General features: G+C 62.1%; 54 protein-coding genes and 1 pseudogene (2 of these 55 running past the window's edge). 36 read left to right on the top strand and 19 right to left on the bottom strand.

Features of this window, described 5'->3' with window-relative positions:
* From NKJ67_RS26870 to NKJ67_RS26835, 8 genes are all read left to right on the top strand, one after another.
* Window positions 1-458 carry the end of a cupin domain-containing protein gene (locus NKJ67_RS26870; RefSeq protein ID WP_027039500.1) on the top strand. Its footprint begins 694 nt before the window's first position, so 458 of the gene's 1152 nt are visible here — the last part of the coding sequence; its start codon lies beyond the left edge, outside the window; the stop codon is at window positions 456-458.
* Window positions 459-513: 55 nt separating this feature from the next.
* The gene (locus tag NKJ67_RS26865; RefSeq protein ID WP_127320951.1) at window positions 514-1671 is read left to right on the top strand and encodes an LVIVD repeat-containing protein; all 1158 of its coding nucleotides are present in this window, start codon (window positions 514-516) and stop codon (window positions 1669-1671) included.
* A gap of 7 nt (window positions 1672-1678) precedes the next feature.
* On the top strand, window positions 1679-2089 hold the full coding sequence (locus tag NKJ67_RS26860; RefSeq protein WP_013529860.1) for a RidA family protein: 411 nt from the start codon (window positions 1679-1681) through the stop codon (window positions 2087-2089).
* 24 nt (window positions 2090-2113) lie between these two features.
* Window positions 2114-2734 (top strand): glutathione S-transferase family protein, encoded by a 621-nt coding sequence (locus NKJ67_RS26855; RefSeq protein ID WP_013529861.1) that lies wholly within the window; start codon window positions 2114-2116, stop codon window positions 2732-2734.
* Window positions 2734-3663 (top strand): 5-formyl-3-hydroxy-2-methylpyridine 4-carboxylate 5-dehydrogenase, encoded by a 930-nt coding sequence (gene fhmpcd1, locus NKJ67_RS26850; protein ID WP_352584162.1) that lies wholly within the window; start codon window positions 2734-2736, stop codon window positions 3661-3663. The genes NKJ67_RS26855 and fhmpcd1 overlap by 1 nt, the downstream gene beginning before the upstream one ends.
* Before the next feature lie 130 nt (window positions 3664-3793).
* Complete coding sequence (locus tag NKJ67_RS26845) at window positions 3794-4624, top strand: ABC transporter ATP-binding protein (protein ID WP_352584139.1); 831 nt, start codon at window positions 3794-3796, stop codon at window positions 4622-4624.
* The gene (locus tag NKJ67_RS26840; protein ID WP_127381746.1) at window positions 4621-5436 is read left to right on the top strand and encodes an ABC transporter permease; all 816 of its coding nucleotides are present in this window, start codon (window positions 4621-4623) and stop codon (window positions 5434-5436) included. Before NKJ67_RS26845 ends, NKJ67_RS26840 begins: the two co-directional genes overlap by 4 nt.
* A gap of 39 nt (window positions 5437-5475) precedes the next feature.
* The gene (locus NKJ67_RS26835) at window positions 5476-6486 is read left to right on the top strand and encodes an ABC transporter substrate-binding protein (RefSeq protein ID WP_128364752.1); all 1011 of its coding nucleotides are present in this window, start codon (window positions 5476-5478) and stop codon (window positions 6484-6486) included.
* Window positions 6487-6524: 38 nt separating this feature from the next.
* Here NKJ67_RS26835 and NKJ67_RS26830 read toward each other — a convergent pair whose 3' ends face one another.
* The gene (locus NKJ67_RS26830) at window positions 6525-6950 is read right to left on the bottom strand and encodes a hypothetical protein (protein ID WP_127408288.1); all 426 of its coding nucleotides are present in this window, start codon (window positions 6948-6950) and stop codon (window positions 6525-6527) included.
* 100 nt (window positions 6951-7050) lie between these two features.
* Here NKJ67_RS26830 and NKJ67_RS26825 point away from each other — a divergent pair, with 100 nt between their 5' ends.
* From NKJ67_RS26825 to NKJ67_RS26790, 8 genes are all read left to right on the top strand, one after another.
* Window positions 7051-8079: a putative B6 ABC transporter substrate-binding protein gene (locus tag NKJ67_RS26825; protein WP_352584136.1), complete on the top strand. Its 1029-nt coding sequence runs from the start codon at window positions 7051-7053 to the stop codon at window positions 8077-8079.
* A gap of 78 nt (window positions 8080-8157) precedes the next feature.
* A complete protein-coding gene (locus NKJ67_RS26820; protein WP_352584134.1) occupies window positions 8158-9726 on the top strand; it encodes a putative B6 ABC transporter ATP-binding protein in 1569 nt (522 codons plus the stop codon).
* The gene (locus NKJ67_RS26815; protein ID WP_352584132.1) at window positions 9723-10820 is read left to right on the top strand and encodes a putative B6 ABC transporter permease subunit 2; all 1098 of its coding nucleotides are present in this window, start codon (window positions 9723-9725) and stop codon (window positions 10818-10820) included. Before NKJ67_RS26820 ends, NKJ67_RS26815 begins: the two co-directional genes overlap by 4 nt.
* Window positions 10821-10822: 2 nt before the next feature.
* Window positions 10823-11758, top strand: coding sequence for a putative B6 ABC transporter permease subunit 1 (locus NKJ67_RS26810; RefSeq protein WP_352584131.1), 936 nt, complete (start codon window positions 10823-10825; stop codon window positions 11756-11758).
* A gap of 47 nt (window positions 11759-11805) precedes the next feature.
* The gene (pldA, locus tag NKJ67_RS26805; RefSeq protein ID WP_352584129.1) at window positions 11806-12612 is read left to right on the top strand and encodes a 4-pyridoxolactonase; all 807 of its coding nucleotides are present in this window, start codon (window positions 11806-11808) and stop codon (window positions 12610-12612) included.
* A gap of 148 nt (window positions 12613-12760) precedes the next feature.
* On the top strand, window positions 12761-13939 hold the full coding sequence (gene ppaT / locus NKJ67_RS26800) for a pyridoxamine--pyruvate transaminase (RefSeq protein WP_352584127.1): 1179 nt from the start codon (window positions 12761-12763) through the stop codon (window positions 13937-13939).
* Window positions 13940-13972: 33 nt separating this feature from the next.
* On the top strand, window positions 13973-14719 hold the full coding sequence (gene pldH / locus NKJ67_RS26795; RefSeq protein WP_352584125.1) for a pyridoxal 4-dehydrogenase, SDR-type: 747 nt from the start codon (window positions 13973-13975) through the stop codon (window positions 14717-14719).
* 92 nt (window positions 14720-14811) lie between these two features.
* Complete coding sequence (locus NKJ67_RS26790; RefSeq protein WP_352584123.1) at window positions 14812-15648, top strand: sulfite exporter TauE/SafE family protein; 837 nt, start codon at window positions 14812-14814, stop codon at window positions 15646-15648.
* A gap of 20 nt (window positions 15649-15668) precedes the next feature.
* Here the strand turns inward: NKJ67_RS26790 and NKJ67_RS26785 are convergent, their stop codons facing one another.
* Complete coding sequence (locus tag NKJ67_RS26785) at window positions 15669-17018, bottom strand: HlyD family type I secretion periplasmic adaptor subunit (protein WP_352584121.1); 1350 nt, start codon at window positions 17016-17018, stop codon at window positions 15669-15671.
* The gene (locus tag NKJ67_RS26780; protein ID WP_352584160.1) at window positions 17015-18784 is read right to left on the bottom strand and encodes a type I secretion system permease/ATPase; all 1770 of its coding nucleotides are present in this window, start codon (window positions 18782-18784) and stop codon (window positions 17015-17017) included. Before NKJ67_RS26780 ends, NKJ67_RS26785 begins: the two co-directional genes overlap by 4 nt.
* A 469-nt stretch (window positions 18785-19253) precedes the next feature.
* On the opposite strand from NKJ67_RS26780, the pseudogene NKJ67_RS26775 reads away from it, so the two are divergent.
* Both NKJ67_RS26775 and NKJ67_RS26770 read left to right on the top strand, forming a co-directional pair.
* Window positions 19254-19434 (top strand): annotated as a pseudogene (locus tag NKJ67_RS26775) (IS21-like element helper ATPase IstB); the annotation flags it as partial.
* A gap of 507 nt (window positions 19435-19941) precedes the next feature.
* The gene (locus tag NKJ67_RS26770; protein WP_352584119.1) at window positions 19942-22038 is read left to right on the top strand and encodes a hypothetical protein; all 2097 of its coding nucleotides are present in this window, start codon (window positions 19942-19944) and stop codon (window positions 22036-22038) included.
* Window positions 22039-22372: 334 nt separating this feature from the next.
* On the opposite strand, the gene NKJ67_RS26765 is transcribed toward NKJ67_RS26770, so the two are convergent.
* The 7 genes from NKJ67_RS26765 to NKJ67_RS26735 all read right to left on the bottom strand — a co-directional run bounded on the left by NKJ67_RS26765 (window position 22373) and on the right by NKJ67_RS26735 (window position 29421).
* Window positions 22373-23014 (bottom strand): response regulator transcription factor, encoded by a 642-nt coding sequence (locus NKJ67_RS26765; RefSeq protein ID WP_352584117.1) that lies wholly within the window; start codon window positions 23012-23014, stop codon window positions 22373-22375.
* Window positions 23015-23355: 341 nt separating this feature from the next.
* On the bottom strand, window positions 23356-23718 hold the full coding sequence (locus NKJ67_RS26760; RefSeq protein ID WP_164873799.1) for a EutQ-related cupin domain-containing protein: 363 nt from the start codon (window positions 23716-23718) through the stop codon (window positions 23356-23358).
* A gap of 2 nt (window positions 23719-23720) precedes the next feature.
* A complete protein-coding gene (locus tag NKJ67_RS26755) occupies window positions 23721-25154 on the bottom strand; it encodes an NAD(P)/FAD-dependent oxidoreductase (protein WP_352584115.1) in 1434 nt (477 codons plus the stop codon).
* A complete protein-coding gene (locus NKJ67_RS26750; protein ID WP_352584113.1) occupies window positions 25154-26332 on the bottom strand; it encodes a M20 aminoacylase family protein in 1179 nt (392 codons plus the stop codon). Before NKJ67_RS26750 ends, NKJ67_RS26755 begins: the two co-directional genes overlap by 1 nt.
* Complete coding sequence (locus NKJ67_RS26745; protein ID WP_352584111.1) at window positions 26329-27138, bottom strand: ABC transporter permease; 810 nt, start codon at window positions 27136-27138, stop codon at window positions 26329-26331. The genes NKJ67_RS26750 and NKJ67_RS26745 overlap by 4 nt, the downstream gene beginning before the upstream one ends.
* Window positions 27135-28334, bottom strand: a complete 1200-nt coding sequence (locus NKJ67_RS26740; protein WP_292458877.1) for an ABC transporter permease — start codon at window positions 28332-28334, stop codon at window positions 27135-27137. The genes NKJ67_RS26745 and NKJ67_RS26740 overlap by 4 nt, the downstream gene beginning before the upstream one ends.
* 31 nt (window positions 28335-28365) lie before the next feature.
* Window positions 28366-29421, bottom strand: a complete 1056-nt coding sequence (locus tag NKJ67_RS26735; protein WP_352584109.1) for an ABC transporter substrate-binding protein — start codon at window positions 29419-29421, stop codon at window positions 28366-28368.
* A 121-nt stretch (window positions 29422-29542) separates the two neighbouring features.
* Here NKJ67_RS26735 and NKJ67_RS26730 point away from each other — a divergent pair, with 121 nt between their 5' ends.
* From NKJ67_RS26730 to NKJ67_RS26700, 7 genes are all read left to right on the top strand, one after another.
* The gene (locus NKJ67_RS26730; RefSeq protein ID WP_256747442.1) at window positions 29543-30877 is read left to right on the top strand and encodes an aspartate aminotransferase family protein; all 1335 of its coding nucleotides are present in this window, start codon (window positions 29543-29545) and stop codon (window positions 30875-30877) included.
* Complete coding sequence (locus tag NKJ67_RS26725) at window positions 30877-31614, top strand: GntR family transcriptional regulator (protein ID WP_127321023.1); 738 nt, start codon at window positions 30877-30879, stop codon at window positions 31612-31614. The genes NKJ67_RS26730 and NKJ67_RS26725 overlap by 1 nt, the downstream gene beginning before the upstream one ends.
* Window positions 31614-32720, top strand: coding sequence for an ABC transporter ATP-binding protein (locus tag NKJ67_RS26720; RefSeq protein ID WP_127326736.1), 1107 nt, complete (start codon window positions 31614-31616; stop codon window positions 32718-32720). The genes NKJ67_RS26725 and NKJ67_RS26720 overlap by 1 nt, the downstream gene beginning before the upstream one ends.
* Window positions 32721-32751: 31 nt before the next feature.
* Window positions 32752-33687, top strand: coding sequence for a 3,5-dioxohexanoate:acetyl-CoA acetone transferase (gene kce / locus NKJ67_RS26715; protein WP_127317813.1), 936 nt, complete (start codon window positions 32752-32754; stop codon window positions 33685-33687).
* Window positions 33684-34112 carry an acyl-CoA thioesterase gene (locus tag NKJ67_RS26710; protein WP_127381726.1) on the top strand — a complete coding sequence of 143 codons (429 nt, stop codon included), beginning with the start codon at window positions 33684-33686 and terminating at the stop codon, window positions 34110-34112. The genes kce and NKJ67_RS26710 overlap by 4 nt, the downstream gene beginning before the upstream one ends.
* Window positions 34113-34774: 662 nt before the next feature.
* Window positions 34775-35443 (top strand): N5-glutamine methyltransferase family protein, encoded by a 669-nt coding sequence (locus tag NKJ67_RS26705; RefSeq protein ID WP_245472749.1) that lies wholly within the window; start codon window positions 34775-34777, stop codon window positions 35441-35443.
* The gene (locus NKJ67_RS26700) at window positions 35440-36555 is read left to right on the top strand and encodes a hypothetical protein (protein WP_352584106.1); all 1116 of its coding nucleotides are present in this window, start codon (window positions 35440-35442) and stop codon (window positions 36553-36555) included. Before NKJ67_RS26705 ends, NKJ67_RS26700 begins: the two co-directional genes overlap by 4 nt.
* A 47-nt stretch (window positions 36556-36602) precedes the next feature.
* Here NKJ67_RS26700 and nadE read toward each other — a convergent pair whose 3' ends face one another.
* The 7 genes from nadE to NKJ67_RS26665 form a co-directional block, all read right to left on the bottom strand.
* Window positions 36603-37610 carry an NAD(+) synthase gene (gene nadE / locus NKJ67_RS26695; RefSeq protein ID WP_352584104.1) on the bottom strand — a complete coding sequence of 336 codons (1008 nt, stop codon included), beginning with the start codon at window positions 37608-37610 and terminating at the stop codon, window positions 36603-36605.
* Complete coding sequence (locus NKJ67_RS26690) at window positions 37607-39151, bottom strand: class I adenylate-forming enzyme family protein (protein ID WP_256747446.1); 1545 nt, start codon at window positions 39149-39151, stop codon at window positions 37607-37609. The genes nadE and NKJ67_RS26690 overlap by 4 nt, the downstream gene beginning before the upstream one ends.
* Window positions 39152-39177: 26 nt before the next feature.
* Complete coding sequence (locus NKJ67_RS26685) at window positions 39178-39444, bottom strand: acyl carrier protein (RefSeq protein WP_127381822.1); 267 nt, start codon at window positions 39442-39444, stop codon at window positions 39178-39180.
* 23 nt (window positions 39445-39467) lie between these two features.
* A complete protein-coding gene (gene asnB / locus NKJ67_RS26680; protein ID WP_352584101.1) occupies window positions 39468-41405 on the bottom strand; it encodes an asparagine synthase (glutamine-hydrolyzing) in 1938 nt (645 codons plus the stop codon).
* Between the two features lie 77 nt (window positions 41406-41482).
* Entirely contained in the window at window positions 41483-41875 is a 393-nt protein-coding gene (locus tag NKJ67_RS26675) for an autotransporter-associated beta strand repeat-containing protein (RefSeq protein WP_256747448.1), read from the bottom strand.
* Window positions 41872-42030, bottom strand: coding sequence for a hypothetical protein (locus tag NKJ67_RS26670; RefSeq protein WP_292337029.1), 159 nt, complete (start codon window positions 42028-42030; stop codon window positions 41872-41874). Before NKJ67_RS26670 ends, NKJ67_RS26675 begins: the two co-directional genes overlap by 4 nt.
* A 268-nt stretch (window positions 42031-42298) precedes the next feature.
* Window positions 42299-42886, bottom strand: coding sequence for a hypothetical protein (locus NKJ67_RS26665; RefSeq protein WP_352584099.1), 588 nt, complete (start codon window positions 42884-42886; stop codon window positions 42299-42301).
* A 143-nt stretch (window positions 42887-43029) separates the two neighbouring features.
* On the opposite strand from NKJ67_RS26665, the gene NKJ67_RS26660 reads away from it, so the two are divergent.
* The 5 genes from NKJ67_RS26660 to NKJ67_RS26640 all read left to right on the top strand — a co-directional run bounded on the left by NKJ67_RS26660 (window position 43030) and on the right by NKJ67_RS26640 (window position 47782).
* Entirely contained in the window at window positions 43030-43362 is a 333-nt protein-coding gene (locus NKJ67_RS26660) for a hypothetical protein (RefSeq protein WP_352584097.1), read from the top strand.
* A 529-nt stretch (window positions 43363-43891) separates the two neighbouring features.
* Complete coding sequence (locus NKJ67_RS26655) at window positions 43892-45610, top strand: hypothetical protein (RefSeq protein WP_352584095.1); 1719 nt, start codon at window positions 43892-43894, stop codon at window positions 45608-45610.
* 82 nt (window positions 45611-45692) lie between these two features.
* On the top strand, window positions 45693-46529 hold the full coding sequence (locus NKJ67_RS26650; RefSeq protein ID WP_352584093.1) for a GIY-YIG nuclease family protein: 837 nt from the start codon (window positions 45693-45695) through the stop codon (window positions 46527-46529).
* Window positions 46530-46545: 16 nt separating this feature from the next.
* A complete protein-coding gene (locus NKJ67_RS26645) occupies window positions 46546-47331 on the top strand; it encodes a hypothetical protein (RefSeq protein WP_352584091.1) in 786 nt (261 codons plus the stop codon).
* A gap of 190 nt (window positions 47332-47521) precedes the next feature.
* Window positions 47522-47782, top strand: coding sequence for a hypothetical protein (locus NKJ67_RS26640; protein ID WP_352584089.1), 261 nt, complete (start codon window positions 47522-47524; stop codon window positions 47780-47782).
* 151 nt (window positions 47783-47933) lie between these two features.
* Here NKJ67_RS26640 and NKJ67_RS26635 read toward each other — a convergent pair whose 3' ends face one another.
* Together NKJ67_RS26635 and NKJ67_RS26630 are read right to left on the bottom strand one after the other, a co-directional pair.
* The gene (locus tag NKJ67_RS26635; RefSeq protein ID WP_352584087.1) at window positions 47934-48182 is read right to left on the bottom strand and encodes a conjugal transfer protein TraD; all 249 of its coding nucleotides are present in this window, start codon (window positions 48180-48182) and stop codon (window positions 47934-47936) included.
* Between the two features lies 1 nt (window position 48183).
* Window positions 48184-48510, bottom strand: a complete 327-nt coding sequence (locus NKJ67_RS26630) for a conjugal transfer protein TraD (RefSeq protein ID WP_352584085.1) — start codon at window positions 48508-48510, stop codon at window positions 48184-48186.
* A 172-nt stretch (window positions 48511-48682) separates the two neighbouring features.
* Between NKJ67_RS26630 and traA the strand changes: the two genes are divergently transcribed.
* From traA to NKJ67_RS26600, 6 genes are all read left to right on the top strand, one after another.
* Window positions 48683-51730, top strand: coding sequence for a Ti-type conjugative transfer relaxase TraA (gene traA / locus NKJ67_RS26625; protein ID WP_352584083.1), 3048 nt, complete (start codon window positions 48683-48685; stop codon window positions 51728-51730).
* A gap of 128 nt (window positions 51731-51858) precedes the next feature.
* Complete coding sequence (locus NKJ67_RS26620) at window positions 51859-52065, top strand: helix-turn-helix transcriptional regulator (RefSeq protein WP_352584081.1); 207 nt, start codon at window positions 51859-51861, stop codon at window positions 52063-52065.
* 409 nt (window positions 52066-52474) lie between these two features.
* The gene (locus NKJ67_RS26615; protein WP_352584079.1) at window positions 52475-53758 is read left to right on the top strand and encodes an SIR2 family protein; all 1284 of its coding nucleotides are present in this window, start codon (window positions 52475-52477) and stop codon (window positions 53756-53758) included.
* Window positions 53758-54288: a hypothetical protein gene (locus NKJ67_RS26610; protein ID WP_352584077.1), complete on the top strand. Its 531-nt coding sequence runs from the start codon at window positions 53758-53760 to the stop codon at window positions 54286-54288. The genes NKJ67_RS26615 and NKJ67_RS26610 overlap by 1 nt, the downstream gene beginning before the upstream one ends.
* Window positions 54285-56333, top strand: coding sequence for an ATP-binding protein (locus NKJ67_RS26605; RefSeq protein WP_352584075.1), 2049 nt, complete (start codon window positions 54285-54287; stop codon window positions 56331-56333). The genes NKJ67_RS26610 and NKJ67_RS26605 overlap by 4 nt, the downstream gene beginning before the upstream one ends.
* A protein-coding gene (locus NKJ67_RS26600; RefSeq protein ID WP_352584073.1) for an nSTAND3 domain-containing NTPase crosses the window boundary here: on the top strand, window positions 56330-56690 show its start. 1745 nt of this gene lie beyond the right edge of the window; 361 of the gene's 2106 nt are visible here — the first part of the coding sequence; the start codon lies at window positions 56330-56332; its stop codon lies beyond the right edge, outside the window. Before NKJ67_RS26605 ends, NKJ67_RS26600 begins: the two co-directional genes overlap by 4 nt.

The raw sequence follows: 56690 nt of genomic DNA, 5'->3' as shown, positions 1-56690 counted from the left end.
AGCGCGGCGGCGGCCTGTCGTCGCCGATGTATGTCTATCGCTGGGAGAAGATGGAAGCGGTTCTCGACGCCCACAAGGATTGGGATGGCGACCCCCATGAAGGCATCGTCATCGACTATGTCGATCCGACCACCGGCGGACCCGTCTTCCACACCATCAATTTCTACGTGCAGATGCTGCGTCCCGGCGAGAAGACCTTGCCGCAGCGCGAGACCGCCAGCCTGCTCTTGGCGCCGTTCCGCGGCAACGGCCATTCGATCATCGACGGCAAACGTTATGACTGGAACCAGTTCGACACCATTGCCATACCTGGCGGTTCCTGGGTCGAGCATGTCAACGGCTCGTCGAGCGAGCCGGTGATCTTCTTCGGCGCCACTGATGCGCCGACGCAGAAGGCGCTGCTCCTCTACAAGCGCTGGGGCCGCAACCAGGCCGGCGATCTGCTCCGCCTCGTCTAGTTTCCGGCCCTTCGGCAAGCACTGTCCCGCCGCGATCGGCGGCGGGGACATCGAAATGACGTTTCAGCAGCAAGGGCGTATGCATTTGGTTTCGGCGTTCAACACCAAGCAGATCGGCCATGTCGACTGTCCAGGCGGCGGCCAGGTCTGGGTCGATGGCAACATCCTTTATATCGGTCACATGCGGCCGCCGAGCGGCACGACGCTGGTCGACATTTCCGACCCGCGCAATCCTCGCAAGATAGCCACGATCGATGTTCCGCCCGGCTGGCATTCGCACAAGGTGCGCGCCAAGGACGGGCTGATGATCATCAACCACGAGCGCTTTGGTGATGCCGGCCCGGCCGATTTCGGCGGCGGACTGGCGCTTTACGACACAACCAAGCCGGCGCAGCCCAAGCTCATCTCGAAATGGATAACCGGCGGCAAGGGCGTCCACCGCTACGACTTCGACGGCCGTTACGTCTACATCTCGCCGACCGCCGACGGTTATGTCGGCAACATCGTGATGATCCTCGACCTGATCGATCCCACGAAGCCGGTCGAGGTCGGACGCTGGTGGATACCCGGCCAGTGGACGGGTGGCGGCGAAGAATACCCGTGGCATGACTATGTCACGCCGCGTTGCCACCATCCTCTGCGCATGGGCGACCGGCTCTATGTCAGCTACTGGCATCACGGGCTGTTCATCCTCGACATTTCGGACATCACCAAGCCGAAGCTGGTCTCGCACGTCAATTCGAGCCCGAGCTTTCCGCATCCCACCCACACCTGCCTGCCGATCCCACAGCCGCTCAAGGGCCGCAACATCATGGTGGTGGCCGACGAGGATGTCGCCAAACTGCGACCTTCACCGCCGGCCTTCACCTGGATCTACGACATCACCGACGAGACCAACCCGTTGCCGATCTCGACCTTCCAGGTGCCTGGCCTCGACCCGGATGGCGCGCCGCAACCGCCGATGACGGGCTGCCACCAGCCCTCCGAGCGGTTCAATGGAACCGTCATTCCGTTTGCATGGTTCGCGCAGGGTCTGCGCCTCGTCGACATCGCCGATCCGTTCGCGCCAAAGGAAGTCGGCCATTTCATGCCCGACGCGCCGGAGGGGGCGGAGCGTTCCTCGTCCAACGACGTGACCATCGACGACCGTGGCATCGTCTACCTGATCGATCGCATCCGTGGCGTCGACATCATCGAAACCAGTGTTCTCTAAGGGGGGTATGTTGAGCGACAGCACGCGAAAATCCGCCAGCCACTACGCCATCGGCAACAAGAACCCGAACCTGCCGTTTCATCCGGCGGTGCGTGCCGGCGATTTCATCTTCGTCTCGGGCCAGGTGCCGAAGGACGAGAACAACAACATGATCAGCGGCACGATCGAGGAAGAGACGCTGGCGACGCTGAAGACCATCGCGCGCGTCATCGCGCATGAAGGCGCGACGCTGTCGGATGTCGTGCGGATCACCACCTATCTCGAGGATACGCGCGATTTCGGCCGCTACAACAAGGCGTTCCTCGAAGGGATCGGCGACGCCGTTCTGGCACGCACGACCGTCGAGGCAAAGGCGGTCATCAACACCAAGATCGAAATGGACGCCATCGTCTACAAGCCGCTGCCGGCGAGCAAGTAGGCCTTGGACTAGCGAGGAGACGACATGTACAAGCTGTTAGGCCGCCAGACATCAGGCAACGTCCAGAAGGTGCTCTTCATGCTCGAAGAGCTGGGAGCCTCCTACAAGCGCGAGGATTATGGCCGCCAGTTCGAGAACACGCAGACGGCGGAATACAAGGCGCTCAACCCGACCTCCAAGGTGCCGACGCTGGTCGACGGCGACACCGTGATCTGGGAGTCCAACACCATCCTGCGCTATCTCGCGGCATTCGGCGGCGAACAGTTGAATGGCGCCACGCCGGCGGAAAAGACCGAGGTCGAGCGCTGGATGGATTTCCTGCTGGCTGCGGTCAATCCCGGCTACCTGGCGGCCTTCAAGGGCGCCAAGCTCACGCCCGAGGAACAGACCGCCGAATACAAGGAACAAGTGAAGGACCTTGTCGCGCAGCTCAAGATCGTCGACGGCCACCTGGCCGGCAAGGACTTCCTGGCGCTCGGCAAGCTGACCCTTGCCGACATCGCCTGCGCGCCGATCCTGAAGCGCTGCGTCGACTTCAAGATCGACCGGCCGTCAATGCCCAATCTGGAGCGCTGGGTGGCCGCAATCGCCGCCCGGCCGGCTTTCAAGGCGGCAACCACCGCTGCTCCCGCAAAGGCGGCATGATGATCAAGCGCGCCGCTCTCATCGGACTGGGAACGATGGGTCCAGGCATCGCCGCGCGGCTTTCGCGCGGCGGGCTCGATGTGACGGCGTATGATGTTTCGCCAGGGGCAATCGAGCGCGCCCGCGGCATGCTCGATCTCGCCGGCGGCGTGCTCGACCGTCTCGACATCGAGGCGCCCGGGACTGGCGCCGGCAGCGTGCGTTTCGTCGAGACGATCGCCGAGGCCGTCGATGGCGCCGAACTGGTGATCGAGAACGTGCCCGAGAATATCGACATCAAGGCGCAGACCTATCGCGGCATCGATCCGCTGATCGGCCCGTCCGTCATCGTCGCCTCCGACACGTCGGGCATCCCGATCACCAAGCTGCAGGCGCATATCTCGCATCCCGAGCGGATGGTCGGCATGCACTGGTCGAACCCGCCGCACATCATCCCGATGATCGAGGTGATCGGCGGCGAAAAGACCGCGCCTGAAACCGTGGCTGTTATCCGCGATCTCATCCGGTCGATCGGCCTGCTGCCGGTGGTGGTGAAGAAGGACGTTCCAGGCTTCGTCGAGAACCGCGTGCTCTATGCGCTGCTGCGCGAGGCGGTCGATCTTGTCGAGCGCGGCGTCATCGAGCCGGAAGACCTCGACACCTGCGTATCCTGGGGCATCGGCTACAAGATCGCCGTCATCGGCCCGATGGCGCTGCTCGATATGGCGGGGCTCGACATCTACAAATCCGTCTCGTCCTTCCTGAATGCCGATCTCTCCAACCGCGACGATGTCGCGCCGATGGTGCTGGAGAAAACGGCTGCGTCGAAGTTCGGCATCAAGTCGGGCGAGGGCATGTTTGCCTACACGCCCGAGCAGACAAAGGCGCTGCAAGGTGAACGGGCGCGCAAGCTCGTCGCGGTGCGGCGCATCCTGGAAGGCCGGGAGTAGCCAATGTCACATGGTGCGCAGAGGGCAGGCCGGTTCGAGGAGTTCCACCGGTCGGCTGTTTGTGTGAAGGGCGCCTTCGCCATCAAGATGGTGCGGGTGCGACAGAAAACAGCGCGCGGGGCGGCAAGCCATGCGCATTGAAACCATCCGGGCCGCCGGCGACAAGCCGGCCCATATCCGCCATGACGATCTGATCTCCGCCAAGGGCGTTTCGGTGGTCATGGCCCGGCAGCTGATACTCAGCAACATCGATCTTTCGGTGCCAAAGGGATCGTTCGTTTCCCTTATCGGCCCTTCCGGCTGTGGCAAGAGCACCTTGCTCAAGGTGCTGGCCGGACTGGTGCAGCCGACCCAGGGCAGCGTTTCGATCGCCGGGCTCGCGCCGACCGAGGCGGCGCGCAAGCGGATGATCGGCCTCGTCTTCCAGGACGCCAACCTGCTCCCCTGGAAAAACGCCGTCGACAATGCCTCGATGCTGCTCAGCATCGCCGACAAGTCGCTGTCGCGCTCGGATCTGCGGGCGCGCGGGCAGGAGATGCTGGAGCTGGTGGGGCTGGGCGACAGCGCCCACAAGCGGCCAAACGAGCTGTCGGGCGGCATGCGGCAGCGGGTCGCCATTGCACGGGCCCTGGCGCTCGATCCCGCAGTCCTGCTGATGGACGAACCGTTCGGCGCGCTCGATGCCATCACCCGCGATTCGATGGGCCAGTCGCTGCTGGAGATCTGGCAGCGGACCGGCAAGACGATCGTGCTCGTCACCCATTCCATCGACGAGGCCATCCATCTGTCGCGCCATGTTCACGTGCTGGGGATCAAGCCCGGGCGGATCACCGAGAGCCTCGACATTGCGCTGCCTTATCCGCGCGACCTGTCGGTCACCGAAGATCCGGAGTTCGTCAGGCTGGTGGTCCAGTTGCGAACGATGCTGCGCTCCAGTCATCAACCGGGAGGCGCGTCTTGAGCGACCAACCTATCACCGACCTTTCCGAGCCGCGCCTCGCCTCCAGCTGGAGTGCGGCGACCGGCAGCTGGCTTCCTGCGGTCATCCTGCTGCTGGTGACGATCGTGCTGTGGGAAGCGGCCGTGCGGGTCTTTGCCATATCCGCTTTCATTATTCCCGCTCCGTCCGAGATCGCGAAGTCGCTGGTCGCGCAATGGGGCACGCTGATGCAGGCGACGCTGGTGACGGCGGGCGAGATCCTGTTCGGCTTCCTGGTCTCGGTCGTGGTCGGCATCGCCATTGCGCTGCTCATCGTGCGCTTCGATTGGTTGGGACGCGCCCTGTATCCGCTGGTGGTGCTGTTCCAGAACGTGCCGAAAGTCGCGCTCGCGCCGATCTTCATCCTCTGGTTCGGCTATGGACTGGCGCCCAAGATCGGCCTGATCCTGGTCATCGCCTTCTTCCCGGTGACGCTCTCCATGCTGGCGGGCATGCAATCGGTAGACCGCTCGCTGCTGTCGCTGATGAATTCCGTCGGAGCCAGCCAGACGCAGATCCTGTTCAGGATCCGCGTTCCGCACTCGCTGCCGAACCTTATGGCCGGAACCAAGATCGCCGCCACGTTGAGCGTGATCGGCGCCATCGTCGGCGAATTTGCCGGCGCCTCGGACGGTCTCGGCTACGTCATCCAGTTCGCTTCGACCCAGCTCGACACGGCGCTGGTCTTCGCAGCGCTGCTGCTCGTTTCCGTGCTTGGCATCGCCTTCTACTACGCCGCCGAAATCCTCGAACGCATCGTGGTGCCGTGGGCGCCGAAATTCAGCCAGTCCTAGGCCCGCTCGATCAACCAAATTCATACAAGGGAACAAAACATGCTGAGACGCTCACTTATCAAGGCCGCTAGCTTCGCGGCGTTTGTCACGGCACTCGGCTTCTCCAGCGCGGCTCTGGCGGCCGACAAGGTCAACGTCCAGCTCGACTGGGTGGTGCGCGGCAATCACGCCATGTTTTTCGTCGGCAAGGAAAAGGGCTTCTTCGCCAAGAACGACATCGATGTGGCCGAGATCCGCAAGGGGTCCGGCTCGCCGGACGCGATGCGGCTGGTGGGTAATGAGAACGCGGATTTCGGGTTCGGCGATCTTCCCACGCTTGCCGTCGCACGCTCGCAGAATGTCCCGGTCGTGGCGCTGGCGGCTGTCAACCAGCACTCGCCGCTGGGGATCATTTCGCTGGCCAAGACGCTGAAGCTCACCAAGCCGTCCGACCTCAAGGGACTGACCATCGGCATTCATCCGGCCGGCTCCACCTACATCTTCTTCAAGGGTTTCCTGGCCGCCAACGGCCTGACCGAAAAGGACATGACGCTGAACAGCGTCTCGCCTCCCTATGAAAGCTATTTGCTGCTTGGCCGGGTTCAGACGGTCGTCGGCTATATCGATGCGGAGGTTCCCGAACTGGAAGCGAAGGCCGGAGGCCCCGGCTCGCTCAGCATCATGATGGGGGCGGACCATGGGTGGAAAGCCTATGGCTCGGGCCTGTTCACCTCGCAGGCGATGATCAAGGACAAGCCGGACGTCGTACGCCGCTTCGTCAAGGCATACAGGGAGGCCTTCGACTATGTCGTGGCTCATCCGGAAGAGGCCGCCGAGATCACGGCCAAGGCCGCGCCCGGCTATGCGGAGAAAAAGGATGTACTGCTGGCGCAGATCAACGCCGACATCGCATCGACGTTCAGCAGCCCCGACACAAAGGAACACGGTCTTGGCTGGATGACGAAGACGCAGTGGGAGGAGACCCTGAAGACGCTGACGGACCAGGGCGTGCTCAAGACGGCTCTGTCGGCGGACGACGTCTTCACCGACGCATTCCTGGCAAAAGAATAAGGGGCGCGCGGTGTTCGAACGGAAAGCCCGATGACCGCCTACCGGCAGACCAGGCTGTCCCGCGCGATGCCGCAGGACACATCACGCTCGCCTTTCGCCGCATCGGTGCGGTCGAGCGTGACCTGCACGCGGGTGGCATATGCGCGGCTCGCCAGACCGCACCACAGCCGCTCGACGGGCAGGTTCTCGCGTTTGTCGTTGAGGATCGTGAACGTGCCGGTCTTCGCATCGAACCAGAGCTCGACGCGGGTCTTCTTGCCCGGCTCGACCGTTGCGATCCCGGCTGAATACCAGTGGGCGAAGTCGGCGTTGCAGGAGAGGCTTTCGCTGCCCGCATTCGAAATCGTCAACGGAACCATGTCGAGCCCGTCAGTGCCGGTGCGGACGGTGACATGGTGCAACTCAACCGCGTTGGCGAAGGACGACAACGCCAGCATCACCGGAAGGGCATAACGGATCTTCACTTTGCCTGAGCTCCATAATGTAATTTTTCCTAGGCAGTCTATCTCGCTTTTGCGCAATAACAATAAGAATATTGATTGGTAAAACAACAGAGAGGGTAACATGTTAAAGTTTCTTAAGAGCAGTGTAAGTGCAGTTATATTGACCGGTGTCTTGATGAGCGGCGCGCTTGCCGGCGAGGTCAAGTCGATCGCCATCCTGACGCCCGAAGAAGGCACGGACTATGGCTGGAACCAGCAAGGCATCGACGCCGCCAAGGCGGCGGGCAAGGCCGCCGGCGTCGAAGTGGTCGTGGCCCAGGGGCTCGGCTATGGCGACGTTCGTCCGACCTTGCGGGAACTTGCCTCCGACGGCGCCAGCCTGTTGATCGCGCATGCCAGCGGCTACAACACCTCGGCGCCCGAAATCGCCAAGGAACTGAAAGTTCCGGTGGCGATCGTCGACACGCCAGCCGGCCTGGAGAAGGGCCTCGTCGCCGACTATACGCTGAGCGGCCACGAGGGTGCCTATCTGGCCGGCCGTCTCGCCGCCAAGGTGTCGCGTTCCAAGTCGGTCGGCATCGTCGTCTCGGGCGAACCGCCATCGTGGAATTCGCAGTCGGCGGCGTTCGCACAAGGCGTGAAGGCGGAAAACCCTGACGTCAAGATCACCTATGCGGTGATCGGCCCTGCCGCCTACAGCGACGCGGCCGGCGGCAAGCGCGTCACCGAAAGCGTGATCGCATCGGGTGCCGACATCATCTTCGGCCAAGGCAACGGTTCGAGCTTCGGCATGCTGCAGGCGGTCGAGACGACCAAGGCAGCCGATGGCGGCAAAGTCTATTTCATCGACGTCATCGGCGACAAGTCACCGATCGACAAGGGCTTCCTGCTGTCGTCGGTGGTGTGGAACATCGAGCCGGTCTATGCGGCGATGATTGCCGACCTGAAGGCCGACACGTTCGGCACCAAACACTATACGATCGGCCTCAAGGACGACTCGGTCAAGCTGCTGAAGACCGCTGCGATCCCGGACAATGCCTGGACGGAAATCCAGGCGCTGCGCGAGGACGTCATTTCCGGCAAGATCAAGGTTGAGCCGGTCTATGACGCGGCCGCCGTCAGGGCATTGATGACCAGCGTCGCCCAGTAAGGCGATCACGGCCGGCTGCCGGAGGGGTGATCCGTTCACCCCTCCGGACGATTCCCGTTTTTTTGGTGCTGGGCTTTCATGAGCGGTTTTTCTTCATCGTCCGTTGCAGGGCGCGACATCGTCGCGCTTGAAGGCGTGACCAAACGGTTCCCCGGCATCGTTGCCAATGACAGCGTCGACCTGTCGATCCGCCCGGGCGAAGTGCATGTGCTATTGGGCGAGAACGGCGCTGGAAAATCGACACTGATCGGCATGTTGTCCGGCCTGCAGCAGCCGGACGAAGGACGCATACTGGTCGACGGCAAACCGACGCCGATCACCTCGCCGCGCCATGCGCTGGCACTCGGCATCGGCACTGTATTCCAGCACATGATGCTGGTGCCGACGCTGACGGTGGCGGAAAATCTCCTGCTTGGCGGGCCGTGGTGGCAGCGCCCCAGGACCGAGGAACTGGCGGCGCGCGTCGCCGAGATCACCGGCACGCTCGGCATCACCGTCAAGCTTCAAGCCAAGGTATCGGAGTTGTCGCTCGGCGAGCAGCAGCAGGTCGAGATTCTGCGCGCGATGCTGCGCAACAGCCGGCTGCTCATCCTTGACGAGTCCACCTCCATGCTGACGCCGAAAGGCATCGACGAACTCGGCGCACTGATGCGCCGCCTTGTCGAGCAGGGCCTGGCGATCGTCTTCATCACCCATAAGCTCAAGGAGGCGGCTGCCTTCGGCGATCGCATCTCGGTGCTGAAGCTCGGCCGCAAGGTCGGCGAGATCCCGCCCGAGCGGTTTCGCGCGCTGGGCGAACAGGAGATCGTCTCGGAGATCGTGGAATTGATGTTCGGCAAGCAGAAGGATGATCCGGAAGCCGTCGAGCGTCCGGTCCGCACTGCCCGAGCAGAAGCGGCCCCGCTGCTTCAGGTCGCAGATCTGGCGGTCGCGCCGACGGACAATGCGCCGGGCCTGTCGTCGATCTCCTTCGACATCCGCCCGGGCGAGATCCTGGGCATTGCCGGCATCGACGGCAACGGCCAGAAGCAACTGGCGGAAGCGCTGGCCGGCCAGCGTACAGCTGCCGGCGGCTCGATACGGCTGGACGGCGCCGCCATCGAGACGCTGAGCGTCGGCGAGCGCCGCCGGCGCGGCCTTCGCTACCTGACCGACGACCGGCTGGGCGAGGGCACTGTCGGAACCTTCCCGGTCTCGATCAACTTCTTCCTCAAGCAGGTCGGCGCGGCCCCGTTCTGGCGCAACGGCGTCGAGCAGCGCGCGGAGATCGACAAGCGCGCCGCCCAGCTCGTGCGCGAATACGACGTGCGTACGCCGAGCCTGAAGACGCCTGTCGCGCGGCTGTCCGGCGGCAACATCCAGAAGGTGCTTCTGGCACGGGAACTGGCTGAGGGCGCCAAGGTGGTGATCTTCAACAAGCCGACCTACGGGCTCGATCTCGCCAACACTTTGGCGTCGCGCCAGCGCATCCGCGACACGGCGGCGCGTGGCCTTGCGGTGCTGCTGATCTCCACCGACCTCGAGGAATTGCTTGGCATGTGCGACCGCATCGCCGTCATCGCCGACGGAGCTTTGGTCGGCACCGTCGAGAATGCCGACGATGCCCGCACCAAGGTCGGTCGCCTGATGATCGGACTTGCCGCATGAGCATCGACACCGCACCCACGGTCAGTGCCACCGCACTCGATGCCACGAGCGGGGCAAGGACGCGCCGCGACATCGCGCATCGGCTGCTGATGACGCTCGGCCCGATCCTCGTCGCTCTCGTCATAGCCGGCTGTATCCTGCTTGCGGTCGGCGTCGACCCGCTCGCCTATTACGGCTTCGTGCTGGAGAAAGGACTGTTCTCGCCGCTCGGCATCCAGCAGACGCTGACGCGCATGGCGCCGCTGCTGTTTCTTGCCGCCGGCCTGATCGTGGCCTTTCGCGCCGGCATGTGGAATCTCGGCGGCGACGGCCAGTTCCTGCTCGGCGCGGTGACGGCGGCGGCCAGCGCTCCTATGTTCGTGCAGGTCATGCCAGCCTGGCTGGCGCTGGTCTGCTCGTTCCTCATCGCCATGGTGGTGGCGATGATCTGGTCGCTGGTGCCGGCCCTGCTGCGTGCCTATCAGGGCGTCAACGAGATCATCACCACGCTGATGATGACGTTCCTCGGCACCTCGCTCGCCAATGTGCTGGTCAAGCTGGCGTTTCGCGATCCCAACACGACCGTGCCGCAGACGCGCACGCTGCCGGTGGAGGACCGGCTGCCGCGCCTGTTCGAAACGACCATCACCAGCGGCTTGCTGCTTGGGCTGGCGGCGATCGTCATCGTGCATCTGGTGATGACGCGCACGGCGTTCGGGCTGAAGCTGAGGATCGTCGGCGCCAATCCACGCGCGGCGGTTCACTCGGGGCTCAGCGTCCCCGGCCTGACCGTCGCCGTCTTCGCCATTTCGGCCGGGCTGGCCGGGCTGGCCGGCGCCGTCGACATCATCGGCGTCCAGGGCAATGTCCGCGCCGACTGGAATCCCGCCTATGGGCTTGCGGTGATACCCGCCGTGTTTCTCGCCCGCATGAACGGCTTTGCAGCCATCGGCTTCGTGTTCCTGCTTTCGGTGCTTTCGATCGGCGGTGAGAGCGCGGCGCGCCGGCTCGGCGTGCCCAATCATTTCACTCTGGTGCTGGTTTCCATCGTGCTGATCGTGCTCGCGCTCGCCGAATATTTCGATCACCGATACAACCAGTCGCGGAGGGCTTAGGCATGACCGGGCTGTTCAGCGAAGTCTTTCTCAGCGCGCTCCTGTTCGGCGCCGTCACCGCGGCGATCCCGCTGCTGCTTGCCGGGCTCGGCGAGCAGATCTCCGAGAAGGCGGGCGTGCTCAATATCGGCATCGAAGGCATGATGCTGGCCGGCGCCTATCTCGGCTTTGTCGGCGCTTTCTATTCCGGGTCGCTGTGGCTGGGCTTTCTCACCGGTGCCGCCGGGGGTGCTGCGGTGGCGCTTGTCATGGCGCTGCTTTGCGTGCGCATCGGGCTGAACCAGATCGTCATCGGCATCGCGCTGACCTTGGGGCTCGAGGGCCTGACGGCACTGCTCCACCATTTCCAGTTCTCACGCAGCTACCCGCGCCTGCCCGCGGCGGAGGCGACCGTCATTCCGCTGCTTTCGGACATCCCGGTCATCGGGCCTGCATTCTTCAAGCATCATCTGATCGTCTATCTGGCGGTCGCGCTGGTTTTCGGCATGAGCTACCTCTATCGGCGCACGCAACTCGGCCTCAATTTGCAGGCGGCAGGCGACAAGCCGGCCGCGCTCGATGTCGCCGGCATCGATGTCGTGCGGACCCGCACCATCGCCGTGTTGACGACTGGAGCGCTGGCTGGGCTCGGCGGCGCCTATCTCGCCAATGTCGGGGCTGGGCTGTTCATTCCGTTCATCACCAATGGCGCGGGCTTTCTCGGCATCGTGCTGGCCATGCTGGCGCGCGGTCGCCCGATCTGGGTGCTGTTCGGTGCGTTGCTGTTCGGTGTCTGCCTGTCGCTGACGACGGCCATGCAGGTGGCCGGCATCAACATACCGACCGACATCATCCAGATGCTGCCGTTCCTGGCGGTGATGATCATGCTGGTGCTGTTCGGCCGGCGCGCGAGCCTGCCGGCGGCGCTCGGCATTCCATACGAGCGCGGCGCGCGCTGAGGACAATTCATGCGCGGATGGGACCCGCGCCAATAAAGGAGGCAAGAATGTCGGATACCAAGGTCTACCTGCTCGACGGCGGCTCGCTCGTTCTCGACGGCTATCATGTGTTCTGGAATCGCGGCCCTGGCGGCGAAGTGCGCTTCCCGGTCTATTCGATCCTGATCGAACATGCCGAGGGCCGGTTCCTCATCGACACCGGCTACGACTACGATCATGTGATGAAGGTGCTGCCATTCGAAAAGCCGATCCAGGAAAAGCACCAGACCATCCCCGGCGCCCTGGCGCTGCTCGGCCTTGAGCCGAAGGACATCGACGTCGTGGTCAACTCGCATTTCCACTTCGATCATTGCGGCGGCAACAAGTATTTTCCGCATGCCAAGAAGATCTGCCACCGGACCGAGGTGCCGCAGGCGTGCGATCCCCAGCCTTTCGAACATCTCGGCTATTCCGATCTGAGTTTTTCGGCGGAGGCTGCCGAAGCGCGTGGCGCGACCGGGCAACTGCTTGCGGGAACGACACGGGCGAACTCGAGCTTCGAAGGCATCGACGGCGACGTCGAGCTTGCCCGGGGCGTCCGGCTGATCTCGACGCCCGGCCATTCGATCGGCCACTACAGCCTGCTGGTGGAGTTCCCCAAGCGCAAGCCGATCATGTTCACGATCGATGCGGCCTATACGCAGAAGAGCCTTGAAACGCTGTGCCAGGCGGCCTTCCACATCGACCCGGTGGCGGGCGTCAATTCGATGCGCAAGGTGAAGAAACTCGCCGAGGACCATGGCGCCGAGTTGATGTACTCGCACGATATGGACAACTTCAAGACCTACAGGACCGGTACGCAATTCTACGGCTAGATCAGGATGACGTTTGGTTGAACCATCATCCTAATCTATCTCTTTGTTGGAGCATGATCTCTGGACAAACGAAAACCGTTTGTCCGAGAAAACCGGTTCCCACTTTTCGGGATCATGCTCTAATCGCCGCCAATCGGGAGACAAGACGATGCGCTATCTCGAACACGCCGATCCGGTCATCACCCTGACCGCAGGGCCGGTGAACGCCTATGCCGAAGTGCTGCGCGGCCTCGGGCGTACGGTGCTCTACGACTACGACCCGGCGTTCCAGCTCTTCTACGAGGGTGTGGTCGACAAGGCGCAAAAGGCGATGCGGCTGTCGAACAAGCCGGTCATCCTGCATGGCGAGCCGGTGCTTGGCCTGGAGGCCGCCGCGGCCTCGCTGATCACGCCGGACGATGTCGTGCTCAACCTTGCCTCAGGCGTTTACGGCAAGGGGTTCGGCTATTGGGCGAAGCGCTATTCGCCACATCTGCTCGAGATCGAGGTGCCCTATAACGAGGCGATCGATCCGCAGGAGGTCGAGGCAATGCTGAAGGCGCATCCGGAGATCACCGTCGTTTCCGTCTGCCACCACGACACGCCGTCCGGCACCATCAATCCGATCGACGCCATCGGTGCGCTGGTCTCGGCGCATGGCGGCTATCTCATCGTCGATGCGGTCTCGTCCTTTGGCGGCATGAAGACGCATCCCGAGGATTGCAAGGCCGATATCTATGTCACCGGCCCGAACAAATGCCTGGGCGCGCCTCCCGGCCTGACGATGATGGGTGTCAGCGAGCGGGCCTGGGCCAAGATGAAGGCCAATCCCCTGGCCCCGCGCGCGTCGATGCTGAGCATCGTCGACTGGGAGCATGCGTGGTGGCGGGACAAGCCGTTTCCATTCACGCCGTCGGTCTCGGAGATCAACGGGCTCGATGTCGCGCTCGACCTCTACCTCAATGAGGGACCGGAGGCGGTGTGGGCGCGCCATGCACTCACCGCCAAGGCCATGCGCGCCGGCGTTGCCGCGATGGGCCTGTCGATCTGGGCCGCCAGCGACAGCATCGCGTCGCCGACCACGACCGCTGTCCGCACGCCCGAAGGTGTCGACGAGAAGGCGCTTCGCCAGGCCGCGCGCGCCCGCTACGGCGTGGTGTTTTCGTCTGGCCGTGGCGAGACCTTGGGAAAGCTGACGCGCATCGGCCATATGGGACCGACAGCCCAGCCGATCTATGCGATCGCGGCGCTGACGGCACTGGGCGGCGCCATGAACGCGGCCGGCCAGAAACTGGCGATCGGCAAGGGCATCGACGCGGCGCTGGCCGTGATCGACGCCGACGCCTGAACAGACATCACCACGGATTGAGGGAGCATTTTCATGACTGAACGGCTTGCGGGAAAGACGGCCCTGGTTACAGGCGCCGCGCAGGGTATCGGCAAGGCGATCGCAGCGCGGCTTGCCGCCGACGGGGCAACCGTCATCGTCAGCGACATCAATGCCGAAGGCGCCGGGGCGGCGGCCGCGGCGATAGGTGGAAAGGCGAGGGCGATCGCCGCCGACATTTCCGATCCGGCATCCGTCAAGGCACTCTTCGCCGAAATCCAGGCCCTGACCGGGGGCATCGACATCCTGGTCAACAATGCCAGCATCGTGCCGTTCATCGCCTGGGACGATGTCGATCTCGACCATTGGCGCAAGATCATCGATGTCAATTTGACCGGCACCTTCATCGTCAGCCGCGCCGGTACGGACCAGATGCGTGCGGCGGGGAAGGCCGGACGGGTAATCAGCATCGCATCCAACACCTTCTTTGCCGGCACGCCGAACATGGCGGCCTATGTCGCGGCCAAGGGTGGCGTCATCGGCTTCACCAGGGCGCTCGCCACCGAGCTTGGCAAATACAACATCACCGCCAATGCGGTGACGCCCGGCCTGATCGAGAGCGACGGCGTCAAGGCGAGCCCGCACAACGAGGCGTTCGGCTTCGTCGAGATGCTTCAGGCGATGAAAGGCAAGGGGCAGCCGGAACATATCGCCGACGTGGTTTCGTTCCTGGCCTCCGACGATGCGCGCTGGATCACGGGCCAGACGCTCAATGTCGACGCCGGGATGGTGCGCCACTAGCCAAAGCGCATCCCAAAACCTGTTGTGCATTCCGGGCGACTTGCATGGGGTCGCAGCAGCGGACGAGCGCGGCCAATCAAGGAAAAATCATAGTGGACTTCGGATTCGACACGTCGGTTTTCGACGGGCTGACGATTGCAATGCTGGTCGCCGGCCTGGCCATGACCGGAATGGCCTCCGGCGTGCTCGCCGGTCTGCTGGGAGTCGGAGGCGGCATCGTCATCGTCCCGGTGCTGTTCTGGGTGCTTAGCCTGTTCCATTTTTCGCCTGCTGTGATCAGCCATCTGGCTGTCGCGACGTCGCTTGCGGTCATCATCCCCACCTCGATCTCGTCGATGCGGTCGCACAACAGGCGCGGCAATGTCGACCGGGCACTGCTCACACTATGGGGACCGGCCATTTTCGTCAGTGCCCTCATCGGCGGCATCATGTCGAAATTCATCCCGGGCGCCGGCTTGCGGCTGGTCTTCGGCGTCGTCGGCCTGCTGGTGGCCGTCAACATGGCGTTGCCGAAGCACCTCGTGATCTCCGATCACCTGCCGCAAAGCTGCTGGATCAACCGCGCGATCGCTGCTGTGATCGGCTTTGTCTCTTCGCTCATGGGAATTGGCGGCGGCACACTGTCGGTGCCGACGCTTTCCAGCTTCTCCTTTCCGGTGCACCGGGCCGTCGGCACATCGTCGGCGCTTGGCCTGCTTATCGCGCTTCCAGCGGTGGCCGGCTTCATCTGGTCGGGTCTCGCAATTGCAGGCAGGCCCCCGCTCAGCCTGGGTTATGTCAGCCTGCCGGCGGTTGCCATCATAGCGCCCATGAGCTTTCTGTTCGCTCCTCTGGGCGCAAGGCTCGCCCACGCGCTCAACCCGCGCTACCTGAAGCTTGCCTTTGCGTTCTTCCTGGCAATCACGGCCGGCCGAATGCTGCTTTCCTGAATTCGTTGGGCGGCCTACGGCTATTTTTCCCGCATGGCCCGGCGGAGGTTCTGCGTGATCGGCTCGGCGAGATAAGAGAGCACGGTGCGGGTCCCCGTCCGGATCATCGTCTCGCTCGACATGCCGGGCAGCAGCTTGCGGCCCTCCAGCTTGCCCAGTTCGCTTTTGTCGATCACAACCGTCGCGGCGAAAAACGGTGCGCCGCTGCGCTCCTCAACCATGCGGTCAGCCGACACGATCTCCACGACGCCCTCGAGCGGCGGCAGGTTGTAGCGGGCGAAGGCCGGGAAGCTGACGCGCGCGAGCTGTCCGGGTGCGATCGTCTCGACATCCTCCGGCTTGACCATAGCCTCGACCACGAGTTGTTGTCCGAGCGGTACGATCGTCATCAATGTCTCACCGGGTTTCACGACACCGCCCGCCGTATGGACCTTCAGCTCCATGACGATGCCGTCAACCGGCGCGACGACGTTGGTACGGCTAAGCACGTCCCTGGCGGAACGCTCCTGCTGTCCGAGGTCAAACAACTCCGCCTCGACTTTGCTCAACTCGTCGACGGCCTCGTTCAGGCGCACTGTGTTGAGGTTCAGGATCTGCATGTCGATCTCGGCCATGGCGCTTCCGGCACGGGCGATTGCCGCGACATTGGTGGCGCGCTCGCCCTCGATCTCCCGCTGCTGGCGTCTGAGCGACAAGTTCCGTTCGCGGGTGGTCAGCCCTTTCTTGAGCAGACCCTCAAGGTCTTTGCTTTCACCCTCGATTGCCTCGATCTGCTTGTCTTCCGTGACGATAAGCTGCTCCAGCCCCGTTATCTCTTCCTCGACCTGGTGACGGCGCTGCACGAGAATTTCCTGCTCGTCCTTCAGATTGTGGTGCTTCGCTGTAAACACGTCACGCTGTGCTGCCACCGCGTCCTTCACGGCGATCGCGGGGTTTGCGAGCAACGCCGGATTGAACTCGATCTCGGTCTTGCCGTCACGCTCGGCCCTGAGACGCGCGGCCAGCGCCTCACGCGTTGCTATCCGGTTCTGGATCAGGTCGAGCTGCGCCTTTGCCTGCGTGTCGTCGAGCCCGACGAGGATCTTGCCCGCCTTGACGATATCCCCGTTGGCGGCGTTCAACTCCGCGATGATGCCGCCCTCGAGGTGCTGGATGAGCTTGCGGTCGCCGGCGACCTTGATCACGCCCGACGCTACCGCAGCGCTGTCCAGCGGCGCCAGGGCCGCCCATCCCCCGGCCACGCCGAAGAACAGGAACATGATCGCGAAGCCGGTGCACGTCACGCCGGTGAGACGGAGGGGTTGCGGCTCCAGGAGAGAGGGCGGCGCGAGGGGCAGCGGCACGACCTTCAATTCGGGGGGGCGGCTCATGCTTCCTTGACCTCTTTGATTTCCTTCACCACTTCAAGGGCTGGCAACTGGGCCGCCTTGGGCAGATGGGCCACCTTGCCGACACGGCTGGCGAGTTCGTTGAAGACATGGTCGCGCGGCCCGAAGAGATCTTGCTGACCTCTGTTGAGCACCAGTATCTTGTCTATCTTGTCCAAAAGGTTGGGGCGGTGCGCGATCAGGATAACGGTTGTGTTCGTGGCCTTGGCCACGCCGAGAGCAGCAATCAATGCCTCCTCGCCCTCTCTGTCGAGGTTGGAATTGGGTTCGTCGAGGATAAGCAGCGCGGGGTCGCCGTAGAGTGCCCGCGCCAGCCCGATGCGCTGGCGCTGCCCGCCTGACAGGACGGCGCCGGATTCGCCGATCTCGGTGGCGTAACCCTTCGGCAGTCCCTTGATCAGTTCGTGGACTCCTGCCAACTGCGCGGCCTCGACCACCTTGTTGAAGACCGCCGGGTTGAGCGTCGCGAAGCGGCAAATATTTTCGGACACGGTGCCGGCGAAGAGTTCGATGTCCTGCGGTAGGTAGCCGACATGACGGCCACGGTCTTCCGCCGCCCATTGGGCAACATCCGTTCCGTCCAGCAAGGCGCGCCCCGCGGACGGGCGCCAGGCACCGGCGAGTATGCGCGCCAGGCTCGTCTTGCCAGCCCCGCTCGGACCGATCAACGCCATCGCTTCACCCGGCTCGAGGCGGAAGTTGATGCCTTTCAGGATATGTTCGCCACCCTGTCGGGCAAGCACAATGTTCTCGGCCTCGAACCTGCCTTTCGGTCGTGGTAGCGGCAGAACCGGTGTGGATTCCCGGTGCTGTCCGGCGACAGCGGTGAGACGCCGATAGGCGGCACGCGCTCCGAGCGTCGCCTTCCATGTGCCGATGGCTTGCTCGACCGGTGACAATGCGCGGCCCATCAGGATCGAGGCGGAGATCATGATACCGGGCGAGGCCTCGTTGCGAAGTACCAGATAGGCGCCGAGGCCGAGTATCGCCATTTGCAGGGCCAGCCGGTGACAACGCGCGATAGCCGCGATGGCCCCACCCCGGTTGGCGGCAAGAACCTGTCCTTTGTTCGCCTCGTCCTGCTGTGCCTTCCAGCCCTCCAACAGGGGCTTCAGCATGCCCATGGCCTGGACGACCTCGGCGTTGCGGATTGCAGCCTCGGCCTGCACATATGCCCGCGACTGCGCACCCGCAGCCTCGGTCAAGGGCTTTCGCGTGACGTATTCGTTGAGCAGCGCCAAAGCGAACAGGACGATCCCGCCGCCGAGCGCCAGCCATCCAAGCCATGGGTGCATGACAAAAATGGCAGCGAAAAACAGCGGCGCCCAAGGCGCGTCGAGGATCGGGAAGACGCTCGGGCTGGTGAAGAAATTCCGCACCTGGTCCAGATCGCGCAGCGGACGGGCGTTGGCCTGGCCAGGCGCCGACGCGGCGTATTCCACCGATGCGGTCAGCAGAACCGGTCCCAGGCGCGCGTTCATCCATGATCCGACCTTGGCTAGAAGACGCCCGCGTATTACTTCCAGCCCGGCGAGCGTCCCGAGCGCGGCCGCCGCCATCAGCGACAGCATCACCAGCGTCTCCAGGCTATGGCTGCCGAGTACGCGGTGGTAGACCTGGAGCATGTAAAGCGCCCCGGTCAGCATCAGCACGTTGATGCCTCCGCTGAACCAGATCAGCGGCCGAATGGCGCGTTTGATCTCTTTCATCACCACCTGCAGGGCAGGGGGCTGTTGCTTGGTTTTCATCGCTATTTCTCTGGTGTGCGGAGTGACATCCGGCGCAAGGGATTGCAGTGAGGCCTGCCATGAGCTGCTATGGTGGGTGCCATCGAGATTCCCCCTTTTTGAACGCATCAAGAAAAGGGGATCCCCATCCCCAGATGCCCTAACGCGCTGAATTGCGGCCTTTGATCCTCGATTGTGGCGCCGCCGAAGAGGAGGCGTCCATTCCCGGTTCGATAGTATTGAGGTCAATGTCCGCACCTGATCGAACGATATATATCTTTCGATAGATCAGGCTGACGCAGGCGCTGCGGTGGGTATCACGGCCGATGCCATCACGCGGCTTTCCGGCCCCCTTTGCCGCTTCATGTCGATGCCAGTTGAGAGTGGGGTGTCAGAGGAGGCCCGTTCCTGGACGCTCAGCGCCTTTGCCATGCCCAGGCCAGCTCCGCCCGGCTGCCGAGGTGCAGCTTCTCGTAGACGTGATAGGTGCAACGTCGTCGATCTGCTCAACCAGCTCAAGACCGAGCGTCGCGCCGGCAAGCAGGGCCGCATCGCCGACTATCTCACCCGCCTCGGCTTCGTCGTCCTCGATGAACTCGGATCGTCTCACGCATCACTGTGAGATCATCGAGACTGTCAATGAGTCCCGGCGCTTCAAGAACCGCGCCTGATCAACACAACACGGCCAAGCTCATCCGCGCTCGCCAGGCTGCGCAACCCGATAAGCTCCGGCGAGCGCTAAGCGACGTGCCCTACATAAAGGGGGACGCCGATCGGGGCCAGTTTTGCAAGGCGTTTGACACGTATGGTTTGCTCCGGGCGCGGGCATTCACTACGGCGCTTCTCCGCCAGGTCAATATTCCCATTTATATTGACGCCGGCGACCCTATCGAAAACGATATATATCGTTCGATATAGGTCATAATACTACCAGACGGAAAGTTGACTTGCCATGCTTAGGCTGCGCCAAATTGACCCCTGAGCATCTGGGGTTTGTTAGCATTTCAAGTGGCATCTCAAGTGATGGCGGACGGGCAATCGTAGTTTTCCAAGCCTCCGGAACTTACGCACGTCAAGGCGTGCTCTGTTCCGGTTCTCGAAATCCACCATTTTCGGCGCGCCCTGACCTCATTCCAACTGACCCTGGGGACAGCTCGATCACAATTGGGAGGAAGATTATGACCACTATTACCGACACCAATCTCGTTCTCGACGAGCAAATCGGCGTACAAACCGTCACCGATGATAACGATGTCCTCCTCGACCAGACGCTGAGCGACGCGCTCACCGCTCTCGGCGTGCTTGGAATCAGTCCTACCGACCCCACGACAGGGTTCCCGCAGGTGGCTGTCAACACCGCCCTCCTTGACACAACCGGCGCGACCGATCTGGCGCTGTCGATTCCCGATGACGGCCCGGGCGGCACCACGAGCGGCCTCTTTACCGTCGACGGTGTGGAAATCTTCCTCTACAATGAGGGCGGCATCATTTATGGACGCGAGGCCGACGCTAATGGGGACGCGGACCCTGCGGGCGACCTAGCGTTCGCGGTTGCGCTTGACCTGACCGGCGGCGTGTCGTCAGCGCAGATTTACCTCATTCAATACGAACCGCTGCATCACAACGATCCGCTCGCCGTTGACGATGGAGACATCCTGTCTTTTGCCGAAGGCAAGATCACACTGGATGTAACGACCACTGAGCTCGTAACGACGTTTCAGGTGCTGGACTTCGCGTCGATCCCGTCAGGTAGCCCACAGGAGACACTCACGGTTGCGACAGCCGATCTCACTGACAATCACAGCGCCAAGTTTGATGGCATCATCTTCCCGGCAGGTGCAGTCACTGATCCGACGACCATCAACAAGAACCCCGGAACCAATGATGATCTGAATCCCGACGCCGTCGGCTTCGGTGTGAAGGGGGGCCAAGCCTCTCAGATGAATCAAAATGAGGGCTTCTTCGTCCAAGACGCGGCCTGGACTTCTGCCACTCCGGATGCGAACGAGATCGGCGGCATCAGGTTCGACGTCCAGGGCATAGGCGGTGTGAAGAGCGTTAACATCGAGTGGTGGACTATCGATAATGGGGTGGTAGTTGAGCATGGCACTGACAAAGTAACTTTACCTTCCGGCAGCGCCGTCTTTGAGAATTATACCATCGAGTCGGCGGATAGCGTCGATCAAATCTACGTTCGATTTACCTACGACACGAAGCAGAGCACCTCCGGTGTGCGCGTTGAGAACCTTGAAGTCGCGTTCCCATCATCGAGCGAGGTGACGGTCGTCAACCACGAGGATCTCGGGACGCACCTCGTGTTTGAGGATGCCGGGCCGACGTTCGACGGCATCACTGGTGATGCAACGCCGTTCCAGGTCGGATTGGCCGCCAATCAACAGGACACAGGGACGTTCGACCTTACTCCCGGAGCCGACGGCTCACACGTCACCATCACCCAATATACCGATCTCGGTGGCGCTGACATCGAGGAGATTCTCACCAACGACGGAACCACGCTGACGTACCGCGACGTGGCCACCGATACGGATCTTTACCAACTGAACGTGACCGACTCGGGATACACCTTCGACGTGCTCTTCACACCCCAGGGTGAGCAGTCCGACCTCAACTTCAATGCGGTCAAGTCGGGCGGTCCCCAGGAGACCTTGACAGTACCCACGGTGGATAACACCGGCAGCATCGTCTTTGACGGCCTGATCTTCAACGCTACGCCCGCAGCGGGCGCGACCGAGGCAGCCTTTGTGCCGTTCAACACCACTCCACTGGGAGGCCCGACTGTAGCGGCTGACGACCTTAACCCCGATGCAGTTGGTTTCGGCGTGAAAGGCGGTCAGGCTTCGCAGATCAATAACAACGAGGGCTTCACCTTCTCCACTGCGGACGGGTCTGACATCAACAATCTAACCTTCGCGGTCGCAGGAATTGGAAACATCAACGCCATCACCGTAGAATCGTGGCTTTACGACGATGGCGGCAATCTGATCGATCACACCATCGAAAACGTTACTGGCTTGCGCTCGGGCAATCAGACCGTGACCATCGATGACGATGGTGGGCAAGCCTTCGACACGGCCTACGTTCAGTTCCACGTCGGCGGTGCCAACTCGGGTGTTCGCATCCTCGACTTCTCGACGAGCATCGAGGGCCCAGTTGACGATCAGCCGTTCGAATTCACTCTGGCAAACACCGACCTCGACGGGGATGCTGCTACGCAAACACTGAGCATCCTCGCAAGCCAGGACTTCATCGTTTGATGACGTTCTCGCAGCCTTCATTAGCTTCAACGCAGACGATCCGGCCCCCTTCGAGGGGCCGGACGTTCAAGACACCAAGGCTCTGGACTCAAACTAGGCGACATGCAAAGCGGCGGCTTGCGGTGTATGCTGTGGCGGCTTTCCGACAACCAGCCTCTTTGGCTGAAGGAACCGGAGGAGGGGAGAGCCAGCAACCGCCAAGCCAATCTCCAATGCCCCGGTTATCAGGCGGGTCGGACCGAGAGCAGGCTGTCGCAATCGCGGCCGATGCCATCGCGCGGCTTTCCGGCCCGCTGCCGGCCTCACGTCGATGCCCGTTAAAAAAGTGCTGCTTTCAGAGGAGGCCCGTTCCTGGGGGGGGGGCGAGGCTTTTGCCGTGCGTCATCCAGGCCAGTTCCGCCCGGCCGCCGAGGTGCAGCTTCTCGTAGACGTGATGCAGGTGCATCTTCACCGTGCCTTCGGATAAATGCAGCCGCTGCGCGATGGTCTTGTTGCGCAGCCCGCGCGAGACGAGATCGGCGATCTCGGTCTCCCGCCCGGTCAGCCGGGACATTGGCTGCGGCTGCGACCCGGGCATCAGCAGTTGCTGGACGATCTTGTTGTCGATCCACTTCTTGCCCGCCGCCACCGCATTCACGCATTCGATGAGAAAGCGGTGGCTGATGCCGTCCAGAAACAGGCCGTCGACGTCGAGCGTCTGTATCTCCTTGACATCGAGCCTGCCGGTTGGCTGCACGATGAAGATGATGCCGAGAGCGCTGTTGCCGGCCTTCAGCCGTGAGGAGAGACCTGATGTCTGCTGGTCCGCGAGATCCACGCCCACGATGACGATATCAGGCTGATGGCGCTCCACATGAGCGAGAACGTCCGCAGGGCGGCGACACTGGGCGACAACATCGTGTCCAGCCTTCTGCAAAACCCATTCCAGACCGGCGAGATATACCCCTCGCGGGTCCGCCACGACCAACGTCGACATGCGAACACCGTCCGTAAAAAACGCAACGAACTTGGTTAAGTACCCGTAAAATCAGGAAACCAGAGCCTAGGCCTATTGTCAAGTAATAGCTAATATGCATATTGCTATAATGACAATCCGCCGTCTGCCAGGCGGATCAGCGGACATCTCGCATCGCACTTGGGCGGGAAGCTGGCTAGCTGCCCTTCCTGGCCGCTATCACCATGAAATCGCTTCCAAGCGTGACGCTTTGCAGCCGACGATATTGACCTGCAATGCGTACTTCGCGGAGATGCCAAACCAGCAGTTTCGCTACCTCGGAACTGCGCGGTGAAAGGCGAACCTATGATATGCCTGTCACTTCAAGGTTCTACCGTCCCTTGCCGCGCGGCCCAGTCGTATGGGTACAGGCAGTAAAAATAGCCGGTGCGTTCGGTTGCGATGTATTTCAGATGCGTGCCATTGGGTAACCAGACGATGTCGCCAGGGCGGCATTCGTGGCGGCCGTCATCCAGTTCGATCGTCAGCGTGCCTTCATGGATGAACAGCACCTCGTCATAGGTCACGGTCCAGTCGATCGAGGCGTTCTCCAGATACTCAATGCCACCGCCCATGGTCCGGCTGATCTCGGCATTGATGACGCGCGCGATCGACGACGTTCCGGTCGGCGTGACTGATGGCTTCAGAGTCAACTCGCTGTGCTTGAAAATCCTGGCCTTGGACATTGTCATCCTTTCTTTGCGCGAAGATTGGCTTTGGAGGGAGTGACGCCGGACGGAGCCAGCCCGGCGAGCCATCTCGTCACCGGATCCAGCTTGCGCCCGGCATGTTCGAGATCGTCGCGCCGACGCACCGCGCCACGGACGAAATGCGCACCGACGAAGCGAAAGGGTTCGGGCGGGAAACCGCGCGCCACCGGACGCACCAGCGCCGAATGCGTCAGTTCCGATTCGCCGTCAGTCAGCAGACTGGTGAGGATCTCGCCGCCGATATAAGCCATTGTCGTGCCATTGCCGGAAAAGCCGTAGCCGTAGACGACATCGCGGTTGGCGGGCAAAGCGCCGAACAGCGGCACGCCGCTGACCGTCCGGTCGATCGGGCCGTTCCACGATGTTTCGAGTGGGAAATCGGCGAGCGCCGGGTGGCCATCCCGCAGCACGCGACGCATTTCGGCGACCCGTGGCGACAGGCCATGGAAACGCTGGTCGACAATGCCGCCGAAGCCAATGACGCCACCGCTGACGCCGACGGACAGCCGACCATCGCGCGTCGGAGACCAACCGCCAACGAAGACGCGGGAATCGATCATCAGCGGCGCCCGGCGGTAGCCGACCTTGTCGAGAAGGTCTGGAATGGGCTGTGACATGGCGTCGTCGCTGGAGATGTTGAAGATCGCAGGGGCCAGTTCCGGAATCGCCCCGGACCAGGCGTTCATGGCAAGCACGACCTTGCCGCAGGACACAGTTCCTTTCGCCGTTTCCACCGTGAGCTTGCCACGTCGCGAAAACCGCTTCATCGGCGACTTTTCATAAATCCGAACGCCGCGGTTCAGCGCTGCACGACGCAGGCCGCGCACCAGGAACCCTGGATGCACAGTTGCCGACGAAGCGTCGAACGCACCGCCAAGGTGGCTCGTCGTACCGGCCATCGCCGCGATCTCCGGGCGCGAAACTCGCCGCGCCGGGACGTAGCCGTGCGCTGCCAGCTTATTTAACGCGTCGTCCCAGGCGCCAAGCTGTGCTTCGCACGTAGCTCCCCAGATCCAGCCGATGCGATCGAACCAGGCGTCGATTGCCTCGGCCTTGCAGAAAGCCTCGATGCCGCCGATCGCGGCTTCGGATGCCTTGATGATCGAAAGCGCGTCGTTTCCGTCGCGCAGCGCGGCAAGCGCGCTGTATTTGGTCCACGCCGAAAGCACCATTCCGGAATTGCGGCCGCTCGGGCCACCACCACAAATGTCGCGCTCTACAATGACAACGTCGAAGCCTGGATTGTGCTGCTTGAGGCGAATGGCGGTCCACAGTCCGAGATACCCGCCGCCAACGATGCAGATGTCGGCCTGCGTTGTCTCTTCGAGCGGAGGCGCAAGGTCCGGGTCCTCGGGCAATGCCTGCCGCAGCCAATGGCTCCGCCAGCGGATGTCTTTTTCCGGCAACTGCATCACGATGCGCCTGCGGCGGACAGGCGGCGCTCCACCAGCCTGACCCAAAGACTGGCGCCCATCGGCAGGATAGCGTCGTTGAAATCGTAATTGGTGTCGTGCGCGGCGGCCTGGTGCGCGTCGTCCTCCTGGCCAAGCAAGAAATAGCAGCCCGGCCGCTGTTCCAACATGTAGCAGAAATCTTCAGAACCCATCTCGGGAGGCGGATCGACGACGAGACGTTCCGAGCCCATCACCTCGTTCGCAATCGCGATCATCGCGTCGGCTTGCGCCGGAGTGTTGATCGTCGGCGCGAAGGGCGTTTCGTAGCGAATATCGACGCTGGCGCCAAAAGCTTCAGCCTCGTTTTTCGCGATGCGGCGGATTGCCATCTCCAACGTCTTTTGAACCTGATGGTCGAAGGTGCGCACGGTGCCGGTCAGAAACGCCGCATCGGGGATGGTGTTGAAGGCTTCGCCGGCGCGCAGGCTGCCAACGGTGACGATTGCCGGAGAGTGCACATCGGTCAGGCGACCGGGCAGGGCTTCGATTGCCAGCAGGATGCGCGCGGCGACGGGGAGTGGATTGATCGCCAGATGCGGCATCGCCGCGTGGCCGCCCCTTCCATGGACGACGATCTCGAAGCGATCGGCCGCCGCGGCCACCGTTCCGCGGTGGACGGCGATCTCGCCGAGAGGCCGTTCGCAATTGTGCAGCGCGTAGACTTCATCGCAGGGGAAACGCTCGAAAAGGCCATCATTCAGCATGGCGAGTGCCCCACCTCGACCCTCCTCGGCCGGCTGGAAAATGAAATGCACGGTGCCGGCGAAGTCGGGCGAGCGGGCAAGCGCCGAGGCTGCGCCGAGCAGCATCGTCGTGTGACCGTCATGGCCGCAGCCATGCATCCTCCCGGGAATGCGGGACGCATGCGGCAGCGGCCGCGCCTCGGTCATCGGCAGGGCGTCCATGTCGGCTCGGATGCCAAGACTGCGACCAGCGCCGAGCCTGCCCCTGAGCGTGCCGACGACACCTGTCCGTCCGACGCCTTCGGTCGTCTCGATGCCCCACGAGCGCAGTTTGTCCGCCACGAAACGCGCCGTCTCGAACTCTTCGAAGCCGAGTTCTGGATTGGCATGCAGATGCCGCCGCCAGGCCGTCATCTCGGTCTCCAACTGCTGCACCGATGGAACCAGTCTCATGCCGATGCCCTTGCGCGGAGAGTTTGCGAGCGGCCCTGAAGGATGGCGATGACACCAAGCAGGGTCGCAGAGAATGCGATCAGCAGCACAGCGACGGCCGCGATGGCAGGGCTGATGGATTCGCGAACCCCGGAGAAGATCATGCGAGGCAAGGTTCGCTCCGCGCCTGTCGAGAGGAAACTTGCGACGACGACTTCGTCGAAAGAGATGATGAAGGCGATGATGGCCCCTGTAATGACGCCCGGCGCTATCAGCGGCAGCACTACCTTGAAGAATGTGCGCATGGTGCCGGCGCCGAGCGATGCCGCCGCGCGAACCAACGTCCGGTCGAAGGTCGAAAGGCTGGCGACGACAGTCGTCAGCATCACAGGCACGGCCATCGCCGTATGCACCAGAATAATCGATAGCTTGTTGCCGACGAGTCCCAGTGTGGCGAAGAATGAAAAGGCCGCGACGCCGACGATGACGACTGGCGTCACCAAGGGCGCGGCGATGATCGCGTAGAGGATTCGCTTGCCGGCAAAATCGCCCCAGGCGAGTCCGATCGCCGCAGGTATGCCGAGCAGCAACGCCAGAACCGTGGTGGACAGCCCGATGACGACCGAGTTCCACAGTGCGTTCGGCCAACGCTGGTCGACCCACAGTTCGGCATACCAGCGCAGCGACCAGCCCGGCGTCGGAAATGCCAGCGAATTGCTCGAGGTCAGCGACATAGGGATCACGATCAGCAGGGGCAGAATGATGAACGCCAGCAACGTCGCCGCATAGGCATACATCAGCCACTTCCGGAAGCGGTCGGCGCTCATGCGACATGCGCCTTGCGGCGGAAGAGGACGGACGCCGTCCAGAACAGCAACGCAAACAACACGAGGATCATCAGCAGTTGCAGCGAAAGCGCTGCACCCATGCCCCAGTTCAGTGTGCTGTTCGTGTAGAAAGCTATGTAGCTGGAGATCATCTGGTCGGTCGGCCCGCCGACAAGCGTCGGGGTGATGTAGTAGCCAAGTGCGAAGACAAAAACGATCGCCCCGCCGGACAGGATCCCTGGCAGGATCAACGGCAACTGCACGCGGCGCCACGCCGTGAGCCACGGCGCACCCAGCGACAGTGCCGCGCGCATGTAGGTGGTCGGAACCCGCCGCATGACAGCGACGACGGAGAGCACCATCATAGGCAGCAGAACCTGAACCATCGCCAAATAGAGCGAAAAGCGGGTGTAGATGAGGTCGAGGGGTTCGCTGACGATACCCAATCCGAGCAGAGTGGAATTCACGGGGCCGTTCTTCTGCAGCACGATGATCCAGATGACGGTGCGCACCAGCAGCGATGTCCAGAGCGGAAACAGGATCAACGCGAACATCAGCTTCGACCAGGCCGGGGGCGCGCTGACAATTGCCTGCGCCAGCGGCACGGCGAGCACCGCGCAGATGACGGTCACCACGATGCTGATCCAGATCGTACGCAGCAGCGCGTCGACGAAGATGGCGCGGTCGGCGGAAACGGCTTCGATCGAATTGTCCGCGCCTCGCTTCAGGTCCAGGCTCGCAAGCAGATAATAGTCCGTTCGCGCGCTTTGCTGACGCGCTATGACCTGCCAGAGATCGATGTTTTTCCAGCCGGCCTGTTTGGCGAGCACCTCGTCGCGCACAGGGCGCATGTCGAGCTTGCCGTCGGCCGCATCCTTTGCCGTCTTAATGACGAGGAAACGGCTGCCGACGACGCGCTGGTTCACGAGTTGCGCCAGGACGCCTTCCTTCCCGGCGCGCCGCGCGTCGGCCAAATCCTCGACGAGTGCTGCAAAGACGGGTTCGCCAGGCAGGCCGCTATCCGCATTCCAGCCCGCCAGAGCGGCAATTGTGCGCGGCAGGTTGTTCGAGAAATCCGAGTTGTCGACGGCCAGAGCGAGGAAGCGCGCTACCGGCCACAGAAACAGAATGACGACGAACAGAATAAGCGGGGCCGTCAACAGGGCGAGCATGCCGCCCCGTTGGCGCCGCTTCATAGCCGGCTTTGTCCCGACCAACATGCCTGGGTTACTTCGCGAGCCAGGCCTTGAAGCGTTCTTCCAGTGCTTCCTTGTGCTCGGTCCAGAAGTCGTTGTCATAGGAGGCGCCGTACTGAAGGTGCTCCGGCGACGTGGGCAGGTTGGCCTTCCAATCCGCGGGAATGAGGTCTGCGGCTTCCTTGCGGCCGGTGCCATAGGCATAGAGTTTCGAGAAGCCGGCCTGGTTTTCAGGGATGGAGAACCACTTGAGGAGATCCAGCCCGGCCTGCTGGTGCGGCGCGCCCTTCACCACCGCCCAGTAGTCGGTGCCATAGAAGAAGCCAGCGTCCCATGCGATCGCATAGGGCTTCTTCTCGTTGATGGCTTCGTTGGTGATGCGCGCATTGAATCCGTCGCTGAGAGCCACTTCACCACTGTCGAGGTTCTGGATGCCCTGCGTTGTGGTGGACCACCAGACGACGTTCGGCTTGATCTTGTCGAGCATGGCGAAAGCCCGATCGACACCTTCCGGCGTGGCCATCACCTTGTACATGTCCTCGCGTTTCACGCCGTCGGCCATCAGCGCATTTTCCAGCGTGAACTGTGCCTGCTGGTAAAGCCCGCGCTTTCCCGGAAATTTCTCGACGTTCCAGAAATCCGCCCAGCTCTTCGGCGCGGCGTCACCTTTGTAGACCTTCGTGTTGTAGGCAAGGACCGTAGCCCAGGTGTCGGATGCGACGCCGCATTCGTGCAGGGTGCCTGGGAGATAATTCGCCGCGTCGCCGGTGATCTCGGGCGTCAGCGGGACGAACAGGCCTTCGGCGCAGCCGACTTCCATGGCGGGCGCTTCGACCGAGACGACGTCGTAGGTAATGTTGCCCGCCTGCACCTGGGCACGCACCTTGGCGACCTCGCCGCCCCATTCTTCCATGACGATCGGAACGCCCGTCTTTTCGGTGTACTTGTCCCAGACCCCATCCTTGTAGGCCTTGTCCCATGTACCCCCCCAGCCGACCACCGTGACGGGGTCGGCCGCGGACGCGGCCAAAGTCGAGGTCGCGAGGCAGATCGCGGCGGCAGATACGGCTTGCAGATAAGTCCTCATTGCAGTTCCCCTTTCTTATCGTTGCAGATTTGATCAAATTTCAAACGCAAAATCGATTGATTAGCAATAGGAATTTGCGATAGGGTGCAAAAAAATTGAAAAGACGAGGAGATTTGATCGAATGCTGCAAGGCACTAGAGACCTGCGCGCCAATGTCAGTCTCGCTGCTGTTCTGGACGAGGCGCGACAGCGTTTCGCTGACGCCAACCCGAACAGCCGGGCGCGTCAGAACGAGGCCGCGGCATCGTTGCCGGGCGGCAATACGAGGGCTGTTCTATGGTATCGGCCATTCCCCGTATCGTTTGTTTCCGGTGAAGGCTGCAGGGTGACCGATCTGGACGGCCATACCTATGTCGACCTGGTCTCGGAATACAGTGCCGGTTTCTACGGCCACTCCGACAAGGCGATTTCGGCGGCCCTTGTGGACGTCATACAGGGTGGCATCATGCTGGGTGCACCCAACCGCTATGAGGCGCGCCTGGCTGCCGCGGTGGTCGACCGTTTTCCGGCCATCGAGCGCGTGCGCTTCTGCAACTCGGGCACCGAGGCGAACATCATGGCGATTTCGGCGGCTCGCGCCATCACGCAGCGCTCGAAGATCCTCGCCTTCCGCGAGGGCTATCATGGCGGCGTACTCACTTTTGCGCATGGCGGCTCACCGCTCAATTTGCCTTTCCCCTTTGTCTTCGCCGACTACAACGATAGTGCAGGCGCCGTGGCGCTCATCAAGGAACAGGGCGACGAGCTTGCCGCAGTGATCGTCGAGCCGATGATGGGCGGCGGCGGCTGCATCCCGGCGACGCGTGAGTTCCTGGAAGCGCTACGCGCCGCGACGAAGGACACCGGGGCGCTGCTGATTTTCGACGAGGTCATGACTTCGCGCCTCGACTACCGCGCGCTCCACGGGGCGCATGGGATTTTTCCCGATTTCGTGACGCTCGGCAAGTATATCGGCGGCGGTGCGAGTTTTGGCGCATTCGGTGGACGCGCGGATCTCGTCGATCGCTTCGATCCTGCTTTGCCCGGTGCGTTTTCGCATGGCGGGACGTTCAACAACAATATTCTTAGCATGGCTGCTGGTTTCACCGGTCTGACCCAGGTGCTGACGCAAGAGGCGAGCCGCGCCATCAATGCGCGCGGCGATCGCTTGCGTGAAGCGATGAACGTCTCCCTTGAGCGGCATGGCGTCGAGGGCATCGTCATAGGGCGCGGGTCGTTGATGAACCTGCATTTCGTCAGGGGGCCGGTGGACACGCCGGCGCGGCTCGACGATGCCGATCCTTCGGTGATTGCGCTTTGGCATATCGAAATGCTGTTGCGAGGGTACTACGTGACGCCGCGCGGCATGCTGGCGTTGTCACTGCCATTTGGCGACGCCGAACTCGACGGCTTCGCCGCCGCATTCGACGATTTCCTGTCGAGCAACCTCAAAATACTGCCGCGCCGGACAAACTGATGCTCGATCGCAAGGATGCCAGTGCCGGCTCAGCCGCGCAAAAGACAGCTCATGTTCGTGTCCATACGGGCTTGAAGGAAGCACTGATGAACGGTGACTTCCTGCCCGGCCAAAGACTGGTCGTGCGACAGCTTGCCGAACAGTACCGGACCAGCGCCATGCCGGTGCGCGAGGCCTTGCGGCAACTCGTCAGCGACGAGGCGATGTTCGACCACCCAAATCGGGGCGTCATCGTCCCCGAGGCCACGGTGGCGCGTATTTCGGATCTGGTGCGTGTGCGCTGCAGCGTCGAAGGAACGGCGGCCGAGTGGGCCGCGACGACCATCACGCCCGAAGAACTCGATGAATTGGCGAAGCTGAACGGGCTGATGCGCGAATGCGTCGAGAGCAATGTCATGGCTAGCTATCTCGGCCTGAACAGGCGCTTCCATTTCACGATGTACCATGCCGCGCGGTCACCTCTCATCCAGCAGATCATTGAGAAATTGTGGCTGCAGGCAGGACCGTTCTTGAACATCGTCCGCTCGGACGTGACCTACGGCCTGGGCCTGGACCATCACGACGAAATGCTCGCGGCACTGCGTCGCGCCGATGGCGCGGCTGCGCGCAAGGCGCTGGTGGCCGACCTGCGCGAGGCCGCCGACATCATTCTTCGCGCCGCCGCGGCGGCTGAGGCTCAGCCTGCGCGCAAACGCCCGGCTTCGGCACGCCGTGATCCCAAGGCGCAGGCGCGGTGATGGGCGGATCCCCGCGTGGCCCGGTTCATGTCGAGTTTCGTGGCGTCAGCAAGCGCTACGGGCAGACGGTCCAGGCGGTGCGTCAGCTCGACCTGGAAATCATGCGCGGCGAATTCCTGACGCTGCTGGGGCCTTCCGGGTCTGGCAAGACGACGGCGTTGATGATGCTTGCGGGGTTCGAAGATACGACCGAGGGCGAAATCCTCATTGACGGTCAGCGCATCGACAACGTTCCCGCCAATCGTCGCGGCATCGGCATGGTGTTCCAGAACTACGCGCTTTTCCCGCACATGACGGTCGCCGAAAACCTGGCTTTCCCGCTCGAGGTCCGCAAACTTGGCCGCGACGAGGTGACGCGACGTGTCAGGAACGTTCTCGACATGGTCCAGTTGCCCGAATTCGGCAACCGGCGTCCGGCGCAGCTTTCGGGTGGCCAGCAACAACGCGTCGCGGTTGCCCGCGCCCTGATCTTCGAACCAAATCTTGTCCTGATGGACGAACCGCTCGGCGCCCTCGACAAGCAATTGCGCGAGCAGATGCAGTTCGAAATCAAGGATATCCATGCCCGGCTCGGCGTCACGTTCGTTTATGTGACACACGACCAGACCGAGGCGCTGACCATGTCGGACCGGATCGCGGTGTTCAGCGCCGGCCGCATCGAGCAGCTTTCGACACCACGCGAACTGTATGAGCGTCCGACGGGCAGCTTTGTGGCGAGCTTCATCGGCGAGAACAACCGCATGTCCGGCACCGTGCTTGCCGGCGGTGAAAACGGTGGCGTGGCCGTCCATCTCGACGATGGCGATCTGGTGTTGAACGCCATTTCCCCTGGCGCGACGCCCCCTGCGGGCGCCAGGGTGACGCTGTCGATCAGGCCCGAGCGCATGTCCTTATTGCACGATGGCTCCACCGCCCTCAACGTGATTGCGGCAACCGTCGTTCAGTCCGTCTATGTCGGGGATCACATCCGGCTCGTCGCTGTGACGGCGGGCGGCCTGAAATTCATTGTCAAGCTTGCCGCATCGTCGTCTCGGTCCGAGCTCAATGCGGGCGAGGCGGTTCGATTGGGCTGTGGTCGTGAGGATTGCCTCGCGCTCGATAGATAACAACAAAAGGCAGACAAGGGAGAGTTCAACCATGAAGAAATCGCCGAAAGTCGTTATCACCTGTGCGGTCACCGGTTCGATCCACACGCCGACGATGAGCCCGTATCTGCCGATAACGCCGTCCGAGATCGTCGACGCCGCCGTCGGAGCAGCCGAAGCCGGAGCGTCGGTGATCCATCTGCATGCCCGCGATCCGGAGACCGGCAAGCCTACCCCTGATCCAAAGCTGTTTATGGATTTCCTGCCGCGCATCAAGCAGCAGACCGACGCCGTGATGAACATTTCCACCGGCGGCGGGCTGAAGATGACCCTCGAAGAGCGCCTTGAAGCCGCGCACGCTTCGAAGCCGGAACTCTGCTCGCTCAATATGGGATCTATGAATTTCGCCCTGCACCACATCGCGCCGAAATACACCGACTGGAAGTACGACTGGGAGAAGGGCTACCTGGAAGACACAAAGAAGGGCATCGTCTCCAACACGTTCGAGCAGATCGAGCGTATCATCGTCGAAGTCGGCCAGGCTTACGGCACGAAATTCGAGTTCGAGTGCTACGATGTCAGTCACCTCTATACGCTTGCGCACTTTCTAGACCGCAAGCTGCTGAAGCCGCCGCTTTTCGTCCAGACGATCTTCGGGCTGCTGGGCGGAATCGGCGCCGACCCAGAAGACATGATGCACATGCGCAGGACGGCTGATCGGCTGTTCGGAGACGATTATCTCTGGTCGATCCTTGCCGCGGGCAAGCACCAGATAAATCTCTGCACGATGGGCGCGATCATGGGCGGCAATGTACGGGTCGGTTTGGAAGACAGCCTCTATGTCGGCAAGGGCACGCTCGCTAAGAGCAATGCCGAACAGGTTGCCAAGATAAAGCGCATTCTCAACGAGTTGTCGCTCGAAATCGCGACGCCCGACGAAGCCCGTCAACTGCTGGATCTCAAGGGCGCAAACGAGGTCGGGTTTTGACGCCCGGCATCGAAACCTATGTCGGCGTCGTGCATCCTTGGATGTGCGACGCGATGGGCCATCTCAACGTTCGTCATTATGTGGCGATGTTTGATGACGCCAGTTTCCAGTTGCTGGGCAGGATTGCCGATCCTCGTTTGACGCCGACCCTCGGCTGGGCGGATGTGAGGATGGAGATCGACTACGTGCATGAAACCGCGGCGGGAACTCTGGTCACCGTTCGCAGCGTTATAGAAAAGCTTGGGAAATCGTCGCTGACTTATCTGCATGAAATGCGCGGTACGCTGGACGGAGTCCTGCATGCGCGCATGCGCACCGTAACGGTGCGCTTCGATCTTCAAGCGCGGAGCAAGATCGAGATCGAAGGCGAAGCCCGGCAGGCGAGCGCGAAACTCCCGAGGGGTGAAGCCGATACGCGTGGGTGACGGCGAGAATGTCTGGTGACGGCGTCGTTAGCCGCATTGGCGTCACTGAGCGAGATGCTGTAGGTCGCTGAAGGCTTCTACTCGCCCTACGAAGGTCAGGTATGCCGCTATCGCACAGGACACCGCATGGGGCAGCCCGCCACAATCGGCCATTGCGTACGATAGTGGCGTTTGAAGTGGTAGCGGGAGAGGGACTTTAATCGGCATAAGGTCAATGCGTTATATCATCTTAGTCAAAATTTTGAAAAAAATGAATCCACAAACGGAATGGAAAACTTTCAATCTTCATTTGCTGGAAGCTGATACTTGAGGCGGAGAATCCGATCCAAGGTAACTGCCGCCTGACAGGATGAGTGGCGGGCTTAGCGTGTTAGGCGACGCGGCGACTTATGCGCCGGAGGCGAATGACAGCAATGCGCCCAAAGTCGGTCATTGAAGTTTACAGCTGGGTAGCTCTGATTGGAGCCACATCTCTTGGATGGGACGGCATCTATATGGCCGAGCTGGCGCGCTGCGAAGTATCGGCGGATATCTTTAGCAGCCGTTTACCGGAGCGCGATAGGTCATTGTGTATGCAATACCGTCGGATGACGTAAGGAACCGCCGTGCCGCACAGAGCAGCAGCCCTAGCCGGTCGTTCTACGCCCCGCCTGCATCGTTTCATGAGCGTGATGCTCGAACTGGCTCCGGGCGTTCTCGTGCCGCGTCAGGAAACAGAGTTGCTCGGACAGAGCGCGCTCGCGATTCTTCGCGATCGCGCGCCCGGCCCGATGGTGATCGACATGTGCTGCGGCTCCGGCAACCTTGCTCTGGCGATCGCGGCGGAAGTTCCGTCGGCCTGCGTCTGGGGGGTGGACGTGACTGACAGCACGGTCGCGCTCGCCCGTAGCAATGCCGAACGCTTGGCCCTTCAGGACCGGGTCACCATCCGGAAAGGGGATCTGTTCGGTGCGCTGGAGGGCGATGGGCTTATCGGCGCGGCGGACATGATTGTCTGCAATCCGCCCTATATCTCGACCGCGCGCCTCGAAGGCGAGAGCGCGCATCTGCTTGAGGGCGAGCCGCGCGAGGCCTTCGACGGGGGGCCCTACGGCATCTCGATCCACCAGCGGCTGATCCGGGACGCAATCGATTTCCTCAAGCCTGGTGGCTGGCTGCTGTTCGAGTTCGGGCAGGGGCAGGACCGCCAGGTGGCTGCCCTGATAGCCAGAGCCAAGGCCTATGAACCCGTGACATTCGCCAAGGATGAGGTCGGAATGCCGCGTGTCGCACTCCTCCGCAAGCTGGAGAACGGTGCGCCCGCGATCTCATCCTCCGCAAGTTTGGCATGAGCCAGATTCGTCCCCTGCAGGCTGCGGATATTACGGCCGTCGTCGGGCTCTTTCAAAGAACCTTCCGGGACGGTGGAAAGCCGCCGCCTCCGGCGCTTGAGACTTATCTGCGCTGGCACTATCTTGAAGGCCCGGTCTGCGATCCGGAGATCGCGTCTCTCGTCCATATTGCGAGCGAAGGCGACATTTCAGGCTTTGTCGGCGTGAATGTACTGCCGATGAGGCATGGCCAGCGCAAGCTGCGCGCCGCCATCTGTGGTTCGCTCATGGTCGAAACGCGGGCGAACGACCCGATGGCCGGCGCAAGGCTGCTCAGGACATTCCTGGCCGGGCCGCAGGACATCTCCTTCAGCGAAACCGCAAATGCCCTCTCGACGCAGATGTGGACGAAACTGCGCGGGGTCGCCCTGCCGCAATACAGCCTGGACTGGATCCGGGTAATCCGGCCTTCGGCCTTCCTGCTCGATCTAGCCTCGCGGCGAGCCGGCGCCGTGCGCTTGCTTGACCCGCTCGCGCGCGGACTCGATCGCTATCTTCGCGGACGGATGCAGGAGAACGAGATGCGCTGGTCCGGGGTCCCGGAACTCTGGAATCGCAAGGGCGGCCTCAAGGTTGCCGAAATCGATCATGCCGGTTTTGCGGCTCTTTTGGACCCGTTGATGCGCCAGTTCCCGCTCCGACCCGACTGGAGCGCGGAGCAGCTTGCGCATATCCTCGCGGAGGCTTCCCAGAAGCCGGACTATGGCGAGGCCGTGTTCGCGTCCGTCTCCTCCCCCAGCGGGGCGCTGGTCGGCGCCTTCCTATATCACACCCGCCCGGGCAGGATGGCGCGCGTGCTGCAGGTTCTGGCCCTGCCGGGGCAAGCTGGTTCCGTCATCGACTGCTTGATTGGCGATGCAGCGCGGCGCGGCGCCGCCGGCCTGCGCGGCCGGACGCAACCCGCCCTGCTGGCAGCGATGCTGGGTCGACGGGTCGCCTTCACTCAACCGGCCTCGACCGTGGTGCATTCGCGCGACGAGGAACTGGTGAACGCGTTCCTGAGCTCGCAAGGCTTCTTCAACGGGCTGGCCGGCGAGCACTGGAATCGCCTGGCCGGGGAGCGGTTCGAATAGGCCATCATTGCGCGCGCGGCAACATAATCCCGATGGTCGCGCCGATCTCAGCAGGCGATTTCCTCGACGGGGCGGACGAGCTGCGGGCCAAGGTGCAGATAGCGCGTCGCCCGGCGCTTGGCGGCGATATCGGCCCAGACGCGTTCGACCTCGACCGTAGTCAGCTTCGCGGCGGTGCCGACCTCAACGGCTGAAAGGCCGTTATTCAGGCCGAAGAGGCAAATATCCATGCGGTCATAGGGCAGGGAGAAGTAGAACTCTTCCTGCGTCTGTTCGAGGGAATAGGTGTCGGTCGTCGGCGCCCTGCGGCAGATTTCCTCGGGAATGCCGAGATGGGCGGCAAGCGCATAGACCTGGCTCTTGTAGAGATGGGCGATCGGTTTGACGTCAGCCGCGCCGTCGCCATTCTTCACGAAGAAGCCTTGGTCGTATTCGAGCCGGTTCGGCGTGCCGAGCACGGCGAAATTCAGCCGGTCGGCGTGATAGTACTCGATCTGTTTGCGCGTGCGCTGCTTCATGTTGGTGGCGGCGACGATGCCGAGATAGACCGCCGGCGACATGCGCAGCTTCGTCTGCCGGCCTTCGGGGTCCTGCACCACCAGCGAGGAGATGTTGTAGCCCTCGCCGGCGAGCGAATTGGCGATGACGATCTTTGAGGCCCAGCCCGGCCCGTATTCCGGCACCAGCTCGCGGATGAAGGCATCCCGCCGCTCATAACAACCCATCGCGTGCAGCGTCGGGCCGATATCCTCCACGATCGCTTCGACGCCGAAGGTTTCGGCGGCCAGCCGGCCGAGGCGGAGGCTGTCGGGATCGGAGTCGCTTTCCGGCATGAACAGGCAGAAGACGTTCTTCGCGCCGACGGCGCGGGCGGCGAGCGCGACCGAGACGCTGGAATCGATGCCGCCAGAGAGGCCGAGCACGAGCCCGCGCTTGCGCATGCCGCGTAGCTGCTCGCGCAACCCGGCGACGATGCGATCGGTTTCCGCAGCGTTGTCGAGCGTCAGCGCGTCGGCCGAGAAGGCGGGACGGCCCGGGGCGAGGGAGTGGTTCATTCTGCAGTCCCCAACGTTTCGGCCGCCAGTCTTCGGCTGACCTTTCCGGTATCGGTCTTCGGCAACTCGCGGCGGAACTCGATGAGCTTCGGCACCATGAAATCCTCGAGATGAACGGCGCAGTAGCGAATGATGTCCCGTTCGCTCAGGGTCTCGTCCGAGAGAACGACGAGGGCGGCAATGGCGTGGCCGAGCACCGGATCCGGCACGCCGGTCACCACGGCTTCCACGATGCCGGGATGGGCGTGCAGCACAGTTTCGACTTCCTTCGGGGCAACCTTTTCGCCGCGCGTCTTGATGATGTCGTCCTTACGGCCAACGAAATAGAGGAAGCCGTCCTCGTCCGTCCGGAACAGGTCGCCGGTGTGGAGCCGCTTTTCCCAGGGATGCGGCCCGGGACGCAGCATCTGCTCCGTGGCCACGTCGTTGCGCCAATAGCCCTGCATGACATGCGGGCCGCGGATGACCAACTCGCCCGCCACGCCCGGTGGCACGCGGTTGCCCTCATCGTCGACGACGATCGCTTCCGTGTTGGGAATAGCGATGCCGACGGAACCCGGCCGGCGGTCCAGCTCCTCCGGGGGCAGGTAGGTGCAGCGCTTGCACTCCGTCAGACCGTACATGGAATAGAGCCGCACGCCGGGGAACAGCTCGCGCAGCCGGGCGATATGCACCGGCGGCAGGGCGGCGGCGGTGTTCGAGATATAGCGCAGGCTCGGCAGGAAACCCGGCGCCAAATCGCGCATCTGCAGGATCAGCGCCGCCATCGTCGGCACCAGCGGGAAACCGGTGACCTTCTCGGCGCGGATGCGCTCGAAAATGGCCTGCGGAAAGGCGAAGGATTTTTCGAGGACGAGGGTCGCGCCGAGCTTCATCGCCATCAGCAGCTGATAGAGGCCGTAGTCGAAAGCCAGGGGCAGGACATTGAGGATGATGTCGTCAGGGGTGTTGCGCAGATAGGTCATGATGGATTCGGCCGCGGCATCGATATTGCGATGCGTCATCATCACGCCCTTGGGGCGACCGGTGGAGCCCGAGGTGTAGATCAGCATGGCGAGGTCGATGTCGATCCCGCCATGGCGAACGGGCACAGGCGCGACCTTGAGACAATCCTCGAAGGAGGCAGCGCCATCCGGCGTATGGCTGGATGGCGCTTGCGTCGACGCGACGAAGAGCGGCCGGTCCGACAGCGCACGCGCCTGGATCACGACAGGCATCAGCTTGGCCTGCGTCAGGATCGCTGCAGCCTCGCAATCGTCGATGACATAAGCGAGCTTGCCGGCCTTGGTGGAGGCGTTGATCGGGCTGAAGGTCGCGCCCGCCTTGAGAACCGCGAAGATCGAGACGGCGGCTTCCCAGCAATTATCCATGAAGACGAGAACGCGGTCGCCGCGCTGCACGCCATTCGCGGCGAGAGCGGTCGCGAGCCGGTTCGACAGATCGTCGAGCTCGTCATAGCGCAACCGCTTCCGGTCGGTGACAAGCGCCGTCTTCGCGCCATGCGCGGCCGCGTTCGTGATGAGGAATTGCTCGACCCGCATGAGCTCGGGCCTTCCGCTGCCAGCCGTCACGCCGCGACGAGCGATGCGGTCTTCGCTGTGATGAAGGCCGTGATGCGCGCCAGTGAATCGAGGTTGGCCGGCACGATATCGGCGTCCGCAACTGTGATTCCGCAATGGTCCTCGATAAAGGCCACCAGTTCCAGAACGCCGGTCGAATCGATGATGCCGTTCTCGATCAGCGAGTCCGTATCGGCGAGGGTGTGGGTGGTGTCGCCGAACAGGAAGTTCTCGATGACAAAGGCCTTCACTGCGTCTCGGATCGTATCGGTCATGTCGTTCGCTTTCCTTGGTGGTGTCAGGCGGCCTTTGCGTTGCAAATGCCTGTGCCGGTGAAAGTCGTCAGCCACAGCTGCGTCGACAGGATGCCGACAAAGGCCGCATTGTCGCGAAAGCCGGAGACCGGCTGGCGGCTGCATTTCTCATGTAGTTTTGCCACTGCCTTCGGATTGAAGAGCCCGCCGGCGCTGACTGCGGCGTCGCCCAGGGCCGACTGGACATAGTCCCTCGTGCCCGGCCCAACGAAGGACTGGCTGTCCGGTGCGCGATAGGGCTGCTTGGTCCGCCGGCCGATGGCGGCCGGCAGCAGGTCTTTGGTCGCCTCCCGGAGAATATGCTTCTCCACGAGCCCCTTCAGCTTCATCTCGGGAGGAAGGCCGGCGGCAAACTCGACCAGATGATGGTCGAGGAAGGGAAAGCGGCCCTCGATGCCGTGGGCCATCGCCATGCGGTCGCCCTGGCTGGACAGGATATAGCCGGGGAGAAGGAAGCGGGCTTCCAGATATTGCGCCTGATGCAAGGGATGCCAGCGGGCGAACGCCTCGGGCAGCCGCGCGGCGAGCTCCTCGGCGGCGTCATATCCAGACAATGTGGCACGCAGATCGCCCGAGTAGAACAGCTTCGTCGCCGCCGTGCCGTCGAACCTCGGCCGATGGGAGAACAGCGGATCGTCGAGCGCCGCGCCGCTAGCCCCGAAGAAGGAGAACAGGCACTCGGCCGATTGCTGCCTCAGGCCCGGAAGATAGGGGTAGAGCTTGTGGAACAGATGCGGCCGGATGCGGGAGCCGGGCTGTCTCCCGCAAAAGCGCCGAACCCTGGCCTCCTTGAAAATATCGTAGCCGGCAAAGACTTCGTCGGCGCCTTCGCCCGTCAGCACCACTTTCAAGCCGGCCTCGCGCACGAGGCTCGAGAGCTTGTAGAGCGGGGCAGGGGCAGTGCGCAGGATCGGCCGCTCCGTGAAGCGGATAACGTCAGGGAAGACGGCGGCGATATCGCCTTCCCCGCAGGCGACGGCGCTGTGATGCGTGCCGAGCGCACGGGCCATCTCGAGCTGGAAGGGGCTCTCGTCATGTTCGGCGCTATCGAAGGTGACCGAGAAGGTCCTGAGGCCACCCGGCGCCATGCCCGCCGCCAGCGCCGATGTGATGGAGGAATCGAGGCCGCCAGAGAGATAGGCGCCGACTGGCACATCGGCGCGCATGCGGATGCGGGTCGCCTCCGTCAGGAGGGCGCGCAGTTCCTCGGCCGCGGCACGCTCGTCCCGGTGCCGGGGCGGCGCGTCCCGGTCGGGATACTCCAGACTCCAGTAGGGCCGCGTCGAGACGCTGCCTTCTTGCACGATCATCAGGCTTGCGGGTTCGAGTTCGTAGATATTGCGGAAGGCCGTGCGCGGCGCGATCGGGGCCCAGAGCGTGAAGATCTGGTCGAGTGCGACCGGATCAATCTCGGCCGCGACGTCCGGGGCCTGGAGGAGCGCCTTGATCTCCGAGGCGAAGTAAAGCCGTTCGCCCTGCCTTGTATAGAAGAGCGGCCGGACCCCCATGCGGTCGCGCGCCAGAACCATGCGGCGGCGGCGGCCGTCCCAGAGCGCAAAGGCGAAATCGCCATTGAGCGCGGAGACGCAATCCTCCCCCATCTCGTCATAGAGATGCAGGATCACTTCGGTGTCGCTGGCTGTCCGGAAATGGCGGCCTTTCGCGCGAAGCTGCTCGCGCAGTTCCACATAGTTGAAGATCTCGCCGTTGAAGGCGATCGTCAGATCGCCCGTCGCATCGGACATGGGCTGCTGGCCGTCCCCCAGGCCGACGATGGACAGCCGCGCATGGCCGAGGCCGGCCGCCTTTGTGGTGAAGAATCCCTGCTCATCGGGGCCGCGATGCGCAATGGCAGCCGTCATCCTTCCAAGGAGCGCCCTCCCATCCCGGACAGTGCCGAAATAACCGCTAAAACCGCACATGCCGAGATATTTCCAAGTCCACCAGCGCGGCTCGGACTATAGCCGCCAAGATACCGGTAGGTGTTAAACATCTGGGACTATTCATGAGAATGGTAAATTTTGAGCGGCCGCCGACGGCTGAATTCTTGCGTGAGCATTGGATCTGCCGCGAGATGAGGACAATGACGCCCTTCGGCGACATAGTCGCCACTGACGGTCAGCTTGCTTCCGAGGCTGCCGGCGATGCCCACAGTCCCGGCATTGGTCAGCCCGACAATGGCTTGGGAAGTGCCGGCGAGATCGAGCGTCGCGCCCGCCGCGACCGAGAATTGCGAGGCGGAACTGAACGTGTTGGCCGCGCCTGCGGCGAGCGTGCCGCCATTGACCGAAGTGGCGCCGGCGAAAGCCGAGTTGTCCGAAGTCAGAACCACTGTCCCCAAGCCGTCCTTGACGAAATCGCCGGTACCCGAGAGCGCGCCGGCATAGCTCACATTAGCTGTCTGGTCGAAGGTGAACGAGGCGCCCGCACCGATCGAGACATCGCCGCCCAGCGCTCGGCCGCCGAGATGATGCCGCCTTGGTCGACGGTCCAGTCCAGCAGCGACGTGCCTGAAAGGGTCAGCGTGCCGGCGCCATCCTTCACCATCGCAAATGACTCCACATCAAGGATGCGTTCGGACGCACCGGCATAGGCCCCATCGATTTTATTGATCTTTTTGCCGTCTTTAAGAGGGCTGGTAGCGGGAGACCGCTACATCGCCAGACCCACTATCGAGGGGGCGTATTTTTCCTATCGCCGACATGCCGCATGATTGTCGGCAGCAGCGTTCATCCGCGCCCGCCACGATGGCGGGAAAAGCCTCCCCGATTTTGCTGGAAACCAGTACGTTGATCGCGGTGCTGTTGCTATAGGCCTAGGGTGCTGGCGTTTGATGATGGCCCTGCCATTGCCGCGAGAACCCCTTGGCGAACTTCACTAGGTCGATCGCCGCATAGGCACTCACTGGCATCAAGCCTATTTCCAGTTTGATCTTCGCTTCAACGGAATCGGAAACGCCAGCTCTGAGGGAGTCCCAAAATTTCGACCACCATCCCGGCTGCTGCTCGTTCGGCAAGGCCGTACGTTCGTGATCAATCTTCGTTGCCAGGTCTTCCAGACTAAGCGGCTTCTCACCCGGTAATGGTGCGGCGAGAGCGACCGTCGTATCGCCAATCTCCACCAGGGCCGGAATACCAGCACTTTGGATCGCGCTGACGGCTTGCCTAACGATTTGATCGCGCTGTGCGTCGTGGTCAAGTCGGGTGAGTGCTGCATCGACCCGGGCGCTCTCCTCTCTTTGGCGCTTCGCACGAAGTTCGACCGCACGACGCTCGCTCTCGGTCCATGACGAAGAGGGCTTGCCAGTCGGTGGTGCGATCGGTTCGCCCCGTGCCCGCGCCTTGGCTGCGTCATCGCGGTCGAGTGCCGAGAGCTCATCGAACGGGAAAATGCGGCTGATCAACAATCCCCCCTCAATAAATGACAAAGGATATTATCATAGATAGCCGAACATCCCCAAGGACTTCCATCAATAGCACGTGGCGCACCCTTGACGTCAAGAGCACAAGGTGCGATGTTGTCGTCAGAAAGAGGAGATCACGCAAAATGGCTGGCGATCGATATGGTACATTTCGTACAGGTGAACTTGGGCGGGCGCTGGTGGCGTTGGCCGAGGACCCCGGACGCTATGCCGAATATGCCGCCCTCTCTCGCGTAGCGGTCCCTGCTGTGGCCGCGCTCTCCCACGAAATTGCCAGAGATTTCCCTCAAGTCAGAACCGATCACTTTGCCAAACAGGCTATCGGAGCGTTTGTCGGCAACATTATGCGCCAGTTCGGGCACACCATAGTGCGCCGGGGGCGCGTTCCTGGCGACGTTTTCAGCTACGGTTCCGTCTGGTCGGCTCTGCCGGCCGAGCACGAGCGCACGCCGGGTTGAAGATTGGTGCAGATGCAACCGGCCATGTGGCAAGCCACGCCGCTACGCAAAAAATGTCGATCGCGAAGATCTCGCTCTTGCGGCTCGTCGCGCGCCGCCTTATTTACCTTTTAGTCCCAAAGAGCAGCGCCGAACCAGCAGCAAGAGGGGCACCCCGAGATAGGGGAAGGCCATTCCGCAAGGTTGAGCAGTCTAGACTGCAGCGGAGCCCAGCCACAGGCGTCAGTGTGGCATACGGTTTCTGTTGGGTGCGTTGACAAACCGCACCCTTACGCAAGGTGGTTCGGACCATGCGAGCAGGAATCGCCCGAGGCGTACTTAACGCCGGGCGATTTCTTGCGCCCGGCTCGGAGGATTTCCGTGGACGGAGCGCAGGTTCTACAAATCCAGTTTTTTGGCTTCTCGGCATCTGCAAACGGCAGCCTTGCCGTCTGCATGCTAGCGTTCATAGCGCTGGCAGTGATCCTCATTCGCAGAAAGGGGAAATCCTGAAACAAGGCCGGTCGTATCTTGCCAGGCGCGAACGGGGTTGGATGCTTGCTCAGCCATCGTCGAGGGTTGTCGCCACGAAGTTGCCTCTCACCTTTGGTGGTCCTCTTTCCACGTCTACATAAAGGTTCAGCGCGTTTTCCTTGAATTCTATTTCGCCTTTGCCGCCGATACGCCGAGCCCCGGTGATCAAGGGGCGGATCTTGTCAAGCCTCGGCGGCTGCGCCGTTGCGAAATCTTTGAAATCCTCGGTCTCTATTACACGGACGACGACACTCCGCCGACAGCCCGCCAGCCTTCATCTGCAGCGGACTCTCAAAATCCTCTCCCGCCCGGAGGCGTAACCCGCTTCGGATCCGCCATTGTTGACACAGCAGACGCCCTTGCCCACAAAAGTCCTCGGGTGGAGGGCACGTTTATGCGGAGCGGGATTCGGATTCTTCTGGCCATGATGGCCATTTTATCTGCTGTCGTGATTTCGAATGCCGCGACCATCGGGAAATCGAATTCGCCAAATTGCGTGATGGTGATCAGCGGCGAGATCGTTCAGGGGGACTTCGAGAAGTTCGTCGCCCTCGGCAAGGTCCTGCTGCCGGGCGACGATGGTGAGTCCACGAGCCATGACAAGGTTTGCCTAGACAGCCCGGGTGGGAACTTGGCGGAAGGCGTCAAGTTCGCCAAATATTTCTACCACGACGGCGTCGGAACGGTCATCGACGGTGGCCAGAAATGCTACTCAGCCTGCGCGGTCATGTTCATGATGGGGACAGCAACCGGGGCGGAAGTCGCCTTTGCCAATCGCAAGCTCCATGTTGGGGGCAAGCTCGGCTTTCATCGTCCCTATATCGACATTTCATCTGGCACGTCGATCGACAGCGGAACGTTGCGGTTCGCCTACGACGCGGCTTTCTCCTCCGCTCTCGATCTCATTGCCGTTGCGAATTCCAAAGCCCCATGGAGCAGCCAGCCCATGATGAAGCCCGATCTCATCCAGGGAATGCTCCAGCACATCGGCAACGACATGCTGATGATCGACAGTGTCGACAAGGTCGGCCGCTGGGACATCGAGGTGATCGGCGCAGCCGAGCCGTCCCTGCTTTCGGAGGAACAGGCCTTCTATGCCTGCGAGAATTCGCTGCAATGGCAGAACGGGCTGACGACTGAGGATATCTCGTATTCCAAATACAGCGAGGGATCTAGCGGCAGGCGATCCCATCTTCTCACCGGAACGGAGCAGACCGCATTCCAGGTTGAAGGTCTGGCTTCCGGCTATGCCATGGAGGGCTGCGTCATCTCAAAGAAGGAAAACGCGCTTCTCGGATGCGGCATCGACGAATACTCCGATGCGCGGCTCGGGCAGGGAGACTGCGACCAGTCCAGTTACGCAGACCGTAGCGTTAGCCTGAAAAAGATATCGGTTTTCAATCCGGCAACCCGGCTCGAGGAATTGCGGCCTGGCAAGCCATCTCCAGCCAAACAGCCTGGGATGGCTCGCTGTTTCGTCATTAAAGGTGAACATATCACGGACAACGAACCCTGCCTGATCGTCCATATTGACGACGCCAAGATGAACGGCAGCGCGTCAATGGTAACTCATTTCGTGTGGCCGTCTGGCAGCAAGACCGTTCTCGTCCAATCCGGAAGCGCTTTCGAGATAAATGGCGTCCCGACTTCAAAGAGGAAGATTCCCGACCGTGGCGACTGTTATCTGAACAGCGCCACCCAGAACGATTTCTGCGTCCTCGCGAATTCAAACTGAGGCCCTTTGTGCGGCCTGCCATTGTTGACACGCCGGACGCCCATGCGCAGAAAAGTCCTCGGGCATGGGAGGACATCTGCGCATGGCGAATCCGGAATTGAATGCTGAGGTGCTGCTCAACCTTGGCTTCGTCGACGTCGGAAGGTGGCAACCGAACGGCGACTACATCGCCTACCATCTCGATGGCGAAGACGCCGCCGCGAACGAAGTCCTGCTGGACGCCAGGAACGCACTATACGCCTTCGTGAAGGGCGACCAGGTGCTCTACATTGGGAAAACCGCTCGTTCGATCCGGAAACGCTATATCGTCTACTGCCGCCCGGGTAAACGTCAGGCCACCAACCGGCGTTGCCACCGCAACATCAAGACGTTCATCGAACAAGGCACCGAGATCCGCATCTTCGCGTTCGCGCCTATCACGCATCTCCGCTATGCAGATTTCGAGATCAATCTGGCGGCCGGACTGGAAGACAGCCTGATCGGAGAATTTCAACCGCCATGGAACGGTAAGGACAAGGGCAAGCCAATAACCGAAGACGCCGAGCGGGAGGAGGCGGAAGAGTCCGAGGTCGAGGCACCTGCCGCCCAACCCGCCTCGGATATTCAGCAGGAGCCGAAGGCATCCTTCCCTGCTCCGGCGCCTTTCTCGATCACACTAGGGCAGACGTACTACAACAAGGGTTTCCTCAATCCCGGTGTCGAGGTGAGCCGTTTCCTTGGGAAGGATAGCGACCCGATCCGCGTTCTGCTCGGCGACAGCAGCAATATTGTCGTCTCGAAAATCAATCGGACAGCCAACAGGACCGGTGCCGTGCGGGTCGTCGGCTCAAACCAGCAGATCGCCCGGTGGTTCAGGACAACTTCCGGGAGGGCGATACCGTGCATGGCCGGGTCATCGATCCCCACACGATCGAGCTGATCGCTGGGAAGACGTCATGACATATGCGGTCTTCAAGATGTGGGACCAGGCTCGTCAATCATTGATCAGGCGGCACGAGTTCTACGTCTCGGAGGCACGCAAGCGATTGCTATCCCAATTTGAGAACATGGAGACCGAAGCAGACGAAGCCGCCGAAAAATGGCTTGAAGAGAGCGGCCAGAACTTCGACCCGGATCATCATGACCCCGGCGACTTCTATGAACGGGCGCATGAAGTAGGCATCGAGTTCTACGGCCTCCTGGAGGAAATGCAGGGAAACACCCGCCTGAGCGTTGTCGCCGGAATGTTTCACGAATGGGACAAGCAGCTACGGGAGTGGCTGGTTCGTGAAATCGAACGCTCGATCCCTGGAGGAAACGCCGGGGCGAAAATCTGGTCTGCAAATTTCGATCAGATCATCGACCTGCTGGAGAGCTTTGGCTGGCCTATCAGGAACACTGACTATTTCAGAAAACTGGACGCTTGCCGGCTGGTCGTCAACGTCTACAAGCACGGCAAAGGCAGTTCTCTCGACGATCTGAAGACTCGGTTCTCGGAATATCTGCCTGATCCGTTCAGCGAATCCGGTCACGCCCTTTGGACAACGGATTTTCGTGACCACACCCATCTCAAGGTGAGCGACGAACAGTTGCAGGGATTCTCAGACGCTGTCGTGGCATTCTGGCTGGCCGTGCCCGAGGACATCTACGACACGCAGATCGGTGAGGTGCCGGATTGGTTTGGCAAAGCCGTGCAGAAGGATCAGGACGCCCGAAATCAGCAGCGCACAAAAAGGGATTGAACCGCAACCGCCGTCAGGCGCAACTGCACCGGTTCCTGGACAACTTTGAAATCTCATCGGCAAAGCTCGAGAGCATAGGACCGGGCAAGAAACAGGTCCTGGAGTCGTATGGTATCGAACAGCGCTCGATGTCGAGAGAAACAAGCTTTACAGCGTGCCCGGATTCGGACCCAAAACCGCGCAGAAGTTGTTGAATTGGCGAAAGTCCGTCGAAGCCCGCTTCGTCTTCGATCCTTCGCGAGCGATCGATCCACGCGATATCGCGCAGATCGACCAGGACATTCTCGGCGACCGCAAGCGGGTGCAGGGCGCCTTGGTTCTCGGTCTTGAGCAGCTCAAGCAGACAAGAGCCCAGATCGTTGCCGCCCGCGAACACAGTCGCCCGGAAATGGAGCGATTGCCGCTGGCATTTGATCAGTCAGCGGCAAACGCCGCCGCGAGTTCAGGTTGAGACGGCCAACGTGGGTCGCCAATCAGGCTCGGTGAGTTGTGGCATACCTTCGTTGCGCGTCAGTGTAAAATACCCATTTCGTACTGAGGCGGTTGTGGCCGTGTGTAATCAAATGGGCGACTTTGCATCGCACGCCGTTTGCCGACCACGGCTACATTCGCTGGCTCTTTTGGTCTTCATGCCGTTCCGCATCGAACGCCTCCTTTCCCTTCCCGGCCCACAGGTTCCGCGCATGCCCGCCTTCACAGCTTTGGAGTTTGGCGGCGATCCAAAGCAGCGCGCCGTAGATGGTAGCGCGATCGTCATTGGCGAGCTCGACGATGCCTGCCTTGACGACGAGCCCGCCGAGTTCGATCAGATGTCGTGTACGCTGGCGTCGCTCGACCTGCCACGTGCGCATGTCATTGCGAGCCAGAGCCGCTTGCCGGCGATTGTGGGCTGCCCGGTTCCGTTTGAGCGCCGCGTGAATTGCGCTGAGGTGCCGGAGCAGTTCGCCGGGACCTGCTTTCGAAAAACATCGCCCCACGCTTGGCCCATGCCTCACGCTTTGCAGCGTCTTTCGTCTCAGTAATTGCGATCAGTGCGCCAGCCAGTTCGTCGCTGCTTAATTGATCAGCGCCGGTGGCGATCACCAGCTCGCCAAGCTGCAGCACCTTTCGCGTTTTGAGCTCTCGCGCTTTGTCTTCCAGCGCCTTCAGTTCGGCGTCGAAGTCCCGTGGTTTGCGCATGGCTGTCTCCATTGATTGTCGATGTGGCAATGATAGTTGAGCTCCTGCCGGAAGGCTTCAGGGTTGCCGAGACAGCCCGGGACGGGCTGGTCCATCCCGAGAATTTTTCGAGGGAGGGCGCGCTTATACGTCGTGCCGACGTGCGCTTTGACGTGCAAATGAATTGGTCGCGATGGCGATCTATCATCTTCACGTCAAGGTCATTGGCCGCAAGGCAGGCTCAAGCGCAGTCGCGTCAGCCGCCTACCGCTCGGCTTCGCGGTTACGCGACGAGCGGATCGAACGCAGCCATGATTTTTCTAGCAAACGCGGTGTCGTCCATTCCGAGGTGACGCTGCCTGCGAATGCACCGGAGGCCTGGCGCGACCGCGAACGGCTGTGGAACGACGTCGAGGCGTTCGAAGCGCGCAAGGATGCGCAACTCGCCCGAGAGGTCGAGTTTGCCCTGCCGCGCGAACTGAGCCAGGCGCAAAGCATCGAACTGGCGCGCGACTTTGTACAAGTCGAGTTTGTCAGCAAGGGCATGGTCGCCGATCTCAATGTGCATTGGGACCGGGCAGAGGATGGTAGCCCCAAGCCGCATGCTCACGTCATGCTCACCATGCGGTCCGTGGACGAGAATGGTTTTGGGTCAAAGGTTCGCGACTGGAATGCTACCCAGCTGGTCGAGCGCTGGCGCGAGCGATGGGCGGAGCTGGTCAATGAGCGCCTGGCCGAACTCGACATCGACGCGCGCATCGATCATCGCAGTCTGGAGGCGCAGGGCATTGGGCTGGAGCCGCAAACCCAGATCGGTGCGCCAGCCCAACGCATTGAAGGCGGCGGCCTCGACACCCCCGGCATCGAAGCCGATCGCGCCGAACTGCACCGCGAGATCGCGCGCCGCAATGGTGCGCGCATCATTGCGGATCCTCACCTGGCGCTTGATGCCATCACGCATCAGCAATCGACGTTCACCCGAAAAGACATTGCGAAGTTCTCGCATCGGCACAGCGACGGAATGGAGCAATTCAACGTGGTGGTGGCAGCCATCAGCAATGCACCCGATCTGGCCGAACTCGGCAAGGACGGGCGCGGCGAAGACCGTTTCACCACAAGGCAGATGATCGAGACCGAACAGCGCCTTCACCACGCGGCAGAGCGCATGGATTTGGAGGAGCGTCATGCGGTGAGTGACGTCCATCGCGAGGCAGCTCTGGCGCGGGCTGCGCAACGCGGTCTTGTCCTGACCGGCGAGCAGACCGATGCGCTTGCGCATATCACCGATGGCCGCGGTCTTGGTGTCGTTGTCGGCTTTGCCGGAACGGGCAAGAGCGCCATGCTTGGTGTTGCGCGCCAGGCATGGGCAGCGGCGGGCTACGAGGTTCGCGGCGCCGCACTCTCCGGCATTGCGGCCGAGAATCTCGAAAGCGGATCAGGCATCCCGTCCCGCACCATTGCCAGTATGGAGCATAGCTGGGGACAGGGCCGCGATCTGCTCACCACGCGCGATGTCCTGGTGATCGATGAGGCCGGCATGGTCGGCACGCGCCAGTTGGAGCGCGTGCTCTCGCATGCCGCCAACGTTGGCGCGAAAGTCGTCCTCGTCGGCGATCCGCAGCAGTTGCAGGCAATCGAAGCCGGCGCTGCATTCCGCTCGATTCACGAACGCCACGGCGGTGTCGAAATTGGCCAAGTGCGTCGGCAGCGCGAGGACTGGCAGCGTGATGCCACGCGCGATCTGGCATCCGGCAGGATCGGCGCCGCGATCGGTGCCTACGACGCGCAAGGCATGGTGCATCAGGCTGCAACGCGCGACGAAGCGCGAGGTGAACTCATCGAACGCTGGGATCGCGACAGGCAGGCGCATCCGGAGGCAAGCCGGATCATCCTCACCCACACAAACGACGAAGTGCGCGCCCTGAACCAGGCCGCTCGTGAGCGCATGCGGGCCGCCGGCGATCTCGGCGACGATGTTCCGGTGACTGTCGAACGCGGCCCAAGAAACTTCGCCAGCGGCGACCGTGTCATGTTCCTGCGCAACGAGCGCGGGCTCGGCGTCAAGAACGGCACGCTTGGCATCGTGGAGGAAGTCAGCAAAGAAAGCATGACGGTTCGCGTCTACGATGGCAGGTCGGTGCGGTTCGATCTGAAAGACTACGCGCACATAGACCACGGCTATGCCGCGACCATTCACAAGGCGCAGGGCATGACCGTCGACCGGACCCATGTGCTCGCCACGCCGGGCATGGATGCACATGGCAGCTACGTCGCACTGTCGCGGCATCGAGACGGGATGGACCTGCATTATGGCGGCGACGAGTTCAGTACGCGGGACCGGCTGGACCGAACGCTGTCACGGGACCGCGCCAAGGACATGGCGTCGGATTACAAGCAAGTCGACCCGGCGCAAGACTATGCCGAGCGGCGCGGCATCACGTTCCGCGAGCGCGTGGTCGAGATCGTGCGCCGGATCGTTCCGGAGAAGCTTCGCGACAGGATCGGCGGATTGCTGGACGGGTTGCGATCACCCACAGATGGCGAGCCCATGCAGGAAGGTGGGCGCGGGCCGGGAAGAGAGAGTGTTGGGGCGCAGATCGGAGATGCAGGCCCGACGCCAGGCAGAGGAAATCTAGCCACCGGAGTGCCGCGCGACACGAATGTGCCGGTGGACGCGGAAGCAGCTTTGCGCAGTGCTCGTACGAAATCGCTTGTGCGTCACGCGCGTGCGCTCGACGCGATCCTCAGTACTGGAAATGCGGATGGGCAGGGCAGTCCCGACCAACTGCGCGAATTGAGGGATGCGCGTAGCGCTTTCGAGAAGGTGCGGCCTCATGGCTGGCGCGATGCCGAAGCGGCCTATGTGAAAAATCCCGAACTTGTCCGCGAGGCGAGCGCCGGCCGCGTCAGCCGCGTCGTGCTTGCTCTTCAGCTTGAAACGGAAATCCGCACCGGGATGGACATCGATCCGGGCCGTCGCGCCGACCGTTTCGTGGAACGTTGGCAAAAGCTCGACCGGACGGGACAGGAGCAATATCAGGCCGGCGACATGTCGGGGTACAAGTCCACGCGTTCGGCCATGTCCGACATGGCCAAGAGCCTTGAACGCGATCCGCAGCTTGAATCCCTATTGGCAAACCGCAAACGGGAGCTTGGCATCAACGTGGAGTCGGGTCGTCGCCTGGGCGCGGAACTCGCCTTCAGCCATGGCATCGGCAGGGGGCGAGGTATTGGAATTTGAGCCTTCCGTTTTAGCGCCGTTTCCACGCTGCGGTCTGCTGGCACGAAAAACCGGATTGCATCCAGCGTTCGTTCCATCATGCCTGTCCGAGGAGATACCAGCAAGAACCACTGAGAAGCTGCTGAGCTATGTCCGAGTCGAATCGCATCATACGCCTTAGAACCGTCCTTGACCGGACCGGCCTGTCCCGCTCGACCCTCTATCGCAAGATTGCCGAAGGCACGTTTCCGGCTCAGATCAAGATAAGCATCAACGGGGCAGGCTGGCGGGAATCCGATGTCAACCGATGGATCGCTGATCCCGTTGCATGGCGAAACGAGCGGACGGAACAATAGCGAACTAGGGGCAATCGATCGGCAGGCACATCGCTACCATCGGCATACGTTCACCTTTGTCAATCTAATGACCGATAAGGGGCCGGGAGCCGACTGTCTCGTTTCGAATTGATTTCGTTGCAAAGCTGCCGTTCAGGTCATCTACTTAGAAATCGCCTTAGCAATCAATTTAGTGCAGCTTTCAGAATTTCACTATGAGAGGCAAACTGATATGCACCTCTCTACACTCCGTACATGGGGTTGTAGGGGGAGAACTTGAGATGACAGTAAAGCTGCCGGCCAAGGCACTCGGAACGGTCGAGCATTTGGACGATATCGCTCAATCAAACAGGAAGACGTTAGGTCAGCGCGCTGGCGCTAGACAGGGGGGCGCTTGACCCCTCAGACGATCGCTCGGCTTCTAGCTTCCATGAACGCCGGCCGCCTTCTGGTGGTCTGCGGCGCCGGACTCTCGATGGCGCCGCCCAGCAGCCTGCCGTCGGCTCGCGCGGTCGCCGAGCGGTGCTTCGACAAATACCGTCTCGAATCTGACCCGAACTGCGACATCGGTCTTCGGGACAATCTGGAGGCACTCGCCGAGCACTTTGCGGGCCTCAACTCCCTGCAATCGGTTTTCATCGAACATCTCGTGCCCTGGCCCGCTTTTGTGCGGCCTTCGAATTCAGGCCATGCCGCGATCGCAGATTTTCTCATCACCCGCGCCGCCGTTGCCGGCATATCGAGCAACTACGACACGCTGATCGAGCGACGCGCCTGGGACTACGGCGCGGACTTCCGCGGCTCGCTCGACGGAGACGAAGCTACCGCCGATTCCGTCCGTCAGGCACCCTTGTTGAAATTCCATGGCTGCTCCCAGCGCGATCGGCAAGCCACGGTTTGGGCACCTTCGCAGCTCGACGATCCGACCATCTCGGGGCGGATTGCACGAAGTAAAGTTTGGATGGCTGCCAACCTTCGGCAGAAGGACCTGCTCGTCGTCGGCTTCTGGTCGGATTGGGAATACCTCAACGCCGTGATCGGCGAAGCGCTTATCGACGTGCAGCCCCTGTCGGTGACCGTCATCGACCTCTCTCCGATAAACGCGCTCGAACAGAAGGCCCCGCAACTCTGGCAGATCGCGCACGCACAAAACGTGACGTTCGAACATGTACAAGAGTCGGGAGCTGCGGCGCTCGACGAGCTTCGTCGAGCCTTCTCATCGAACTACCTGCGTCAGGTCCTGGACGCCGGACGAGCCGCCTTCGAACAAGCTACCGGAGTCCAATGTGACCCGGCTTGGATAGACGTCGGAAATTTCGACAGCGAGACCCTTTATGGTCTGAGACGGGATGCCGAGGGCGTCTCGGCGGCAGAGCCGGCCAAGCTCCTGCGTCCGGCAAATCCAGAGGCCCTCGGCTTCTTCCATTTGTTGCTCCGTCAGGCCGGCGCTGTTCAACGCGCCGACGGTTATGATCTGAACGGCCGGAGCATCCGCGTGCTCAACGGGGCGCAATCCATTTTGGGGACGTTACGAGGCAAGTTCGTCGAACCGCCTGCCGCGATGCGGTCCGACATTGTCGTTGCGGTGGGTGCGACCGACTTGGGCGTGCCGGACAATGTCGTGCGCAGCGGACGCACCGGTGATGTCATTCGCCCGGACCCAGCCGGTGAGTGGTACGACCTTCCTGGGGCAAGAGCTGCGTTGGGCATCTGATGGACATCTTAACCCAAGCCGAAATCCTTCTTCGCGACGCCCAGTACGAAACCTGGACGTGGACTGGCTCCGCTGGCCCGGTGACCTGTTACGAAAGCGCGGCGCTGATGGGATTCGTCCACATCTTCGACAGTGCAGATGCTCTCCTCGCCACCTGGAAGGAGAACGAGCAGGTCGCACTCGCTCGGCATGCCGCGTCGTTACGAGGAGCCGGAGCGAAGGCGTGGAACGTCTATTCGGTCTTCCTGACCCCGGATCAAGATGCGCGCCGAGGACGCGAGATCGAGCGCATCGAAGAGAATTTCTCTTTGACCCGAAAGATCGCGAAGGCCTCCATCAACACGCCTGATGACGTTGAGAAGGCGCTGCTCCCGCTGCTGTCGATACGCTCTAAGCCGCTGCTCGGTGCGTCCAACTTCGAAACGAGACTGCGGATAAGGCTGAAGGACATCCCTCCGGATGCGGTTACCGCGTTTCTCGGCGAGACCACGCCGGCAGAGATCGCTCGCATTTTGGGGGCGACCTCATGAGGCTCGATTTTATCGAAGTATGTGGCTTTCGTGGCTTCAGGGATCTCGTCCGGATCAATTTCGGACGGGGCTTCACCGTCATCACCGGTCGTAACGGCGTAGGCAAGAGCACGCTGTGCGATGCGGTCGAGTTCGCAATCACAGGCTCAATCGACAAGTACGCTGTCGAAAAGGCCGCGAAGGAGAGCCTCAGCGATTACCTTTGGTGGCGCGGTGAAGGTGTTCCCAAAGCCCACTACGTGACAGCCTCTTTCGTCGACGACAGCGGCAAGCCTTTCACCATCACGCGGACGCGGGAACGCGGCTCCGATCGCTCACCTGAGGAAATCCAGGCCGCGCTTTGCCAAGGACCTGCACCAGACGACGCACTTCGGCAGCTCACCCGGACGTCGATTATCCGCGACGAATGGATCGCCGCGCTCAGCCTAGATCTCACCGAAACGGAGCGATTCGATCTCGTGCGCTCCGCGCTCGGTGCACTGGAAGGCTCGGAAGCCGGTAGCAGGGCCAAGGAGGTGGTCACTGCTGCCGAAGCCGCGCACACCAAAGACGAAGCCGCCTATGAGGGTGCCCGCTCGCGACTGGCGGACAGACTGACGCAGCAGTCCGAGACACAAGCCGCGCTCAGCCGATCAGGTGACGTGTCCGGCGCGCTTCAGCTGATCGCCGCCGCGGCGCCGGATGCGCCCACCGAGCTGACGGCACGACTGGCTGCAGGTCGAAATGCTCTCGCAAACGGACGAACCCGATTGGCTCGGATGGGCGAAGCGCTTCAACTCGGTCGAGAGGTCGCGGCCGCGCAGGCCGTCTACAACGCTCCGGAGGCTGTTGCTAAGCGCGAGGCAGCGTCAGCAGCGCATGAAGCGGCGCAGCGTGAACACGAGGCCGCACAGCAAGTCGTCTCGGAAGCCGAACAACGCCTCTCGCGGGAAGAAGAGATGGACGCGATGGCGGCGTCGTTGAGCCTTCTCGTTGAACACGGCGAGCGCCTCGGGCTGCACGACGATCATTGCCCGCTATGCGCAGCCCATCGAACATCCGACGAGTTCGCCGCCGGCCTGGCCGCCGCGCGGCAACGGATTACATCACTGGCGTCGGGGGTTCAGGCCGCTCGTAATTCTCTCGCCTCCGCGAAAGAGAACGCGCGGGAACCCAGCCTTACGTTGCAGACAGCCGCCGCCGCAGTCCAAGCCCATGCTGACGAGCTACGGCGTCTGCGCGACCAGGAAGCGGCGCATGTGGCTTTCTACACTCAGTGGGGGATCGATCACCGCTTCATCCAGGATCCTGACGGGCTTGAGCAGGCCATTTCGGCGGAACGCGACCGGCTGATCAACCTCGAGCGCGCGCTACTCGTGTTGGAGGCTTCGCAAGCGGTCTCGCGAATGTCGTCGATCGAAAGCAATATAGCGGCGCTGCGCGCTGAAATCGAGAAGCTGGCACAGGCGGTCAGCCAATCACAAAATGCCGTCACCGCGGCCCGCGAAATCGAACGCTCTGTCAGACGTGTGAGCGCGGAAATCATCGATGAGCGCCTTGCTCAGATCAGTCCGCTGCTCAACGAGCTCTATCAGCGCCTGCGACCGCACGCCGACTGGCGGACAATCGACTACAGCATCCGCGGTGACGTCCGACGTTTCCTAAGCCTCAAGGTGGGCGACGGGCTGAACCCGCAATTCGTCTTCAGCAGCGGTCAGCGTCGCGCAGCCGGCCTCGCTTTCCTTCTCTCGGTTCACCTCGCGCGTGCGTGGACGCCGCTCAGGTCCCTTCTACTCGACGACCCCGTTCAGCACATCGACGATTTCAGAGCCCTTCACCTGGTTGAAGTGCTCGCCGCTCTGCGATTGGACGGGCGCCAGATTATCTGCGCCGTCGAAGACCCCGCGCTGGCCGATCTCTTGTGCCGGCGCTTGGTGAGCACCTCAACGGAGGGAGGCCGGCGCCTGGACATCGACCTTGGACCGCTCGGCGCCACAAGCGTGGTCATCGACCAAGAAATAAATCCGATGCCGGTCGGTGTTTTGCGTGGTGTCGCTACCGCATGAAGGCCGAGAGCGCGCAAATAGATCTTCCGGTGCCGCGCGAACGTCGAGCGCACGGCCCCTGGAGCGATTTGGCGCTCCACACCATCGGCTGGCGCGCGTTTCAGGACCTTTGTTCGCAGGTATGCGAAGTCGTGCTCGGCCGACCCGTAGAGATCTTCCGGGAAGCACAGGACGGCGGCCAGGACGCGGTCTTCCTTATCCCCTCGGGAACGGACGCACCGCCCATCGGCACGGTCCAGTGCAAGCATACGTCCGATGCCATGAGGGCGTTGAAGCTCAGCGATCTCTCCGCCGAGCTTCAGAATGTCGAGGAGCTGGTCAAAGCCGGTCAGGCAGACACCTATGCCTTCATGACGA

The sequence above is a fragment of the Mesorhizobium sp. M0088 genome, from assembly GCF_040322895.1.
Taxonomy (GTDB): Bacteria; Pseudomonadota; Alphaproteobacteria; order Rhizobiales; family Rhizobiaceae; genus Mesorhizobium.
The sequence above is the reverse complement of the archived record's forward strand: the minus strand, read 5'-3'. Positions and strand labels throughout refer to the sequence as shown.

What these genes read in the sequence shown, in the direction of transcription:
- NKJ67_RS26865 (WP_127320951.1), top strand. Translation starts at nt 514, where the DNA reads ATGACGTTTCAGCAGCAAGGGCGTATGCATTTGGTTTCGGCGTTCAAC.
- NKJ67_RS26860 (WP_013529860.1), top strand. Translation starts at nt 1,679, where the DNA reads ATGTTGAGCGACAGCACGCGAAAATCCGCCAGCCACTACGCCATCGGC.
- NKJ67_RS26855 (WP_013529861.1), top strand. Translation starts at nt 2,114, where the DNA reads ATGTACAAGCTGTTAGGCCGCCAGACATCAGGCAACGTCCAGAAGGTG.
- fhmpcd1 (WP_352584162.1), top strand. Translation starts at nt 2,734, where the DNA reads ATGATCAAGCGCGCCGCTCTCATCGGACTGGGAACGATGGGTCCAGGC.
- NKJ67_RS26845 (WP_352584139.1), top strand. Translation starts at nt 3,794, where the DNA reads ATGCGCATTGAAACCATCCGGGCCGCCGGCGACAAGCCGGCCCATATC.
- NKJ67_RS26835 (WP_128364752.1), top strand. Translation starts at nt 5,476, where the DNA reads ATGCTGAGACGCTCACTTATCAAGGCCGCTAGCTTCGCGGCGTTTGTC.
- NKJ67_RS26825 (WP_352584136.1), top strand. Translation starts at nt 7,051, where the DNA reads ATGTTAAAGTTTCTTAAGAGCAGTGTAAGTGCAGTTATATTGACCGGT.
- NKJ67_RS26820 (WP_352584134.1), top strand. Translation starts at nt 8,158, where the DNA reads ATGAGCGGTTTTTCTTCATCGTCCGTTGCAGGGCGCGACATCGTCGCG.
- NKJ67_RS26815 (WP_352584132.1), top strand. Translation starts at nt 9,723, where the DNA reads ATGAGCATCGACACCGCACCCACGGTCAGTGCCACCGCACTCGATGCC.
- NKJ67_RS26810 (WP_352584131.1), top strand. Translation starts at nt 10,823, where the DNA reads ATGACCGGGCTGTTCAGCGAAGTCTTTCTCAGCGCGCTCCTGTTCGGC.
- pldA (WP_352584129.1), top strand. Translation starts at nt 11,806, where the DNA reads ATGTCGGATACCAAGGTCTACCTGCTCGACGGCGGCTCGCTCGTTCTC.
- ppaT (WP_352584127.1), top strand. Translation starts at nt 12,761, where the DNA reads ATGCGCTATCTCGAACACGCCGATCCGGTCATCACCCTGACCGCAGGG.
- pldH (WP_352584125.1), top strand. Translation starts at nt 13,973, where the DNA reads ATGACTGAACGGCTTGCGGGAAAGACGGCCCTGGTTACAGGCGCCGCG.
- NKJ67_RS26785 (WP_352584121.1), bottom strand. Translation starts at nt 17,018, where the DNA reads ATGAGCCGCCCCCCCGAATTGAAGGTCGTGCCGCTGCCCCTCGCGCCG.
- NKJ67_RS26780 (WP_352584160.1), bottom strand. Translation starts at nt 18,784, where the DNA reads ATGAAAACCAAGCAACAGCCCCCTGCCCTGCAGGTGGTGATGAAAGAG.
- NKJ67_RS26770 (WP_352584119.1), top strand. Translation starts at nt 19,942, where the DNA reads ATGACCACTATTACCGACACCAATCTCGTTCTCGACGAGCAAATCGGC.
- NKJ67_RS26765 (WP_352584117.1), bottom strand. Translation starts at nt 23,014, where the DNA reads ATGTCGACGTTGGTCGTGGCGGACCCGCGAGGGGTATATCTCGCCGGT.
- NKJ67_RS26760 (WP_164873799.1), bottom strand. Translation starts at nt 23,718, where the DNA reads ATGTCCAAGGCCAGGATTTTCAAGCACAGCGAGTTGACTCTGAAGCCA.
- NKJ67_RS26755 (WP_352584115.1), bottom strand. Translation starts at nt 25,154, where the DNA reads ATGCAGTTGCCGGAAAAAGACATCCGCTGGCGGAGCCATTGGCTGCGG.
- NKJ67_RS26750 (WP_352584113.1), bottom strand. Translation starts at nt 26,332, where the DNA reads ATGAGACTGGTTCCATCGGTGCAGCAGTTGGAGACCGAGATGACGGCC.
- NKJ67_RS26745 (WP_352584111.1), bottom strand. Translation starts at nt 27,138, where the DNA reads ATGAGCGCCGACCGCTTCCGGAAGTGGCTGATGTATGCCTATGCGGCG.
- NKJ67_RS26740 (WP_292458877.1), bottom strand. Translation starts at nt 28,334, where the DNA reads ATGAAGCGGCGCCAACGGGGCGGCATGCTCGCCCTGTTGACGGCCCCG.
- NKJ67_RS26735 (WP_352584109.1), bottom strand. Translation starts at nt 29,421, where the DNA reads ATGAGGACTTATCTGCAAGCCGTATCTGCCGCCGCGATCTGCCTCGCG.
- NKJ67_RS26730 (WP_256747442.1), top strand. Translation starts at nt 29,543, where the DNA reads ATGCTGCAAGGCACTAGAGACCTGCGCGCCAATGTCAGTCTCGCTGCT.
- NKJ67_RS26725 (WP_127321023.1), top strand. Translation starts at nt 30,877, where the DNA reads ATGCTCGATCGCAAGGATGCCAGTGCCGGCTCAGCCGCGCAAAAGACA.
- NKJ67_RS26720 (WP_127326736.1), top strand. Translation starts at nt 31,614, where the DNA reads ATGGGCGGATCCCCGCGTGGCCCGGTTCATGTCGAGTTTCGTGGCGTC.
- kce (WP_127317813.1), top strand. Translation starts at nt 32,752, where the DNA reads ATGAAGAAATCGCCGAAAGTCGTTATCACCTGTGCGGTCACCGGTTCG.
- NKJ67_RS26705 (WP_245472749.1), top strand. Translation starts at nt 34,775, where the DNA reads ATGAGCGTGATGCTCGAACTGGCTCCGGGCGTTCTCGTGCCGCGTCAG.
- NKJ67_RS26700 (WP_352584106.1), top strand. Translation starts at nt 35,440, where the DNA reads ATGAGCCAGATTCGTCCCCTGCAGGCTGCGGATATTACGGCCGTCGTC.
- nadE (WP_352584104.1), bottom strand. Translation starts at nt 37,610, where the DNA reads ATGAACCACTCCCTCGCCCCGGGCCGTCCCGCCTTCTCGGCCGACGCG.
- NKJ67_RS26690 (WP_256747446.1), bottom strand. Translation starts at nt 39,151, where the DNA reads ATGCGGGTCGAGCAATTCCTCATCACGAACGCGGCCGCGCATGGCGCG.
- NKJ67_RS26685 (WP_127381822.1), bottom strand. Translation starts at nt 39,444, where the DNA reads ATGACCGATACGATCCGAGACGCAGTGAAGGCCTTTGTCATCGAGAAC.
- asnB (WP_352584101.1), bottom strand. Translation starts at nt 41,405, where the DNA reads ATGTGCGGTTTTAGCGGTTATTTCGGCACTGTCCGGGATGGGAGGGCG.
- NKJ67_RS26670 (WP_292337029.1), bottom strand. Translation starts at nt 42,030, where the DNA reads ATGGTGAAGGATGGCGCCGGCACGCTGACCCTTTCAGGCACGTCGCTG.
- NKJ67_RS26660 (WP_352584097.1), top strand. Translation starts at nt 43,030, where the DNA reads ATGGCTGGCGATCGATATGGTACATTTCGTACAGGTGAACTTGGGCGG.
- NKJ67_RS26650 (WP_352584093.1), top strand. Translation starts at nt 45,693, where the DNA reads ATGGCGAATCCGGAATTGAATGCTGAGGTGCTGCTCAACCTTGGCTTC.
- NKJ67_RS26645 (WP_352584091.1), top strand. Translation starts at nt 46,546, where the DNA reads ATGACATATGCGGTCTTCAAGATGTGGGACCAGGCTCGTCAATCATTG.
- NKJ67_RS26635 (WP_352584087.1), bottom strand. Translation starts at nt 48,182, where the DNA reads ATGCGCACGTGGCAGGTCGAGCGACGCCAGCGTACACGACATCTGATC.
- NKJ67_RS26630 (WP_352584085.1), bottom strand. Translation starts at nt 48,510, where the DNA reads ATGCGCAAACCACGGGACTTCGACGCCGAACTGAAGGCGCTGGAAGAC.
- traA (WP_352584083.1), top strand. Translation starts at nt 48,683, where the DNA reads ATGGCGATCTATCATCTTCACGTCAAGGTCATTGGCCGCAAGGCAGGC.
- NKJ67_RS26620 (WP_352584081.1), top strand. Translation starts at nt 51,859, where the DNA reads ATGTCCGAGTCGAATCGCATCATACGCCTTAGAACCGTCCTTGACCGG.
- NKJ67_RS26615 (WP_352584079.1), top strand. Translation starts at nt 52,475, where the DNA reads ATGAACGCCGGCCGCCTTCTGGTGGTCTGCGGCGCCGGACTCTCGATG.
- NKJ67_RS26610 (WP_352584077.1), top strand. Translation starts at nt 53,758, where the DNA reads ATGGACATCTTAACCCAAGCCGAAATCCTTCTTCGCGACGCCCAGTAC.
- NKJ67_RS26605 (WP_352584075.1), top strand. Translation starts at nt 54,285, where the DNA reads ATGAGGCTCGATTTTATCGAAGTATGTGGCTTTCGTGGCTTCAGGGAT.